Source organism: Alteromonas gracilis, from assembly GCF_043642145.1.
Taxonomy (GTDB): Bacteria; Pseudomonadota; Gammaproteobacteria; order Enterobacterales; family Alteromonadaceae; genus Alteromonas; species Alteromonas gracilis_B.
On sequence record NZ_JBHZRZ010000001.1, the window covers coordinates 1 to 56,553 of the forward strand.

General features: G+C 42.2%; 59 protein-coding genes (1 of these 59 only partly in view). 23 read left to right on the forward strand and 36 right to left on the reverse strand.

Translation table 11 applies throughout. The annotated features are described in order from the left end of the window. Positions 1-213: 213 nt before the first annotated feature. Both ACHUFN_RS00005 and ACHUFN_RS00010 read right to left on the reverse strand, forming a co-directional pair. Positions 214-828: a glutathione S-transferase family protein gene (locus ACHUFN_RS00005; protein ID WP_394220195.1), complete on the reverse strand. Its 615-nt coding sequence runs from the start codon at positions 826-828 to the stop codon at positions 214-216. Between the two features lie 28 nt (positions 829-856). Further along, entirely contained in the window at positions 857-1,918 is a 1,062-nt protein-coding gene (locus tag ACHUFN_RS00010) for an NAD(P)H-dependent flavin oxidoreductase (RefSeq protein WP_394220196.1), read from the reverse strand. Between the two features lie 144 nt (positions 1,919-2,062). Here ACHUFN_RS00010 and ACHUFN_RS00015 point away from each other — a divergent pair, with 144 nt between their 5' ends. Beyond that, positions 2,063-2,407, forward strand: coding sequence for a winged helix-turn-helix transcriptional regulator (locus ACHUFN_RS00015; protein WP_394220198.1), 345 nt, complete (start codon positions 2,063-2,065; stop codon positions 2,405-2,407). A 158-nt stretch (positions 2,408-2,565) separates the two neighbouring features. On the opposite strand, the gene hmpA is transcribed toward ACHUFN_RS00015, so the two are convergent. Beyond that, entirely contained in the window at positions 2,566-3,753 is a 1,188-nt protein-coding gene (hmpA, locus tag ACHUFN_RS00020) for an NO-inducible flavohemoprotein (protein WP_394220199.1), read from the reverse strand. Positions 3,754-4,296: 543 nt separating this feature from the next. Between hmpA and norR the strand changes: the two genes are divergently transcribed. Beyond that, positions 4,297-5,874, forward strand: coding sequence for a nitric oxide reductase transcriptional regulator NorR (gene norR, locus ACHUFN_RS00025; RefSeq protein WP_394220201.1), 1,578 nt, complete (start codon positions 4,297-4,299; stop codon positions 5,872-5,874). Between the two features lie 111 nt (positions 5,875-5,985). Here norR and ACHUFN_RS00030 read toward each other — a convergent pair whose 3' ends face one another. Then, positions 5,986-6,366 carry a response regulator gene (locus ACHUFN_RS00030; protein ID WP_394220202.1) on the reverse strand — a complete coding sequence of 127 codons (381 nt, stop codon included), beginning with the start codon at positions 6,364-6,366 and terminating at the stop codon, positions 5,986-5,988. A 159-nt stretch (positions 6,367-6,525) separates the two neighbouring features. Here ACHUFN_RS00030 and ACHUFN_RS00035 point away from each other — a divergent pair, with 159 nt between their 5' ends. The 12 genes from ACHUFN_RS00035 (at position 6,526) to ACHUFN_RS00090 (ending at position 15,669) form a co-directional block, all read left to right on the forward strand. Next, positions 6,526-7,041, forward strand: coding sequence for an STAS domain-containing protein (locus ACHUFN_RS00035; protein WP_394220203.1), 516 nt, complete (start codon positions 6,526-6,528; stop codon positions 7,039-7,041). Positions 7,042-7,043: 2 nt separating this feature from the next. Continuing rightward, positions 7,044-7,388, forward strand: coding sequence for a hypothetical protein (locus ACHUFN_RS00040; RefSeq protein ID WP_394220204.1), 345 nt, complete (start codon positions 7,044-7,046; stop codon positions 7,386-7,388). Then, positions 7,357-7,740 (forward strand): ATP-binding protein, encoded by a 384-nt coding sequence (locus tag ACHUFN_RS00045; protein ID WP_394220206.1) that lies wholly within the window; start codon positions 7,357-7,359, stop codon positions 7,738-7,740. The genes ACHUFN_RS00040 and ACHUFN_RS00045 overlap by 32 nt, the downstream gene beginning before the upstream one ends. 1 nt (position 7,741) lies before the next feature. Next, positions 7,742-9,661, forward strand: coding sequence for an ATP-binding protein (locus ACHUFN_RS00050; protein WP_394220207.1), 1,920 nt, complete (start codon positions 7,742-7,744; stop codon positions 9,659-9,661). Positions 9,662-9,867: 206 nt separating this feature from the next. Beyond that, complete coding sequence (locus ACHUFN_RS00055) at positions 9,868-10,560, forward strand: tRNA-uridine aminocarboxypropyltransferase (protein ID WP_394220209.1); 693 nt, start codon at positions 9,868-9,870, stop codon at positions 10,558-10,560. A gap of 74 nt (positions 10,561-10,634) precedes the next feature. Further along, on the forward strand, positions 10,635-11,132 hold the full coding sequence (gene tpx, locus ACHUFN_RS00060) for a thiol peroxidase (protein ID WP_394220211.1): 498 nt from the start codon (positions 10,635-10,637) through the stop codon (positions 11,130-11,132). An 89-nt stretch (positions 11,133-11,221) separates the two neighbouring features. After that, positions 11,222-12,052 (forward strand): sulfurtransferase, encoded by an 831-nt coding sequence (locus ACHUFN_RS00065; protein WP_394220212.1) that lies wholly within the window; start codon positions 11,222-11,224, stop codon positions 12,050-12,052. Between the two features lie 10 nt (positions 12,053-12,062). Then, positions 12,063-12,788, forward strand: a complete 726-nt coding sequence (gene cobB, locus ACHUFN_RS00070; protein WP_394220213.1) for a Sir2 family NAD+-dependent deacetylase — start codon at positions 12,063-12,065, stop codon at positions 12,786-12,788. Between the two features lie 12 nt (positions 12,789-12,800). Beyond that, positions 12,801-13,427, forward strand: a complete 627-nt coding sequence (locus ACHUFN_RS00075; protein ID WP_394220215.1) for a LysE family translocator — start codon at positions 12,801-12,803, stop codon at positions 13,425-13,427. 82 nt (positions 13,428-13,509) lie between these two features. Then, entirely contained in the window at positions 13,510-14,241 is a 732-nt protein-coding gene (locus ACHUFN_RS00080; RefSeq protein ID WP_394220216.1) for a YciC family protein, read from the forward strand. Continuing rightward, the gene (locus tag ACHUFN_RS00085; protein ID WP_394221018.1) at positions 14,234-15,025 is read left to right on the forward strand and encodes a glucosaminidase domain-containing protein; all 792 of its coding nucleotides are present in this window, start codon (positions 14,234-14,236) and stop codon (positions 15,023-15,025) included. Before ACHUFN_RS00080 ends, ACHUFN_RS00085 begins: the two co-directional genes overlap by 8 nt. Then, positions 15,022-15,669 carry a DUF2987 domain-containing protein gene (locus ACHUFN_RS00090; protein ID WP_394220217.1) on the forward strand — a complete coding sequence of 216 codons (648 nt, stop codon included), beginning with the start codon at positions 15,022-15,024 and terminating at the stop codon, positions 15,667-15,669. Before ACHUFN_RS00085 ends, ACHUFN_RS00090 begins: the two co-directional genes overlap by 4 nt. Positions 15,670-15,694: 25 nt before the next feature. Here ACHUFN_RS00090 and ACHUFN_RS00095 read toward each other — a convergent pair whose 3' ends face one another. From ACHUFN_RS00095 to ccoN, 12 genes are all read right to left on the reverse strand, one after another. Continuing rightward, on the reverse strand, positions 15,695-16,720 hold the full coding sequence (locus ACHUFN_RS00095) for a patatin-like phospholipase family protein (protein ID WP_394220218.1): 1,026 nt from the start codon (positions 16,718-16,720) through the stop codon (positions 15,695-15,697). Continuing rightward, positions 16,721-17,674, reverse strand: a complete 954-nt coding sequence (ttcA, locus tag ACHUFN_RS00100; RefSeq protein WP_394220219.1) for a tRNA 2-thiocytidine(32) synthetase TtcA — start codon at positions 17,672-17,674, stop codon at positions 16,721-16,723. A 144-nt stretch (positions 17,675-17,818) separates the two neighbouring features. Further along, entirely contained in the window at positions 17,819-18,742 is a 924-nt protein-coding gene (gene uspE, locus ACHUFN_RS00105; protein ID WP_394220220.1) for a universal stress protein UspE, read from the reverse strand. A 256-nt stretch (positions 18,743-18,998) separates the two neighbouring features. Next, positions 18,999-19,739 (reverse strand): fumarate/nitrate reduction transcriptional regulator Fnr, encoded by a 741-nt coding sequence (gene fnr / locus ACHUFN_RS00110; protein ID WP_394220221.1) that lies wholly within the window; start codon positions 19,737-19,739, stop codon positions 18,999-19,001. Positions 19,740-19,784: 45 nt separating this feature from the next. Next, positions 19,785-20,444, reverse strand: coding sequence for a sulfite exporter TauE/SafE family protein (locus ACHUFN_RS00115; RefSeq protein ID WP_394220222.1), 660 nt, complete (start codon positions 20,442-20,444; stop codon positions 19,785-19,787). Further along, a complete protein-coding gene (gene ccoS / locus ACHUFN_RS00120) occupies positions 20,431-20,691 on the reverse strand; it encodes a cbb3-type cytochrome oxidase assembly protein CcoS (protein ID WP_394220224.1) in 261 nt (86 codons plus the stop codon). Before ccoS ends, ACHUFN_RS00115 begins: the two co-directional genes overlap by 14 nt. A gap of 1 nt (position 20,692) precedes the next feature. Next, entirely contained in the window at positions 20,693-23,089 is a 2,397-nt protein-coding gene (locus ACHUFN_RS00125; RefSeq protein ID WP_394220225.1) for a heavy metal translocating P-type ATPase, read from the reverse strand. Further along, a complete protein-coding gene (locus ACHUFN_RS00130; RefSeq protein ID WP_394220227.1) occupies positions 23,089-23,568 on the reverse strand; it encodes a FixH family protein in 480 nt (159 codons plus the stop codon). The genes ACHUFN_RS00125 and ACHUFN_RS00130 overlap by 1 nt, the downstream gene beginning before the upstream one ends. 215 nt (positions 23,569-23,783) lie before the next feature. Beyond that, complete coding sequence (gene ccoP, locus ACHUFN_RS00135; RefSeq protein ID WP_394220228.1) at positions 23,784-24,737, reverse strand: cytochrome-c oxidase, cbb3-type subunit III; 954 nt, start codon at positions 24,735-24,737, stop codon at positions 23,784-23,786. A gap of 16 nt (positions 24,738-24,753) precedes the next feature. Beyond that, a complete protein-coding gene (locus ACHUFN_RS00140; RefSeq protein WP_334037264.1) occupies positions 24,754-24,915 on the reverse strand; it encodes a cbb3-type cytochrome oxidase subunit 3 in 162 nt (53 codons plus the stop codon). 1 nt (position 24,916) lies between these two features. Next, positions 24,917-25,522 (reverse strand): cytochrome-c oxidase, cbb3-type subunit II, encoded by a 606-nt coding sequence (ccoO, locus tag ACHUFN_RS00145; RefSeq protein WP_394220229.1) that lies wholly within the window; start codon positions 25,520-25,522, stop codon positions 24,917-24,919. Between the two features lie 15 nt (positions 25,523-25,537). Next, a complete protein-coding gene (gene ccoN / locus ACHUFN_RS00150; protein ID WP_394220230.1) occupies positions 25,538-26,971 on the reverse strand; it encodes a cytochrome-c oxidase, cbb3-type subunit I in 1,434 nt (477 codons plus the stop codon). 229 nt (positions 26,972-27,200) lie between these two features. Here ccoN and ACHUFN_RS00155 point away from each other — a divergent pair, with 229 nt between their 5' ends. Next, on the forward strand, positions 27,201-27,677 hold the full coding sequence (locus tag ACHUFN_RS00155) for a hypothetical protein (RefSeq protein ID WP_394220231.1): 477 nt from the start codon (positions 27,201-27,203) through the stop codon (positions 27,675-27,677). Positions 27,678-27,866: 189 nt separating this feature from the next. Here the strand turns inward: ACHUFN_RS00155 and bfr (ACHUFN_RS00160) are convergent, their stop codons facing one another. From bfr (ACHUFN_RS00160) to ACHUFN_RS00170, 3 genes are all read right to left on the reverse strand, one after another. Next, a complete protein-coding gene (gene bfr, locus ACHUFN_RS00160) occupies positions 27,867-28,334 on the reverse strand; it encodes a bacterioferritin (protein ID WP_394220232.1) in 468 nt (155 codons plus the stop codon). Continuing rightward, positions 28,334-28,810, reverse strand: coding sequence for a bacterioferritin (bfr, locus tag ACHUFN_RS00165; RefSeq protein ID WP_394220233.1), 477 nt, complete (start codon positions 28,808-28,810; stop codon positions 28,334-28,336). Before bfr (ACHUFN_RS00165) ends, bfr (ACHUFN_RS00160) begins: the two co-directional genes overlap by 1 nt. 134 nt (positions 28,811-28,944) lie before the next feature. Then, positions 28,945-30,516: a cation:proton antiporter domain-containing protein gene (locus ACHUFN_RS00170; RefSeq protein ID WP_394220234.1), complete on the reverse strand. Its 1,572-nt coding sequence runs from the start codon at positions 30,514-30,516 to the stop codon at positions 28,945-28,947. Positions 30,517-30,870: 354 nt separating this feature from the next. Between ACHUFN_RS00170 and ACHUFN_RS00175 the strand changes: the two genes are divergently transcribed. Further along, on the forward strand, positions 30,871-32,502 hold the full coding sequence (locus tag ACHUFN_RS00175) for an FMN-binding glutamate synthase family protein (protein ID WP_394220235.1): 1,632 nt from the start codon (positions 30,871-30,873) through the stop codon (positions 32,500-32,502). Positions 32,503-32,607: 105 nt separating this feature from the next. On the opposite strand, the gene ACHUFN_RS00180 is transcribed toward ACHUFN_RS00175, so the two are convergent. Further along, entirely contained in the window at positions 32,608-33,081 is a 474-nt protein-coding gene (locus tag ACHUFN_RS00180) for a c-type cytochrome (RefSeq protein ID WP_394220236.1), read from the reverse strand. A 200-nt stretch (positions 33,082-33,281) separates the two neighbouring features. On the opposite strand from ACHUFN_RS00180, the gene ACHUFN_RS00185 reads away from it, so the two are divergent. Then, positions 33,282-33,704 carry a universal stress protein gene (locus ACHUFN_RS00185; RefSeq protein WP_394220237.1) on the forward strand — a complete coding sequence of 141 codons (423 nt, stop codon included), beginning with the start codon at positions 33,282-33,284 and terminating at the stop codon, positions 33,702-33,704. Positions 33,705-33,818: 114 nt separating this feature from the next. Then, a complete protein-coding gene (locus tag ACHUFN_RS00190) occupies positions 33,819-34,175 on the forward strand; it encodes a diacylglycerol kinase (RefSeq protein WP_394220239.1) in 357 nt (118 codons plus the stop codon). A 30-nt stretch (positions 34,176-34,205) separates the two neighbouring features. Here the strand turns inward: ACHUFN_RS00190 and ACHUFN_RS00195 are convergent, their stop codons facing one another. From ACHUFN_RS00195 to ACHUFN_RS00215, 5 genes are all read right to left on the reverse strand, one after another. After that, positions 34,206-34,556, reverse strand: coding sequence for a hypothetical protein (locus ACHUFN_RS00195; RefSeq protein WP_394220240.1), 351 nt, complete (start codon positions 34,554-34,556; stop codon positions 34,206-34,208). 215 nt (positions 34,557-34,771) lie between these two features. Beyond that, positions 34,772-35,935: a tyrosine-type recombinase/integrase gene (locus ACHUFN_RS00200; protein ID WP_394220241.1), complete on the reverse strand. Its 1,164-nt coding sequence runs from the start codon at positions 35,933-35,935 to the stop codon at positions 34,772-34,774. Positions 35,936-37,321: 1,386 nt separating this feature from the next. Further along, positions 37,322-37,477, reverse strand: a complete 156-nt coding sequence (locus ACHUFN_RS00205; RefSeq protein ID WP_394220242.1) for a hypothetical protein — start codon at positions 37,475-37,477, stop codon at positions 37,322-37,324. Further along, positions 37,477-38,166 carry a rolling circle replication-associated protein gene (locus ACHUFN_RS00210; protein ID WP_394220244.1) on the reverse strand — a complete coding sequence of 230 codons (690 nt, stop codon included), beginning with the start codon at positions 38,164-38,166 and terminating at the stop codon, positions 37,477-37,479. Before ACHUFN_RS00210 ends, ACHUFN_RS00205 begins: the two co-directional genes overlap by 1 nt. A gap of 283 nt (positions 38,167-38,449) precedes the next feature. Further along, positions 38,450-38,698, reverse strand: a complete 249-nt coding sequence (locus ACHUFN_RS00215) for a type II toxin-antitoxin system RelB/DinJ family antitoxin (protein ID WP_394220245.1) — start codon at positions 38,696-38,698, stop codon at positions 38,450-38,452. Between the two features lie 395 nt (positions 38,699-39,093). Here ACHUFN_RS00215 and ACHUFN_RS00220 point away from each other — a divergent pair, with 395 nt between their 5' ends. Together ACHUFN_RS00220 and ACHUFN_RS00225 are read left to right on the forward strand one after the other, a co-directional pair. Continuing rightward, on the forward strand, positions 39,094-39,951 hold the full coding sequence (locus ACHUFN_RS00220) for a hypothetical protein (protein WP_394220246.1): 858 nt from the start codon (positions 39,094-39,096) through the stop codon (positions 39,949-39,951). Between the two features lie 20 nt (positions 39,952-39,971). Then, complete coding sequence (locus ACHUFN_RS00225) at positions 39,972-40,175, forward strand: hypothetical protein (protein ID WP_287149413.1); 204 nt, start codon at positions 39,972-39,974, stop codon at positions 40,173-40,175. 610 nt (positions 40,176-40,785) lie between these two features. Here ACHUFN_RS00225 and ACHUFN_RS00230 read toward each other — a convergent pair. The 4 genes from ACHUFN_RS00230 to ACHUFN_RS00245 form a co-directional block, all read right to left on the reverse strand. Next, positions 40,786-42,081 carry a DUF2254 domain-containing protein gene (locus ACHUFN_RS00230; protein WP_394220248.1) on the reverse strand — a complete coding sequence of 432 codons (1,296 nt, stop codon included), beginning with the start codon at positions 42,079-42,081 and terminating at the stop codon, positions 40,786-40,788. 131 nt (positions 42,082-42,212) lie between these two features. Next, positions 42,213-42,359: a DUF2256 domain-containing protein gene (locus tag ACHUFN_RS00235; protein WP_394220250.1), complete on the reverse strand. Its 147-nt coding sequence runs from the start codon at positions 42,357-42,359 to the stop codon at positions 42,213-42,215. After that, positions 42,346-43,884, reverse strand: coding sequence for a cryptochrome/photolyase family protein (locus tag ACHUFN_RS00240; protein WP_394220251.1), 1,539 nt, complete (start codon positions 43,882-43,884; stop codon positions 42,346-42,348). The genes ACHUFN_RS00235 and ACHUFN_RS00240 overlap by 14 nt, the downstream gene beginning before the upstream one ends. A gap of 3 nt (positions 43,885-43,887) precedes the next feature. Next, positions 43,888-45,312 (reverse strand): cryptochrome/photolyase family protein, encoded by a 1,425-nt coding sequence (locus ACHUFN_RS00245; RefSeq protein WP_394220252.1) that lies wholly within the window; start codon positions 45,310-45,312, stop codon positions 43,888-43,890. A gap of 109 nt (positions 45,313-45,421) precedes the next feature. Here ACHUFN_RS00245 and ACHUFN_RS00250 point away from each other — a divergent pair, with 109 nt between their 5' ends. Then, complete coding sequence (locus ACHUFN_RS00250) at positions 45,422-46,729, forward strand: DASH family cryptochrome (RefSeq protein ID WP_394220253.1); 1,308 nt, start codon at positions 45,422-45,424, stop codon at positions 46,727-46,729. A gap of 12 nt (positions 46,730-46,741) precedes the next feature. Next, on the forward strand, positions 46,742-48,367 hold the full coding sequence (locus tag ACHUFN_RS00255) for a cryptochrome/deoxyribodipyrimidine photo-lyase family protein (RefSeq protein ID WP_394220254.1): 1,626 nt from the start codon (positions 46,742-46,744) through the stop codon (positions 48,365-48,367). Positions 48,368-48,370: 3 nt separating this feature from the next. Here the strand turns inward: ACHUFN_RS00255 and ACHUFN_RS00260 are convergent, their stop codons facing one another. After that, positions 48,371-48,658, reverse strand: coding sequence for a hypothetical protein (locus ACHUFN_RS00260; RefSeq protein WP_394221019.1), 288 nt, complete (start codon positions 48,656-48,658; stop codon positions 48,371-48,373). A gap of 206 nt (positions 48,659-48,864) precedes the next feature. On the opposite strand from ACHUFN_RS00260, the gene fabA reads away from it, so the two are divergent. Then, positions 48,865-49,383, forward strand: coding sequence for a bifunctional 3-hydroxydecanoyl-ACP dehydratase/trans-2-decenoyl-ACP isomerase (fabA, locus tag ACHUFN_RS00265; protein ID WP_394220255.1), 519 nt, complete (start codon positions 48,865-48,867; stop codon positions 49,381-49,383). A 100-nt stretch (positions 49,384-49,483) separates the two neighbouring features. Here fabA and rmf read toward each other — a convergent pair whose 3' ends face one another. From rmf to pyrD, 6 genes are all read right to left on the reverse strand, one after another. Continuing rightward, a complete protein-coding gene (rmf, locus tag ACHUFN_RS00270) occupies positions 49,484-49,660 on the reverse strand; it encodes a ribosome modulation factor (RefSeq protein WP_014949558.1) in 177 nt (58 codons plus the stop codon). A 302-nt stretch (positions 49,661-49,962) separates the two neighbouring features. Continuing rightward, a complete protein-coding gene (locus ACHUFN_RS00275) occupies positions 49,963-51,720 on the reverse strand; it encodes a DUF3466 family protein (protein WP_394220256.1) in 1,758 nt (585 codons plus the stop codon). A 12-nt stretch (positions 51,721-51,732) separates the two neighbouring features. Next, positions 51,733-53,673, reverse strand: a complete 1,941-nt coding sequence (gene uup, locus ACHUFN_RS00280; protein WP_394220257.1) for an ATP-binding cassette ATPase Uup — start codon at positions 53,671-53,673, stop codon at positions 51,733-51,735. After that, entirely contained in the window at positions 53,670-53,903 is a 234-nt protein-coding gene (locus ACHUFN_RS00285; RefSeq protein WP_394220258.1) for a glutaredoxin family protein, read from the reverse strand. Before ACHUFN_RS00285 ends, uup begins: the two co-directional genes overlap by 4 nt. Next, positions 53,900-55,996 (reverse strand): bifunctional 23S rRNA (guanine(2069)-N(7))-methyltransferase RlmK/23S rRNA (guanine(2445)-N(2))-methyltransferase RlmL, encoded by a 2,097-nt coding sequence (gene rlmKL / locus ACHUFN_RS00290; protein ID WP_394220259.1) that lies wholly within the window; start codon positions 55,994-55,996, stop codon positions 53,900-53,902. The genes ACHUFN_RS00285 and rlmKL overlap by 4 nt, the downstream gene beginning before the upstream one ends. Before the next feature lie 72 nt (positions 55,997-56,068). After that, a protein-coding gene (pyrD, locus tag ACHUFN_RS00295) for a quinone-dependent dihydroorotate dehydrogenase (protein ID WP_394220260.1) crosses the window boundary here: on the reverse strand, positions 56,069-56,553 show its 3' portion. The gene runs 523 nt beyond the window's last position; the window shows 485 of its 1,008 coding nt (coding positions 524-1,008); the start codon falls outside the window, past its right edge; its stop codon occupies positions 56,069-56,071.

A 56,553-nucleotide genomic window follows, 5' to 3' on the forward strand; every position in this document is an offset into this window, starting at 1 on the left:
TCTGTACTCTCCATTAAATGATTCTTCGCAAAATCAGTTTAATGAATGCGGATGTCCCCCGTTAATGATGAAGAGCCCGATAACACCTTCCCTAATCCTTTGCCAATTGCCCTTTTTAAGGTTAAGTTGATTTTCAAATGTTTGGCATAAAGCTAATACAAAAAAGGCGCTATCTTTATGTAGCGCCTAAATATTATTACCAATTAATTTCAGTTATGACTTAAACAACGCAAACTCAACGCCTTCTTCCTCAAATGCACTTGAGAAATAGGGGGCTTGAATGACTTGTTTAATCATCCTATCCACGTTCGGGCCACGCTTTATGTCAACGTTAAAGAATGTACCCCAATTGGCATAGATGCACAGCAGGTAATCGATAATTGTCACTTTCTCACCGCTCACAAAAGGGCGTGACTTAAGTTGATCATCAACATTTTTCCACAGGGAATTAATGGGTTGCGCTGCTGCCTCATAAGCCTCTTGTTGTGTCTTACCCTTTAAATTATTCATAGCAAAAAATAATCGGTTATATGCAGGGTGCATCGTCGCGTAATTGAACATTAGCTTTTGTATAAACGAACTCTTTTCTACAACGTCAGTAGGCATCATTTCGCTCTTGTGTTTTTCTAGCAGATAAAGAACAATTGCAGCCCCTTCGCAAATGATCATTCCGCCGTCATCAAGCGCTGGAACGGCGCCTACTGGGTTTATTGTGTTGTAATTATCGACAGTGTTTTTGGGTATCACTTCAAAGTCTTGTTCAAGAGCTTTTAGTAATATATGAATACCTGTAGAACAGGAACCTGGCAAACCGTATAGCTTGTACATCTAGATCTCTCCAATATTGAGTTGCGTGTTAATCCATGTCAGCCACAATGGCTTCTATCAGTGCTCTTGCCTTTTTATGCTTCAAAAGTGGCGCACCCTGACCAGCATAAAAAGAAGCGAAATTTCGATTTCCTTGTTCATGTGCAGATTTTTTAATAGTGGAAGTATAAAAGCTTTGAATAGGAAACGGCAGTGGCAGCTCCTTTGATTGCTCAATAGCGTCAATGAATTCATTGGGTATAAATCGTGCCAACCGTCCCGTAAAAGCTCGGCTTAAGACAGTTTTGTAAGAGGCGTCGCTAAAGAGAACATCACGATGCATTGTGCTCGTGCCAGATTCTTCACAGGCCAAGAACGCCGTGCCTATTTGAACACCTTGTGCACCTAATGCTAACGCAGCCTTAACGCCTCTAGAATCAACAATACCTCCGGCGCAAATGACAGGAATTTTTACGCGGTCAACGATTTGTGGAACTAACGCTAAACCGCCGTACAGTGAGTTTTCGGGTTTATCCATAAATGACACGCGGTGTCCACCTGCTTCAAGACCTGTTGCTAAAATGATGTCCACTCCGGCTTCTCCCATAGCTAGCGCTTCTTCTAATGTCGTTACAGCACCAATTGTGGTTATTTTCTTTCTGCGACATCGTTCCAAAACGTCATGGCTAGGAATACCATAAACAAAGCTAAATACTGGTGGTGCTGCTTCAATAACAGCCTCGACTTGTTCTTCATAGTTTTCAGTGTACTTATCGGGAAACTCGGGGAGTTTTATATTCAGGGCATCGTAATAGGGTTTGAAATACCCGACGTAATCGTTAAATGCTTCTCGTTGCATATTTAAACCACCTTCATCGTGATCAGATATCCAAAGATTGATAGCGTAAGGTCTGTCAGTTTCTTTGCGAATGTCGTTTATTAATTCGCTAATTCCTGACGGAGAAAGGATGTGAGCACCAAACGATCCCATTCCTCCAGCATTTGAAACAGCAGCGAGAAGTTTTACAGTGGATAACCCTCCGCCAAATGGACCTTGAATAACGGGGTACTCAATACCAAGCTTTTTGGTTAGCTCATTTTGGTTCCACATACGTCTTTCCTTTTAATAATATGGCTTAATTTTTAATTTAGTTTTTAATAGTTACCAATGTATATCAAGTAATATCTTGATACTTGCTCAATTTTTGAGTTACCGTATGGTAAGCTCATAACCAAATAGTAAGTTGAATAATCAGTGCTTAAACAACGAAAAAACAACGTGGAACCGCCACCTGAAGAATGTCCAATCAATGAGTGTCTAAGTGTTATTGGCGGTGCATGGACGCCCAATATCATCTGGTATTTAAGTGCCCAGCCAAGAAGGTTTAGCGAACTCAGAAATGATATTCATGGCATCTCACCAAAAGTTTTAACTGACAGATTAAAGAAGCTTGAGTCTGACGGAGTAGTTCATAGGGAAGTTATGTCTACATCCCCCCCGTCCGTGGAATATTCGCTGACTGAACTCGGCAAGGAACTAAAACCCGCAATTGATGCTATTGTCGATGTGGGAAAAAGGTTGAAGGATATTAAAGAGTAGTGTTTGCTGCGCTTTTTCTATTAAGTTGTCCGCTTACTGTTTTTAATTTGGCTTAATCAGCGGCAAAGTTGTCAGTGATAACTTTGCCGCCACAGTTAACAGAAATCGCTTTGGACCTTTGGATTTACATCAACGGTTTATCTTAACGTGACGAAAAGTTATAAATCGTTATGAGGGCCGAACATTTCATAGTAGATTTGCTCGCTTTTTACGCCAAGGTCCATCAAAGCGTGCTTGCAAAAACGCATAAATGGAACTGGACCGCATAGATAAAAATCACCGTCTTCTATCGGCAACTTTATTTCAGGATGAGACAAATCTATAAAACCAGATTTTGCTTTTGCATCATCAGCATTGGTTTCATACCAGTAATGGTAGTGCAATTGACTATATACCGTTTCTAATTCGCGGAGGTGTTGATGAAAAGCATGTTGCCCCGCGTTTTTACATGCATGAATAAAGGTTACCTCTGCACTGTTGGCTTTGTTTTCTAAAATCGCCTGGAGCATAGTAAACATGGGGGTAATGCCTACGCCCGCCGAAATCAAAACGTTGTGCTTCGCAGCGTCTCTTAGTACAAAATCACCTGCAGGAGCGATGAGCTCGATTTGGCTTCCAATTTTAACTTCATCATGTAAGTAATTAGAAATAAGGCCGTGGTACTCTCCCGTTTCGCGCTTTACTGAAATACGGTAAAAATTTTTATATTCGAACTGTGACAATGAATACTGGCGCTTTTGTTGATAATCAGAAGCGCCATTAATATTCACTGTAATGTATTGGCCTGGCTTAAACTGTCTAATAGGCTGTTGATCTACGGGGCTGAAATAAAAGCTCGTGATTTGCTCTGACTCCTGAACTTTGTCGATAACCTTAAACAACCGCTTGCCATTCCAGCCACCGTTAGTAACCCGTTGAGATGCATACATCGTCGATTCTACATCGATAAAGGCGTTGGCCAAATAAGCATAAGCTTCCTCCCATGCCTTTAAAGTGGGTTCATTGAATGTTTCAGGAGCTAGCTCTGCTAATGTCGCTAACAAGTGTTTGCCAACAATGGGGTAGTGTTCTGCTTGAATGTCTAGGCTTACATGTTTATTTGCAATTCGCGACACCATTGTATTTAGCTGATCTAAGTCATCGATGTAAGTTGCATAAGCCGCAAGTGCGTTAAACAACGCAAAAGGTTGAGCACCACCTGCTTGATTTGACATATTGAATATGTGTTTTAACTCGGGGTTTAGGGAAAACATTCTTTGATAAAAATGCTCAGTAATGGCTACACCAGCATTGGCAAGAACAGGTATTGTTGACTTAACAGCTGTAATCGTTTGTTTTGACAGCATATAGAACCTCTAAGTAAAGTTAGTCGCGCGCTTTAGCGCAGGGTGATAAATATTGGTGGGTTAATTAGCGATGGAACAACATCAATAAAATTTGTGAGAAAGCACGGCGTATCACTAGTCGATTGAACAGTTTTAATGCAACGCATCGAGCGTCAAAAGGTGACTTAATAAACGCAGAAGTTACACCCATTGTCATATGGCCTGCTTCAAGCCGTGGTATAAAGAGATAAGACTCAAACCGATAGAGCACCAATTCAGATGTACATAAAGTTACTGAGAGTCCAGTTAAACCTACGTTTGCTTTTTTTAATTGCGTCAAAGCCACATCGAACGCATAGGAAGTGGCGTTGGTTTTTACATTCATACCCTATCTCTCGTAAATTATGGACGTTGTGATCAAATCTTGTTCTTTGCGTTTCCTTTTACAGATTACATGCCAATTAGTATGTTGTTGATAGTATTGCGTATTTTGTGGGGTTGGTTGATTGATGTGTCATTTTGACTTCTTTATAATGGTGTCATATTGACACGATGGAGTGGGGTATGACCTCAGAGAATTTCGCGCTCGAAATCGAAATGGCAATGGATTTTTCAAAAAGCACACAGGCTTCAGATGTAGAAGTGCAATTGATTAGTGCTATTCGAAAGCTGATTCCATGTGATGCGATAGCCCTTTTAAGAGAGAATTCGGGCTGGCTGACACCCATAGCAACTCAAGGGTTGTCATTTGACACTTTGGGTCGTCGCTTTAAAGTTAAAGATCACCCAAGATTTAGCACGCTATGTAGCATGCGCAGCCCGTATGTATTCCCTTCTAATTGTAATTTACCCGATCCATATGATGGACTGTTGCTGACAAAAAGTGGCGATTTACCGGTACATTCCTGTTTAGGCATTCCATTAGTTGAAGAGAACAATCTGCTGGGTTTAATAACTATTGATAGTTTGAACGTTGGTGCGTTTGAAAAAATATCATCCAAAACGTTAGAGGTTGTTGCTTGCTTAGGTGCACAAACCCTCAGTAACGCCAACGCGATCAAGCGTTTAAAAAATGAGGCAAAGCAGGCTCGAACTTTAGTACAGGAACTAAATGATGAAGCGTTAATGAGTGGTGGCGGCGAAATTATTGGCAGAAGCCAGGTTATTGAAAAGCTCCGTAAAGATATTTCTTTAGTCGCCACCTCAGACTTCAATGTTCTTATCACGGGAGAGACTGGTGTAGGTAAAGAGCTTGTTGCAAGAACCTTGCATCATGAGTCGGCAAGAAAACACATGCCTCTTGTTCATGTTAATTGTGCTGCACTGACCGAAACGCTAGCGGAGGCGGAATTATTTGGTCACATTAAAGGCGCGTTTACGGGGGCCGATAAGAATCGGGAAGGAAAATTCAAACTCGCTAATAAAGGTACACTATTCTTAGACGAGGTTGGAGAGTTGCCCTTTAGTGTTCAAAGTAAATTGCTACGCGCTATACAAAGTGGAGAGATCCAGCGAGTAGGTGAAGACAAGGTAACTTACGTGAACGTTAGAGTGATAGCTGCGACTAATCGCGATTTAGAGAACGAAGTTAACAATGGTTACTTTAGAGCAGATTTGTTTCACCGCCTTTCTGTATACCCAATACGCGTTCCTGCGCTTAAAGAGCGAGACAAAGACGTTTTACTCATAGCAGGCTTTTTTATTGAGCGGACGCGCAGAAAGTTGGGGCTACGCCAGCTCAAATTGTCTTCTGAGGCGGCATCTAGCCTTATGTCATATCATTGGCCCGGAAATGTTAGAGAGTTAGAGCATTTAATAAGTAGGGCATCGTTATACGCCAAAGCCAACTCAGCAAACCACGATATGGTGGTGATCGATGCGAATTGTTTAGATATACACCATCAAATAGAAGGTACAACTAAAGAAGCGTTGGTTTCTCGTGACGAAGCACCACTTTGGGGAGACAGTCTTAAAGAAATGACAGAGTCTTTTCAGCGCCAAAAAATTGTTCAGGCGCTTTTTGAAACGGATGGCAACTGGGCTAAGGCTTCGGCGTTACTTCGTCACGACCGAGCCAATTTCATGCGATTGGCTAAGAGACTGGGTGTATCCATTGACAAAAATGTTTCGGTCAAACCTTAAACCGCTAAAGAATACTGAGGTTTAAACAGTTCATGAAAAGGGCGCATAAAAACTTAACAATTTATTGTGAGCATTTTCAAATAGTTAGTTGTAAAATTACTTTAACTACCTTTAACCACAAAGTTGCGCAGAACCCACACACATAGAAACTTTTTGATTGAGTAGCTCAAAGTCAACGGGTTTAAGGAAAAAGTCGGAGAATCCTTTGCTCAAGAGCTCTTGAGCTTCCAGCTCGGTTGCTGCAGTAACAGCAATAATGGGAGTTGAAATGCCTGACTGACGGATCCGCCGCGTAGCCTCTATGCCATCGCAAATGGGCATTTGTATATCCATCAAAATGACATCGTAGGTAATCTCTTTCGTTTTTTCGAAAGCCTCAAGGCCATTATTTGCCTTGCTCACATTCGCTCCTTCACTTTCAAAAATGAAAGACAACATTTCCAATGTTTGCATTGAATCGTCGGCAATTAGAATACTGAGACCATCAAACATACAATCAATCCATTAACGTTTTGTTGTAACAAATCGTAGTTGCTGCTCGCTTTATGTCCAATAATGGCCGCTATTTATATACTAAAGTATATGTTTTTAAAGTTTCGGAAAACAAAGTATTAACCTATTTTGAAATGTAAACATCGCTAGGAGAAAGCAATGACAACACAAAAAAATGGGATTTCAGATAGCCAAAAAATACAGCATCAAGGCGCTACGATTGCAAGCCAAAACAGCAAAATAGACGCACAACGGGTCGAGATTGATGACCTTCAGGAGCAAATTGTTGCTAGTCGGTTCGACTTACCACTTTTAAAAATAGCAGAAAACGTATTGATGGTGCCGCTAGTAGGTTCAATGGATTCGGTTAAATCACAAAAAGTGATGGAAGACATACTGCTTAACATTAAAGAACAAGCAACACGCGTTGCCGTTATTGATATTGCTGGTATTAATATTGTAGACAGTTCTGTTGCGGCTCATCTTATTAAGATTGCAAAAGCTACTCGTTTAATGGGCTGTCGTGCCATTATCTCTGGCATCTCTCCTCTTATTGCGCAAAATATTGTTAATTTGGGTATGGACGTGTCAGAACTTATCACAACAAATACTCTGAAAGATGCTATGGCAGAGGCTTATAAACTAATCGGTTTTGAACTGGTAAAACGAACATGATAATGCTGCAAAGTAAATTGTCTCAAATGCAAGGCGTAACTGTGGTTGACCTTAACTCCGAAGACCTAAATATAGACAAGCTGTGCTATGTATTTTGTAAAGAGTTAGATGTAATTGGAAGTCAGAAAATCGTTATCGATCTTAGCTTGGTAGATGTGATTATAAGAGCCGAATTACACAAGCTGGCGGCATTAAATGTCGGTTTGAAGATGATGGGGAGGAAGGTGATTTTTTGTGGACTTAATCCTTTCACCGCGTCCGTATTGCTTACCTTTGACGCAGACATTCCATTTGATACTGAACTGGACGTAAACCATGCAATCAAAACGATATCACATTCAAGTTAACACAGATGTTCACGCATTACTCAATAGTGTGGCTTATTTTGCACGGCATTTTGTTCCTGACGATATCACGTTAACCGAAATTTCTACGGTTACATCAGAATTAGCTTACAACATCATTAAATATGCAGGAAACGGTACAATCACTTTATCTTGTTCAGACAGTAAATGTGTAATAGAGGCGATAGACAGTGGCACTGGCATGCAAATGGGTATCGAACACGCATTTGTAGAAGGGAGAAGCTCATCTGGGAGTTTGGGGTTAGGTATGTCATCGATTGTCAGGATGTCAGACGAATTCAATTTATCTACCTCTGACAGTGGCACCTGTATAACATGCGTAAAAGGATACTAGCATGGTGTCGCATGTATTTCAGATAAAACCTTTTACAACATCAAACGGATGTGGTGATTTTGTTTATACAATTGAACGCGAAAACGATTTTTTGTTTGTGTTAGGCGATGTTGGGGGGCATGGAAATTTAGAGGTGGGAACACTAGCGAAGAGGATGAGAGAATGGATAAACGATAATCACCTCTTGTCGATTAAAGCGTTGTTCGAAGGTTTGAATAAAATCGAGGGTGTAGAAACATTTGGTGCATCTATATTTTTAGGGCGAGTAGACACTTCTCACCCTGGACAACCGCTTTTACACTATATTTGTATTGGCGATATAAGAGCGATGAAATTAGGCCAGTCGTCAGTTAAATCGCTCCCCTCGCAGCAAGGAATAATGGGCGTTGCCTTTTCCAGCTCCGTGAAAGAATTTGTTACTAACCTGAATGCTGGAGAGGGAGTGATAGTGGCGTCGGACGGCGTAAGCCTAAGTGAAAAAGCGTTTTCTGGTTTTCCAAAAGAGCCTATCGACAAAGCTTGTGAACGTATCATGTCACAGTCTGCTAAAAAAGATGATGACGCCAGCTGCATTCTGCTAAAGATGGAAGGAGGAAGACAGTTAGGCGAAAAGAAAGCGCACTTTCAAACACAGATTTTAAGTAAGCCAAATATCGACCTCGAGTCAGCCTCCAATCATGTTTTAAATCGCAGTGTAGAAAAAGAAAAACTAACACAGCATAGCTCTACATCGCTTATGTCTGAAACTTATGAGCCGGTTGTAGTACCCCTGCCAGCAGAAGATAGCTTTTTTTGCGTTTTTGATGCACTCACTACCGCACGACAAAAAATAGACGAGCTGAATAATTACTTTTTGTTGAACAATAAACAGGGTATAGCTTTAAAGAGCCTCGCATTAGAAGCTATCTCTGAACTCGGTGCGGACATTCATGTGAATGTTAGCAAGGAAAAACTATTTTTCTCATTTCCCTACCAAAAAGTGTTCGAGAAGCGTGCGTATCTGTTGATGAGCAAAGCGCAAGTTGGAATTTCCCCTTGCGGTGAATGGCTTATCATTTGTATGGGGTTACCAAGCTCTGTCGACATAACTTCTATCGCTTTTGCTGAATTCAGAGAACGAGTGCAATTGGGAATTAGTCAAGAAAATTACGAGCAATATCAGCAAGACCAAAAACGAGATGTGGTACTTACGCAACAAGCAAAATTGGCATCTATGGGCGAAATGATAGGCGCGATTGCACATCAATGGAGACAGCCCTTAAACGAACTCGCCTTGCGTATTCAAACGTTGAGATATAGAGCTAAACAGGGCTTAACCGATGAAGATATTAGTACTTTTATAAAGGAGAATTTGGTAACGATCGACTTTATGAGTAAAACGGTAGATGATTTTAGAAATTTCTTTCGCATTGATAAGAGCAAAGAAATCTTTGATGTTTCAGAAACAATAGAGTCGGTTGTTGAGCTGCAAAAAGCGCAGTTATTAAATAATGGCATTAAGGTACTGATTTCTGGCGAAACGTGTGACGTGGAAGGGTTTAAATCTGAGTTTCAACAGGTCATTTTGAATGTAATTGGTAACGCGAGAGATGCGTTAAACACAATAACAATGCAGGAAAAAGTTATTGATATCGTTTTTGAATTGAACAAGATAAGCATTACAGACAACGCAGGAGGCGTACCTATTGATGTGATGCAACGAATATTTGAGCCCTATTTTACAACCAAGGCGCATGGAGAAGGCACTGGAATGGGTTTGTATATGTCGAAAATGATTATAGAAGACCACATGCAAGGTACTATTGATGTTAAAAATGTGACTACGCACAACGGCAAAGGGGCTGAATTTACGATAACCCTACCTTTAATTGATACGCCGAGAAACACGATGTCGACTGTCGCCTACGAAATGCAATCCTAAAAAGTGAGTCCGAAACGTAATTTATAGCTTATTCTTTTCAACCAAATACGTTTAAATAGCTAGTAATGTGCTGCCCCACGTATTGATAACGCACGTTGTAGGGTTTAGGTAAAGCGGTGTCGAGTGGTTTTTAAACTACTTTGGTGTGTTACCATTGTGACCTTTTCGACAATCTAGATATACCATTGATAAAAAGTAACGCAATTATGCGCTTAAGGGCTGAAGAACTCACAAAAGCTGAACGCCCATTTCACGCCCGTGGAAGCAAGGTTACACGCTGTGACGCTTGTTTACTTCCAATTCAAAATTGTATTTGTGAATTTAAGCCTGAAGCTGGCACAGATGTGGCGGTTTTATTTTTGATGTACAAAGGCGAATATTACAAGCCAACAAATACAGGCCGATTGATTGCTGATGTGGTTAAAGACAATCATGCTTTTCTATGGAAACGAACCGAGCCAGACGAAGCATTGCTGTCGTTGCTACGCGACGAAAAGTACTATCCAATTGTGGTCTTTCCGCATGAATATGCTGCCCAAGAGCGTTGTATTGATACTCCACCATTGAATACAGGCAAAACGTTACTATTTATTTTTTTGGATGGCACGTGGCGGGAAGCAAAGAAAATGTTTGCTAAAAGCCCTTACTTACATAATTTGCCAGTTTTAGGTGTAAACATGAGCATGGCTTCAGACTATTTACTCAGGGAGTCTTGCCATGATTTTCAGCATTGTACCGCTGAGGTTGGCGTTAGCGTTCTGGCGCTCGCTGGTCAGAATCAAAGCGCACACACGTTGGCTCATTATTTTAGCGTGTTTAGACGTGAATATTTAAAAGGTAAACCGCATTTACAACACAAACTTGCATTTGCCGAATCACAGGTTAAAGAAGACGTTTAGAAAACATCATTTTTATTTGCGAACACGTTGTTTTACATCCATTATTTTACATTAACAATACACGGAGAAAGCGAATGGCATCAGTTACTTTTCAAGGCAACACGGTTACAACAAAAGGTCAGCTACCAGAAGTGGGTGCAAAAGCGCCTGGCTTCACCCTTGTGAAAGCAGATTTGGGTGAGGTAACGCTGTCTGAGCTTGCAGGGAAAAACGTCGTATTAAATATATTTCCTTCAATTGATACTGGCACTTGTGCAACCTCGGTACGTAAATTTAATGAAAAAGCTGCGAAGCTTGATAACACAACGGTAATCTGCGTGTCAGCCGATCTTCCGTTTGCTGCGGGTCGTTTTTGTGGTGCTGAAGGTATTGAAAACGTGCTGACTGGCTCAACGTTCCGCTCAAGCTTTGGCGATGACTACGGCGTTACCTTTGAGTCTGCACCGCTAACAGGTTTGATGTCGCGCTCGGTAGTGGTGATTGATACTGAAGGTAAAGTGGTTTACACCGAGCAAGTTGCTGAAACAACAGAAGAGCCAAATTATGACGCCGCAATTGCTGCACTAAGCTAAACGTAAAGTGCTGATAGAGTTAATGCAATTGATTATGGCGTGATATAACTAAGGCATTCACGTCAGTGAATGCCTTGTAGGAGAATGTAATGGCACCAGTGTTGCTTTCAGTTGGTGAATTAGCTAATGCAATGCAACAAAAGCCGATAACGCTGATAAGAGCGTTAATGGATGATCCGATTTCTAAAACACCAGATGCGCGAACGACAATGGTTTTGCCTGCATCTGTCGATTTCGACTTAGATACTGACGGAAGTGATCACACCACAAGCCTTCCTCATAGCATGCCCAGTGCAGAAAACCTCGCTATTTATCTTGGCAACCTAGGCATTACAGCTAATACGCCGATTGCAGTGTATGACACCCGCGGCATTTATTCTGCACCAAGAGTGTGGTGGATGTTAAAATCATTAGGTCATCAAGATGTTGGTATTTTAAATGGCGGGCAACCAGCATGGGAAAAAGCAGGCTTACCAGTGTCTGAACAACAGCAATACGGTAAATTAACTTATCAAACTACGCCTAGGTCAGGCTGGTTTGTAAATTCACGTGCTGTACTTCAAGCCATTAATACAGATACGCAACTTGTTGATGCGCGAAGTGCGCCGCGTTTTAAAGGAGAGGTGTCTGAACCACGCAAGGGTGTTAGGTCCGGGCACATGCCAGGTGCATTTAATATTCCTTTTGATGCACTATTAAAAGACAGACACTTCTTAAGTGTCGAGAAGCTGTATGCAGTATTTGACCGCGCCAATGTTGATTTACAAAAACCTATTATTTGCACCTGTGGCTCGGGTGTAACCGCTTGTATCGTTGGCATTGCTGCTCTGATGTGCGGCGCTACTCAGGTTTCAGTCTATGATGGCTCGTGGTCAGAGTGGGGCGCAGATACCCAATACCCAGTAGTTAAAGGTAATTAAAGTCAATTTAATGAATGGAAATAAAACAAAACCCAAAATTGTTGTCCTTACCGGGGCAGGAATTTCTGCCGAGTCTGGTTTAAAAACATTTCGCGACAATGACGGCTTATGGGAAAATCACCGTGTAGAGGATGTTGCTACACCAGAAGCCTTTGAACAAAACCCTAGTTTGGTTTACCGCTTCTATAACGCTCGACGTGCACAGCTTCAAGAAGATGTGGTTAAGCCAAATGCGGCGCACATAGCACTGGCTAAGCTTGAAAAGGCGCTAGGCGAGCGCTTAATGCTAGTGACACAGAATGTGGATGATTTGCATGAGCGCGGCGGCAGCAGCTCGGTTTATCATATGCATGGTGAACTCTTATCAGCACGCTGTGCTATTTCACAGCAGTCATTTCATTGGCGTGATAGCTTTGATCACACTACCAAATGTCCGTGCTGCAGCAGAGTCACATTACGGCCTGATATTGTTTGGTTTGGTGAAATGCCTATGTACATGGATGAAATATACAATGCGCTTTCCCAATCCGATGTGTTTATCGCTATTGGCACGTCGGGCAATGTTTACCCCGCCGCTGGCTTTGTTCAAATTGCTAAAGAGTGTGGTGCGCACACCATTGAGGCAAATTTGGCCCCTGGCGCTACCAATGCCTTATTTGATGAGTCGTTAACTGGTCCCGCGTCACACATTGTTCCCCAGTGGGTTGATGAGATTATTTCAAAATATGCGCTGTAGGAGGCGCAAAACATGCAGTATATGAATGAATTCCTAACCATCGCACTAATACATCTTGTTGCAGTGGCAAGCCCAGGGCCTGATTTTGCTGTGGTTGTACGCAACAGCATAGCCTATGGAAGACGCATAGCTATGTTTACAAGTGTTGGCATAGGGCTGGCTATACTGTTGCATGTTGCCTATTCGCTAGTGGGCCTGAGTGTGGTTATTGCCACTACACCTTGGCTGTTTACCACTTTTAGTTATGTTGCAGCGGCATATTTACTTTATCTCGCATTTGGCGCGTTAAGAAGTGGCCCGGTAAAGCAAGATGAGAAGGTTAACGCAGAACCTAAAGCGGCTCAAATTTCAGCGAAAAAAGCCTTATGGATGGGATTTCTTACGAATGGCCTAAACCCCAAAGCAACACTTTTCTTTCTTTCACTTTTTACTGCCATAATCAGTATTGATACTCCGTTTACAGTAAGACTTGGCTACGGCATTTACTTGGCGATCGCAACAGGTGTATGGTTTTGTTTTCTCTCTTACTTGCTAAGCACTAGTAAAGTAGCTGAACTTATTGGCAAAAAAGGCTATTGGTTAGACCGCGCTATGGGCGTGATGCTGGTGGGTTTAGCCGCGAAACTGGTACTGGGTTAATATTTGTTTAGCATACAAACAGGCATTTGTTTTTGTGAATTGGTATAATCGCGTCGATTTTATAAAACTATAAGAGAGTTGTGTGAAAGACGTAAATCCAGATCGCCTGAACAATACGCTATCTAAACAGTACCAATTTGATATTAAAGGTCTATTACGCCGCGCCGCAGGCTTGACTAAAGCTAACTTTTCTTCCTTGTTGCAAGGTAGCGTAGTACTGTTTTTAACGTTTGTTGTTTTAGGTGTGGTTGCACAGCAATACATCACGGTTAACAACGATGGCACCTATGTATTCGAGCATCAGTCCATTATTGAAATTGTGGCAATTTGTATTGTCGCACCTTTAATAACAGGTTTGTATATGATGGGGGTTTTTGTAGCGCGTGGAGTTAAAACCTCAGTATTTACAGTGTTTCAGTTTTTTCCTGTTATATTTCTTCTTGCATTAACCCAATTAGTTAACAGCATATTAGTTCAGTTAGGCCTTATGCTATTGGTTGTTCCCGGCATCTATTTTTACTTAGCATCGTCTTTTTCTCTCATGTTAGTGGCTGACAGAAAGCTAACGCCTATTAGCGCAATTATTCTATCTTGCCGTGTATTCAATGCATACTGGGCACAAATCGCCAGTGTTTTTGGTGTGTTCTTTTTGTTATTCGCAACGGTACCACTTACATTGGGCTTTTCTCTTATTTGGGTCTTACCTTTTTATTTTAGTATGATGGGCTTGCTCTATCAGGAACTCATTGGCGAGCAAGGCGGTAGCACGGAAGCATCGGAAACCGGTGTGAATGAGTCTAGCTTCGATGCATAAACGCGAAACCTTTAAAATTGTTCTTATAACGCTAGGTGTGTTGGCAGTCATTGTCATTAACGCTGTAATCTTTACTGAGGACGAACCCGATATATTAGAGATCCCTCAAACGGTAGAGGCTACAAAACCTGTGCCCAATTTCGCAGCGTACACGAATGTAAAAGAGAAAAAAGAAGCGTTTTTTAACTACTTACGCCCCGAGGTTGAGAAGCAAAATGCCTATTTACTAACACTTAGGCATTATATTCAAACACTTTATAGAAAAGCGCTCGCTGATAGCTCACTCTCTGATGAAGACATGGCAAGGTTGGAATGGCTTGAAGAAGAATACCGCGTTAAGCCTACGCAGCCTCTGAAAACTAAGCTATTAGCGCTGCTTCAAAAGATTGATGTGTTACCCTCAGAACTTGTATTGGTGCAAGCTGCTAACGAGTCAGCTTGGGGGACCAGCCGTTTCGCTAGAAAAGGCTACAACTTTTTTGGCTTGTGGTGCTTTTCTAAAGGCTGTGGTTTTGTTCCAAGTCGTCGAAATGATGGGGCTTCGCATGAGGTTGCTAAGTTCGACAGCTTGTCTAGCGCCACCTATACCTACATGCGAAACTTAAACCGTCACGATGCTTATGCCGACTTAAGAGAGATACGCAGCCGTTTGCGTGCTAATCAAATTCCTATTACTGGTGTAGCATTAGCAGAAGGGCTAATGAACTATTCTGAGCGTGGAGCCGCTTATGTAGAAGAGCTTCAAACAATGATCCTATTTAACGAGGAGTTTTTATCCGAATGATACGCGCGGCCTTATTTTTTGCTTCATCTCTATTTATGGGAGCAAACAGTGCTTTGGTAGTAGCAGAAACGATAGATGTTGAGTACAGCCGTTTTTACAGCCATGTTAAGAAACTAGATAACGAAGACACTCAAGCGCTTCAATTTGCTTTTGGTTTTGTTCGAGTAGGAGAGGGGCGTTTATGCGAAGTGAATAACGCAACTATCGTAACCGATAAGAAAACCATGGCGCTTGAAGTGAGCGATGAAGGGCGCTTCACTGTGCCGACAGAAAAAGCACTAAAACTGGCGAATGCGCTTGTTAGCATTGACTTAAATGAGCGAGCCAACGTGTGCGATATGTCGGTGCAACTTGAAACAAAACCCGAATACCTAAAGCAGCATTACACGAAAGAAGACCTGACTTTTTTGTATGGTCAATATGAAGCCTTCTTCAATGAGATGGGCAGCTTTTTGTCTTTCATGATGCCTTCGGTAAAAGGGCTAATGATTCAATTTGATGACAAGAATTTAGACTTTGTTACGCCGCAAGGTGTGCATATAAATAACGGCGTACTGCATCTTGAACAAGAGTGGATTGACAACGCTAAAGGCTTAACGCTGCCTCATGCGCCATTGCGTGTTACCGCAATGGCGTCAAGCTAAAGCTAGCCGCTTATTGTGGAATCAGTTAAGTTAGTAACTGATATCTAATTTGTTCAGCTAAACGCGCGATAGTTTCTTCACCTTTCGCGCATAGCTCTTCCGCTCTGTGAAATTCCATAATCCCGACATCTGTTAGCTGTGGTTCAATTAAGATGTCTGGCGGATCGCCTGCTAAACGTGAACGCGTTACGCGGGCTTGAAGTATTTCTAGTGAACTGCTCATTACGCTCATAATGCCAGGCGGATTGCGTTTGTTCACTTTCGCAGGCACTTCAGTAAGCTTTTCTTCAACTTTCTCAATAACTTCAGCAGCAACGCCTTCTTCAGTTTCTACCGCATTAGATGCATCGCTATTAACTGTTTCGTCTTTTTTCTCGATTGCCTTGTCTTCTTTACTGTCAGGCGAGAACCATTGACGTAAAACGTTTTGGCTTTTTGTGAAGAAGTCTTCGGTTTTACGTTGGTTCTCTTCGTGATCTTGACGTAGTTTTTCAAGGCGAAGCGGGCGGAAATCGGCGTTAAGGTTTACCGCAATAACAAAGTCTGCGCCTAATTGACGACAAAGGTTGACGGGAACCGGATTTACAACCGCACCGTCGACCAGCCAGCGGTCGCCATGTGCTACGGGCGCGAACAGCGCAGGAATTGCACAAGATGCTTGAATAGTACTACCGATAGGACCAGAGCTAAATACGACTTCTCGCCCTGTGTAAAGATCGGTTGCTACTGAAGCGAAAGGCTTTTGCATGGATTCGTAAGACGTTTCACAAAACTCACTTGCTAGCTTATCAAAGACTTTCTGACCACTGGCGATACCGCCGCGCCTAAGGCCAACACCCATCAGCGCTAGTACTTGCCAGTCGCTTAGCGAGCACGCCCATTCTTTCAAACCGTCTAACTTTCCACTTGCGTAGGCGGCGCCAACGTAAGCACCTATTGAGCAGCCTGCAACTACATCAATTTTAACGCCTAGCTTTTCTAACGCCTGGATTATTCCTATGTGAGTCCAGCCGCGCGCTGCACCTGCACCTAACGCAAGTCCTATTTTCATTTACTTCGGTTCCATTATATTTACTACTTCAATTGCGTTGTCTTCATCGCTAAAACTTACGCTAGTGTCTGCAGTAAAAGAAGGTTGATCAAATCCGATATCCCCATCTTCTACAGGGCCGTCTTGAGTCGTTATGGCTTTGAAGTCGTATAAATTGCTGTCGACTAAATGCGACGGCGCTACATTTTGAAGCGCTCTGAACATCGACTCAATACGACCTGGGAATCGGCGGTTCCAGTCTTGAAGCATCGCTTTTATATTTTGACGTTGCAAGTTTTCTTGAGAGCCACAAAGGTTACATGGAATGATAGGAAACTCAGCGGCTTGCGAATATTTTTCTATGTCCTTTTCGGTACAGTAGGCCAACGGACGAATAACAATATGCTCGCCGTTATCGCTCACCAACTTGGGTGGCATAGATTTGAGCTTGCCTCCATGGAACATATTTAAGAAAAACGTTTCAAGCATGTCGTCGCGATGGTGGCCTAACGCAATTTTAGTTGCCCCGAGTTCTTTCGCTGTTCGGTACAAAATACCTCGGCGTAGACGAGAGCACAACGAGCAAGTTGTTTTGCCTTCGGGAATTTTGTCTTTAACAATAGAGTACGTGTCTTCCTCTACAATTTTGTAATCAACGCCGATGCTGTCTAAATACTCTGGTAAAATATGTTCAGGAAAGCCAGGCTGCTTTTGATCAAGGTTTACGGCAACAATGTCGAAGTGAATAGGCGCAATCTTCTTTAAAAACAAAAGTATATCTAACATAGTGTAGCTATCTTTACCGCCCGATAGACACACCATTACTTTGTCGTTGTTTTCAATCATACCGAAATCGCCTATGGCTTTACCCACATTGCGACGAAGACGTTTCTGAAGTTTGTTGAAGTTGTATTTCTGCTTACTTTGCGCTGCATTCAAAGGCGACGCATCAGCACTGCTTGTGCCTAAACTCATAATTAACTAGCTTGGTTCGTGATAAAGCGTGCATTATACAATAAACCGCCTTTTCTAGACCATGCTTGTCTTGTTAAATTTATGGTCACACAGCCGTTGCTTTCCCGTCAGCCAATCGTTTTGTCTCATTTTTTCACAGTACAGTTAATTAGATAACGGCGATACGAATCCATCTGGCTTAATAGCCAACACATCACAGTTGAGTTCGTCGATCACGTGCTCAGCGGTGTTGCCAATGAGGGCTGCAGATAACCCCACACGTCCAACTGTGCCAATGATCACAAGCTCAGCATCTATATTCTTTGCGACCTGAGGAATAACTTTTTCGGGTAGCCCTTCTTTAACAACACATTTTTCATCAGGAATGCCGTACTTCAAAGCGTGACTTTTCATTTCTTTTTTATGGTGGTTTTTAACAGCATCGTGGTAAGTATCAGGATCAAACTCTGGTACTTCTATCGCAATATTCAATGGTGTAGATGGAAAACTATTAACCAAGTTAACGCTGCCATGTAATAAGGCAGCGTAATCATTGGCAATAATAGTGAGTTTATCGTTAAGAGCAGAGTGTTCATCATCTTCGCTGCCCACGTTTACTGCCGCAATAATTTCACCACCCTCTGGCCAACCGTGTTCTTTCACTAAAAGTACCGGGCGAGGGCACTTACGCATCAAATGCCAGTCTGTTGGGGTGAAAATAACCGACGCAAGGTCATCGTGCTTCTTCGTTGCTTTTACTACCAGGTCTATTTGGTTGTTAAGCGTGTAATAGATGATTGACTCGTAAGCCCGGTTATTCCACTCAACGACAATGTCGGTTTCACCAAAACCTTGTTCTTTCAAATGAGTTGCAAGCCATTTTGCGTACTCTTTCGTTACCGCATCGCGCATGGCTTCTCGTTCATCGGGGCTTAACATGGTTGTCATATCATAGGATAAGTCGTATACCACCATGATGGCGGTCACTGTCGCCCCCGTTTTTGAAGCGAGTTCATAGGCACGACTCAGTGCGGGTTGGTTATCACGCTCGGCATCGACCACAGCGAGAATTCGTTTACATTCAATCATAACTTCCCCTTAAGCTTTACGCTTGTTAGTGGCAGTCAAAAATTCTGAATTTCAATGATGTCTTATAATAACTATAAACGACAAAAGTAAAAACGTAAGTTGTTTTAGATCATGTTTTTTACAAACGTTTATTTGTTTATAAGAATTTACGAGAGAATTTGGTCTGAGAGTGTTTGAAAATAGATGATCACCCTTCTAAACCAAAAAGCGCGCATGGAGCGCGCTTATTTCATTTTAAATGTGAAATAGACCAGGGTTAGCCGTTGCAGACTACGCTTGGACCATTCATCGCCGATAATTTAGAGTTTAAGCGTTCAAAGTCTAAGATTGTAATCAGCTTTCCATCTACTTTAAGAATATTGTCTTTTTGAAAGCGGCTTAAAAGACGGCTTATGGTCTCAATAGTTAAGCCTAAGTAGTTGCCAATTTCGTTTCGCGTCATAGTGAGGTGAAATTCTCGGTGAGAAAAACCTCGCTCTTCAAAACGCTGAGATAAGTGAGAAATAAAATACAGCAAACGCTCTTCTGCAGTGCGTTTATTTAACAGCATAATCATATCGTGATCTTGTTTTATTTCTGCACTCATAAAGCTCATGATTTGATGGCGTAATTTTGGAAACTGCACCGACATTTCATCAAGTGTTTCGTAGGGAAGTTCGCAAACCATGGCAGTTTCTAGGGCAGAAGTATAACTTTGATGCTTGTTTTCACGTAGGGCATCGAAGCCAATGATGTCACCAGGGAAATGAAAGCCTGTGATTTGCTCTTCACCTTCGGTGTTAGTTACAAAAGACTTAAACGAACCCGTTCTTACAGCGAAAAGTGAACGGAATTGATCGCCCGTTTGAATAAGCGTGTCGCCTTTGTGTAGGGGCTTTTTACGTTCGATTATATCGTCAAGTGATTCTATTTCAGTTTTATTCAGTGCAACTGGTAAGCACAGATGGCTGAAACTGCAGTTTTGACAATGAATTGAAAATTGGCTTCCTTTGCTCATAATGCACGCTCGCTTGATGAATTCCCGACAATAATACACATATTTCTAAACGATTGCGCTATGAATGAGATAAGTCGCGTATATGGCCATTATAGCCGCAATTACTTGTCTAAAATAGGTATGTTGAAAGCTTCGAATTAAGTATTGGCTACCGGCGCTTGCTGCAAGTAGTGTGGGTAGTGTTCCTAGGCCGAAGAAAAACATAACAGCAGCACCTTGAGTGGCGTTACCCGCTGCCAATGACCACGTAAGCGTTGAGTAAACTAAGCCGCAAGGCAACCAACCCCAGATGAAGCCATAGGGAATAGCGCTTAATGGTGTTTTAAACGGAAGAAATCTTTTCGACAGAGGCTGTAGCTTCGAAAATAAGCCTTTTCCTGCATTTTCAAGCAGAGCTAAACCTGTCCACCACTTACCTAAATAACACGCTAACAAAAGCAGCATGATGCCGCTAAGTAAGGACAGTGCATAGTTGGCTAAAGGCACATAGTTGGCCGCTATTTTCCCCAACGCACCAGTAATAGCGCCAGCTAGGGTATAACTTGCTATTCGCCCCATGTTGTACGCAAGAGTATAGGGCACAGCAGAAGCACCTTTTGGTGACACCATTCTTAATGCGGCAACAATTCCGCCACACATGCCTACGCAGTGTACTCCGCCAGCTAGGCCAATTAAGAACGCAGAGAAGTAATTAATTCCTTCCATGCTTAGCTTGGCTACTCTTTTGGTTGTTTTTAGTTAAATCGGGAGCTTCTTCGTTGCTTTCCTGAAACTGCTTGCGCTGCTCTGCCAACTTTTTCTCTTCTGGCGGTAGGTCATCGTCAAAAAGGATACTGTAGCCTTGTCTGTCCAAGTCTTCGAATTGGTTGGTTTTGACTGCCCAAAAGAAAATCACAATAGCGACAGCAACGATGATAACGGCGATAGGGATTAATACGTAAATAATACTCATGCTATTTGCTCAGTAGTCGCGTTGAGTTTGTGACAACGATGATACTGCTTAATGACATACCTACAACAGCCATCCACGGTGAAAGTAGCCCAGACACAGCGAAAGGCAGTATCAATAAATTGTAGCCGACAGACCAGCTGATATTCTGTCTTATTTTTTGCTTCACTTGATGCGCTGTTTCAATAAGTGAAGGAACCGATAGCAGCTGATCGCCCAGCAAAATAACGTCAGCGGCGGTCTTGGCAACATCGGTGGCATTTCCAACCGCAATGGCCACATCGGCGCTAGCAAGAACCGGCGCGTCATTGATACCGTCTCCCATCATCATTACTTTTGCGCCAGATTGCTGCATGGTCTGCACCAACTCGTACTTTTGTTCAGGTGTCAGACCGCCTTTAGTTGTGGTAATGGGTAAAGGTGCAGTCAACGAATCTACGTTTTGCTGAGTGTCGCCACTTAATACCGCGAGCGTGTGGTTTTTCGCCAAAATATTAAGGGTTTCTTTGGTGTCGGTACGTAGCGTATCGCGCACTTCAAACGCAGCCATTATGCGCCCTTTTACAGTAAGGAATATGTTCGCATTAGGGAAATTTTCAATTGATTTCAGGTGAGATTCGTTAACGCAATAAGCGGCTGAACCCATTGAAAACAGCGTATCGTTGATTTCACCGCTTATTCCACCTCCCGGTGTGACGGTAAAATTAGCCACGTTGTGTATAATCTCTGTGCTGAATGCCTTGGCGATAGGATGTTCTGAGCGAGACTCTAGCGCGCGGGCTATGGCCATGGCACTTTCATTATCAACACCATCGGCATACCAGGCATTTGAAATGGTAAACTTACCTTGGGTAAGCGTGCCTGTTTTATCAAGCGCTATAGTGTCGATATCAGTAATTTGTTCAAGCGCATCGGCGCGTTTTAATAAAATGCCTTGTCGATTTAGCTTTGCCATCGCGCAGGTTAGTGCCGAAGGCGTGGCCAAACCCAATGCGCAAGGGCAGGTTGCTACAAGGACTGAAATGGTTATCCAAAAAGCGTCTTCACTGCCATTGTAATACCAAAAGCTATAAGTAAGCGCGGAAATAAGCAACACCGCGCTTACAAAGTAACGTGAGAAATTATCCGCCAATTGCGCCGCTTTTGGCTTGTTTGCCATTGCGCTAGCTTGCAACCTTACAATTTGATTCACCAGGGCATTTTTTAGCGTTTGCGTAACGGTTACTGTAAGCGTACCGTCTTGGCACACTGTGCCGCCATAAACTGCACTGTTTTTCGCTTTAGCAACAGGATTAAATTCGCCGGTCAGCATAGACTCATCAACAGCGGCTTCGCCATCAGAAACGGTACCATCAATAGGAATGGTTTCACCCGGCTTGACAAGCACTACGTCGTCTATTTTTAATTGTTTTGCTAAGCACTCTGTTACGCTGCCATCTGGCATCAGTTTCGTGGCTGAAACGGGCACGTACTGCATCATGTTAGCTGAAATCTGTGCTGCGCGATGGCGGCTTCGGTGTTCAAGGAATCGACTTAGCAATAGCAGAAAAATGAACATACAAATCGATTCGAAATACACTTCGCCTTGCTCTAATACTGTAGAGCGAATACCTGCAATGTAAGTACCGAATATGGCAAGTGTAACGGGTACATCCATATTAACTGTGCGTGCACTTAACGCTTTGGCCGCGCCTACATAAAACGTGCTACCTGAGTAAAGCACTACTGGTGTAGTTAGAGTAAGGGCAACCCAATAAAAGTACTGGCGGGTTTCTAGCTCTATAGCACCAAACCAGTCAAAATAAAGGCCTGTCATTAGCATCATGACTTGCATGGTCATAATGCCGGCCAGCCCTAACTTTTTCAGAAAGGTCTTTTGTTCGCGTTTGTAGCTGGCTTCATGTTCGTCTGGGTGAAAAGGCGAGCCCACATACCCAATGCGCTTAAGCGTTGAGAGGATTTGACTAAGCTTTATTTGAAAAGGCGACCAAGTAACCAGTGCGCGGCGTTCTTGAACATTTACTGCAACCTGCTTAATACCTTCTACCTTAGACAGCTGCTTTTCAATAAGCCAACCACACGCTGCACAGGTAATACCCTCAAGGGTAAGCTGAATTTGCTTGTCTTGGCCTTCATCAAATACGAACTCTTCTTGAAGGGATGGGTCGTCATAAACTTTAAGCTTATCGAGTGTCTCAAGAATGCCATCGTCAGACTTTTGAGCTGGCTCTGTTCTAAACTGATAATAGTCTTCAAGCCCGTTGCCCACGATCGCTTCCGCAACCGCCAAACAACCAGGGCAACACATTTCGCGCTGCTGTCCTAAAATTACTGTGTTGAATTTTCCATGGTCGTGGCTCGCAACGGGCAAACCACAGTGATAACAGTCGTACTTAGCCATTATGGATTGAATTTCATTTTACCAGAGTGGGGCAGATAGACCGTATTTTGAATTTTCCAGCTATCGTCAATAGGTGTTAGCGAAATGCGCCATTTTCCATCTAGGTTCTCTTCTACGAAGCCACGGTAAATACCATTGGCATCGCGGCTTAATAAAATGCTTACATCTCGCTCTTCAAGAGTTACATGGTAAAAACTCAGTTTTACCGCGTTACCTTCTTGTGGAATGCCCGAATGAAACTGCAATGCAATACTGCCGTCCTTGATAGTTAAATCGGTAGTGATGTTCATTCGCCGTGCCACCGCTTCTTTATCTAAACGGGCGTTAATGGCTTTACCTTCTTTGTAATAATCGTCAACCACTAAGCTATCTTCGGTTGAAATAGCAAGGTTCAACAACACGCCGCCCATAATAAGGGTGACAATGGGAACGGCAATCAAAAACCAGGGCCAGAACTCTTTATACCAGGGTCTATTCATCGAAATTTTTACTCGTGGTTACTACACAACAACATATTTATTTTTACTGCGTTCAAAGTGACGTATAAGGCAATAACCATAAATATGGCGTTGATGAGTTGGCAATTTTTACGCGGCTTTTAATGCCCGCAACTGACTACTTAGATGGCTGTATTTTCTCATAAAAAAAGCCCCGTGATAACGAGGCTTTTTAAGATATTTAATGATTTACATCATTAATCATTTGAAAGGCTGTAAACATACGCAGCAACAACGTGAATTTTGTCATCACCCAAGGTATTCTTGAATGAAGGCATTACACCGTTACGACCATAAGTCAGCGTTTCTGTTACCGCTCTGTGGCTGCCGCCATAAAGCCAGATGTTGTCAGTTAGGTTTGGAGCACCTAGTGCTTGGTTACCTTTACCGTCCATACCGTGACACGCCGCACACGCTGCGAAACGCGCTTTACCCGCTTCAGCAAGTTGTGGGTCTACATCGCGACCGCTAAGACTTAGTACATAGTTAACCACTTCCTCGATACCGTCTTCACCCATTGCATCTAGCCAAGCAGGCATTGCCGCTCTTCTACCAAGTTGAAGGGTTTCAACAATTTTCGCACCTGAACCACCGTACAACCAATCGTCGTCAGTTAGGTTAGGGAAGCCACCATTTTGACCTCGAGCATCAGAACCGTGACACTGAGAGCAATTTTGTAGGAACAAACGCTGTCCTACTTTATTTGCTTCAGGGTCTTTAGCCAGTTCTTCTACTGGAACTTTGGCATACGCTTCGAAGATCGGATCGAACTTCTCAGCGGCAAAATCCAATTCACGGTCATACTCAACTAAATAGCCTTGCTCTTTCGCGTCAATTCGCGCTTGCATAGACTCTTCCAGCGATTGAATATTTTGGTTAGAGCTTCTCCAGCCCAAAATACCTTCATATGCACCTAGGCCTGGATAAAGCGCCAGATATAAAAAGCCCCAAACGATGGTCATGTAGAACATAATTGTCCACCAACGAGGAAGCTGGTTGTTCAGTTCCTCGATACCATCGAATTTGTGACCCATAGACTCACCTTCAGCTACGCCGGTCTTATTAGAAAGGCACCAGCGAAGAAGGAAGTAGCAACCAATGATCAACCCTAGGGTTATCACTGAAATCCAAATTGTCCAAAACATACTCATGAGTTCAAGACTCCTGCTAATCTTCTTTTGATTTTTCTTTTTCTTCGTCTGCAAACGGCAAGTTTGCGGCTTCATCGAACTTTTTCTTGTTGCGGCTGCTAAATGCCCACCAAACAACGCCGATGAAGCTTACAAAGACGATGACAGTAAAAATGCTGCCTACAATACCTTGGTCCATATTATTTCAAATGTGTGCCAAGAGACTGTAGGTAAGCAATAAGGGCTTGCATTTCCGTTTTACCCTGTACTGCCGCTTTCGCACCCGCGATATCTTCGTCGGTATACGGAACGCCGAAGCCACGGAACACTTCCATTTTTTCAGCTGTTAACTCGCCGTCAAGCGTGTTTTCCGCAAGCCAAGGGAACCCTGGCATGTTCGACTCTGGAACCACGTTACGAGGATTAATCAGGTGAACTCGGTGCCATTCGTCACTGTAGCGACCACCAACACGCGCCAAGTCTGGGCCAGTACGTTTAGAACCCCAAAGGAAAGGGTGCTCCCATACTGACTCACCAGCAACGCTGTAGTGACCATAACGCTCTGTTTCTGCACGGAATGGACGGATCATCTGGCTGTGACAGCCTACGCAACCTTCACGAATGTAAATGTCACGGCCTTCTAGCTCAAGCGCGGTATATGGACGTAAGCCTGTTACCGGTTCCATGGTTTGCTGTTGAAACATCAACGGCGTAATTTGAACCATGGCACCGAAGCTGATAGCGATAAGGATTAATACCGTTAACAGACCGACGTTCTTTTCAATTAACTCATGTGCGTTTTTCATTATTCGTCTCCTTTACTACGCTGGCTGAGTCGCTGGGTCTGCAGCGATACTGCCTTTAGGTGCACGAACGGTTTTCCATGTGTTGTATGCCATAACCAGCATACCAGCAACAACGAAAACACCACCAATGAAACGAACTACATAGAAAGGCTTAGACGCTTCTAATGACTCAACAAAACTGTAGGTCAAGGTACCGTCAGCATTAACTGCGCGCCACATTAGACCTTGAAGTACACCAGACATCCACATTGCAACTATGTATAGAACAACACCAATTGTTGCGAACCAGAAGTGCACATTAACCAGTTTAGTGCTGTACATTGCGCGTTGGCCAAATAGCACTGGAATTAAGTGGTAAATTGAACCAATTGAAACCATTGCAACCCAACCTAGTGCACCAGAGTGTACGTGACCAATTGTCCAGTCAGTATAGTGAGATAGTGCATTAACGGTCTTAATTGCCATCATTGGGCCTTCGAAGGTAGACATACCGTAGAAAGACAATGAAACAATAAGGAAACGCAATACAGGGTCGGTACGTAGTTTATGCCACGCGCCTGAAAGCGTCATAATACCGTTTATCATACCACCCCAAGATGGAACGAACAGGATAACAGACATTACCATACCCAATGACTGCGTCCAGTCTGGTAGGGCAGTGTAGTGTAGGTGGTGAGGACCCGCCCAGATATACAGAGAGATAAGTGCCCAGAAGTGAACAATTGACAGTCTGTATGAATAAACCGGGCGACCAGCTTGCTTAGGTACGAAGTAGTACATCATACCAAGGAAGCCCGCAGTTAGGAAAAAGCCTACCGCGTTGTGGCCGTACCACCACTGCATCATAGCGTCTACAGCGCCTGCATACAGTGAATACGATTTAGTGAAAGATACCGGAATAGCCATGCTGTTACCAATATGAAGAATTGCAACAGTTAGCATGAACGCGCCCAAGAACCAGTTCGCAACATATATGTGCGATACTTTACGGATAACTAAGGTTCCGAAGAAGTTAATGATATAAGCGACCCACACCAGTGCCAAAAGAATATCAATTGGCCATTCCAGTTCAGCGTATTCCTTCGAGCTAGTTAAACCCAAAGGAAGGGTGATAACAGCTAAAACGATAACGGCTTGCCAACCCCAAAAGGTAAATGCGGCAAGTTTGTCACTGAACAGTCTTACCTGGCAGGTACGCTGAACGATGTAGTACGACGTTGCAAAAAGCGCACAGCCGCCGAAGGCAAAAATAACGGCGTTAGTGTGCAACGGACGCAAACGTGAGAATGTTAGCCATGGTGTGTCAAAGTTAAGCATAGGTGCAAACAATTGCGCAGCAATGAATACCCCCAGGCCCATACCAATGATACCCCAGACTATGGTCATGATGGTAAATTGCCTAACTACTTTATAATTGTAATTAGGTTGTGCTTGGCTTATTTCACTCATTTTAATGAATCTTCCACTTCAAATGAACTATGGTCTCCAACTGCCAAAATAGTGCGGCCGAGACGTGTACCGAAAAAGGAATAACGCTTCACACCGAGCTCGGAAAGAGTAATAATTATTGTCTCCAAGCCAGTTGGTACGCGGATGATAAGGTTTTTAATTACAAAAAGATACCATAAACTACCTTAGCTTGATCTCCGTCAATGAAGAAATACATAAAATTTAAGATATGCTAAATAGCGATAACAATAAACGATCAAAAATTTTACATTCCCAGCTGCCATTGGTCGCTATTATTGTGGTAGCAGTGTGTGTTTATTTAGCGCATAAATTCCAATCAACGGCGTTTAAAGAAACAAGCGTAGTTAATGGAATAGGAAACAGCTGCAATTTTGTCAATGAAACTTGCGAATTCTTAATTGATGGCAAGATAGCCATTGCTACATTTTCAACCGCCCCAATACCTGAAGAGTCAGTGACTCTTAAGCTTTTTATTCCGCAAAATCAAAGTATTGAAAGTGCCTGGATAGAGGGCGTTAATATGTATATGGGTAAAATTCCTGTTTTGTTGAATGATAACGGAGAAGGGAAGTGGTCGGGATGGTTTATGCTTGGCAGTTGTAGTGAGCCAGTTATGAAATGGCAGCTGCGTTTAAATATAGAAGGGAAGGAAAGCCCAAGCTATTTGTATTTTGTGACGCAGTAATATAGCACCACTTTACTGTGGTAAATAAGCTTCAATTTGCTAGCAGTAAATGTTAACAATACGCGTATTTAACTAAAACTATCGCGTAAACACGGTAAATCTTAAAGAGATAGCGAAATTGTTTTCAAAAAGAAACACATAATAAATAGCCGCCTAAGAAGGCGGCTATTTTCGTTTTATATGATTCAGCTACATTTGAGATTGTAAGTAATTTTGCAGACCAATGCGCTTTATAAGCCCAAGCTGTTGCTCAAGCCAATGTGCATGATCCATTTCTGTGTCATCAAGCAGGACAATAAGCATGTCGCGCGTCACATAATCATTTTCTTTTTCGCACAATGCAATGACTTCGCGCAACTTTGCGTCTACTTCATACTCAACGCGTAAGTCACTCTCTAGCATTTCTGGCACATCCTTACCTACCTTGAAGCCAGTGCGCTTCGTCATGTCCGGTGTGCCTTCTAAAAACAGCATTCTCTCAATCAGTTTAGTTGCGTGACCACGTTCGTCGTCGAACTCGTGATCGATTCGCTCGTAAAGTTTATTCAAGCCCCAATCAAGATACATTTGAGAGTGAATAAAATATTGGTCCATGGCCGCTAACTCATAAGAGAGCAGCTCATTCAAACCGTTGTTAATTGACTTATTACCTTTCATTAGTCATCTCCCATTACTTGTGCCTGCAGGTAGTTCTCTATACCCATAGCGTCAATCTGATATTCTTGCGTTTCAATCCAGTCTAAATGCTCTTCTTCGTATTCAAGAAGTTCTTCTAACAGGTCACGAGAAACGTAATCCTGCTTTTCTTCGCACAATGCAATGGCTTCACGTAATAGAGGAAGCTGTTCTTTCTGGAATCGTGCATCGCATGACAGCATTTCAACCGTATCCTCGCCAATGTAAAGCTTACCTAGCGCCTGAAGATTCGGAAGCCCTTCAAGAAAAAGAATGCGTTCGATGAGATCATCGGCTTGCTTCATATCCTTAATGGATTTTTTATAATTCTTTTCGTTAAGTTCAGAAAAACCCCAGTTCTTGAACATACGAGCGTGCAGAAAGTATTGATTTATAGAAGTAAGTTCGCAAGTAAGTACTTCGTTCAACTTGGCAACAACTTGTCTATCACCTTGCATTGTGAAAACCCTATTAACGTATTTTCAGAAAGTATAGTAGATCTTTGTGCAAATGTCAAAAAAGTCTTTGTAAAACAGTTGTTTACAAACGATAACGTTTCTCAATTTATCCATTGTTCGTATTTAGAACAGCGTTACTGTTGCTCTTGAGCGTACGCAAGGCTTTCTTCAGCAAAACCAAGCCCGGCCTCAGTAAAGAAGTTGAACACCTTGTCGACACCATTCTCTAGCAGATAAGGCACTTCATCTTCATAACGTGCAATTGCTGCCACCTTCCCAGCATACCCGGCGTTTTTGAGCTGACGTGTAATGTTTATTGAATCTTGTATCGACGGTAGCGCAAGCAATACCAACTCTACTTGCTTTATATCAAGGTTATCCCATAAATCGACATCTTCGCCGTCACCACATATTACATTTAAACCTTCTTCGGCTAATTCCTTAACTTTGACCCTATCGGCGTCCATTCCCCAAACATTTACATCGGTTAGTTTTGAAAGCGCATTGAATGCACCTCGACCAACTCGACCCATCCCTAATACCAAGAACTCTGCTTTATAGAGTGTTGGGTAAATATCTTCTTTAAGGCGCCTTTCTTTTTCAAAACGCTTAATAGTGTGTTTGTACTGGTGATACTGAGAATGAGAGTTGCGGTACAGCACACTGGTAAAAACAAACGAGATAGAGACTGCAAGTGCGATTACTACAAGCCAAGTGTCTGCTATTAATCCAAGAGAAACCGCGAGCGCGCCAACAATTAGTCCAAATTCGCTGTAGTTAGAAAGCACCAAACTACTTAAGTAAGCGGTGCGCCCACGTAGCCTAAGAGAAGTGAATAACCCAAAGAACAATGCGGCTTTTAGTGGAATGAATAAGCAAAACACAAGTGCGAGTAGGAACATACTGAGACTTGGAAGTGCAGTAAGACCAATAGTTAAGAAAAAACCGATTAAGAATAAGTCTTTAAAACTGAGTAGCGACTTTGCAAGCTCTGAAGCTTTCTCATGTTGAGCAATCATAATACCGAATATGAGTGCGCCTAGATCGCCCTTAATATTAACTAACTCAAAAACGTGATAACCCCCAAGCGCCAAAATGAACCCCGTAAGCGGTAGGAGTTCGCCGTGCCCTGATTTGTTTATCATTTTGTTAATAATGGGCATTGCTGGGAAAAGAGCAAATAGCGCAAGTGCCCATACGGAAGGCAATTTTCCAGTGGCGGCTACCAAAAAAATTACCGCGAAAACATCCTGCATTACTAAAATGCCGATAGCCAGTCGGCCGTGACGTGTTTTGCTTTCTCCGCTTTCTTCTAATACTTTAACCACGCATACTGTGCTGCTAAAGCTAAGCGCGAAAGCGATTAATGCGGCACTTTTCCAAGTCAGTTCATCAACATAACTAGCGGCTATTGCGCCCAACAAAAAAACACAACAAGTAATTAGACCGACCCATATCAACGTGTGAGAAATGCTTCCCGCCCACACTTCTCGACGACTTAAATCTCTAATATTTAGCTTTAAACCTATGGTAAAAAGCATAATAGTGATACCCAAGTTGGCAATTTGCGTTAAATCTTCAGTAAGCGTATAGCCTACGAAATTTAATAAAAAGCCAGCCACAAGATAGCCAACTAATGGAGGGATGCCGATAAGTTTTACCGTTAAACCGCAGACAAATGCGAAGAGAAGAAATGCATACTCCATGAATTACCTTTCATTAATTGTTGAACGTAAATTCCGTTACCTAAAAAGGTCAAACTACCTTTATACACCAAAATAGTTGGCCCCCATTAAATAAAAAAGAGTAAATTGCACTGACTATTTTGGAAAAAACGAAGCAATAAGACTAGCATGTAATGAGTTGTTTTCGCAGTATAAAAAGACAATTTTGAAGTGAAAATGGTAACGCGTAACCAATAATTTGGTTGTTATCTGTTTTCTCATTCATTTATAAATCAGCAGATTACTTGGGATATGAATCTAGTTGATGTATTTGAGTGTATTGAAATGAGTGTGGCTTCATTCTTTAAGCAAAGCCGCCAGTAATAAGGAATTTAAATGCGTTTAACACTCCTCACTATATTATGCCTATTGGTGGCCATAAACGTGGTAATTGGTTTTGTGTGGTCTCCGATGTGGTGGTTTCTTTTGCTTTCAGCTCTTCTGTTAGCGCTTGGTCTTTATGATGCCGTTCAAACCAAGCACGCCATATTAAGAAACTTTCCCCTTGTTGGCCGAGCCCGCTGGATCATAGAAAGCTTAAGACCTTATATTCAACAATACATCATTGAAACTGATACCGGGGGCACGCCAATCTCTCGTATGTTTCGTTCAATCGTTTATCAACGGGCGAAAAACAGTAGAGAAACGGTTCCTTTCGGTACACAACTTGATACGTATAAAGATGGTTACGAGTGGATTGGTCATTCTTTATCTGCGCGTGAGGTTGAAGATATGGATGAAGATCCGCGAGTGCAAATAGGCGGCCCGCACTGCAAAAAGCCTTATCATGCCAGCGTGTTAAATATCAGTGCAATGAGCTTTGGTAGCTTATCTAAAAATGCCATTCTTGCTTTGAATAAAGGCGCAGCCAAAGGTGGCTTTTATCACAACACGGGTGAGGGCGGGTTGACACCTTACCACCTTGAGAATGGTGGCGATGTGGTGTGGCAGATAGGAACGGGATATTTTGGATGCCGTAACAAAGACGGTGGCTTTGACGCTGAACAGTTCAAAGAAAAAGCGCGTTTAGAAAACGTTAAAATGATTGAAATCAAGCTTAGCCAGGGTGCAAAACCGGGCCATGGGGGCATACTGCCAGCTTATAAAAATACACCGGAAATTGCTAAAATCAGAGGTGTAGAGCCTGGTGTACAAGTTGATTCACCGCCAAGGCATAAAGCATTTTCAACACCTTTAGAAATGATCGATTTCATATCTGAATTGCGTAGCTTAAGCGGATTTAAGCCAGTCGGTATTAAGCTTGCGCTAGGGCGAAAAAGTGAGTTTATAGCCATGTGTAAAGCCATGGTAGAAAAGGGGGTGACACCCGATTTCATTACAGTTGATGGCGGAGAGGGCGGCACGGGTGCGGCGCCGTTGGAATATACTAACTCTATCGGTTTTCCGCTACGCGAGGCATTAGCATTTGTTGATGACTGCTTAACTGGTTTTGCACTTCGCGACAAAATTAAAATCATTGCTTCTGGTAAGATTATCACAGCATTTCAAATCGCTAAAAACCTAAGCTTAGGCGCAGATGTTTGCAACAGTGCTAGAGGTATGATGTTGGCATTGGGCTGTGTTCAATCACTTTCATGTAATACAAATAAATGTCCCACTGGCGTTGCAACTCAAGATCCGAAACTTGCTAGGGGTTTAAATGTAGAAGATAAATATGAACGTGTTTTTCGTTTTCACAAGAAGACAGTACATGCATTGATGGATATCTTGTCTTCAACCGGGCATGTAAAAACGAGCGAGTTAAACCGAACGCACATTTTTAGACGAGTAGACCAGTGTCACGTTGCGCGCTACGATGAAATATTTCCACTAGTGAAGACGGGCAGTTTCTTGGTCGACGAGGCACCAGAAAGATATAAGCTACACTTGAAAGAAGGTAACGCAGATAGTTTTATGCCGTGCAGTTTACTAGCGGAAATTGAGAAGGAAACAAAAGCAGTATCGTAAGTGATGCTCGCGATACTGCGATTAGTCTTGTTTATGTTCTATAACCATTTTCTATGCGCATTTCAAAATAGAACGCGCATGTAAAGTTTAAGAGCCCCTATATTGCTAACCTTCATTTTTGTCAGGAATACGCAATTGATAAAGGCGATAATCGCTTGTTCTATATGGCGTGACTTTATATTTAGGCTGTAGATAAGCAACCAAATCAATCAACTCCGATACGGTAAGTTCGTCATTTACAATGCGCATAAATGACACGCCGTCTTCGCTTGTAAAACTTGCTGGTTGACGAGGCGTAAGTTTATGAGAAGGGTTAATGATACTCGTCACTAATTCAGCGTAAGTTTTAATTCTTCCGCTACTTCCACCCAATGGAATAGGTTTAGCCACCAAATATTGCGCATCCTCCGGTGCTTTCTCGCCAGCTATTCTGTGGCAGTCTTGGCACTGGTACTTTTTAAATACCTTAAGCCCTTTTTCCATGTCACCTTCAGGTAAGCTGAAACCTCTAGGGGAGTCTGCACCTTGATCACATGCAAAGAGCAACAGCGATATTAGTACTATTAACGTCGATCTCATAATTTGTTCCTTATTAAAGGTTACCTGACAATTTTGTTAGTTGCTTGGTATAAAGTAAGTATGAATTACTTGTCGAATCAAATATTGACCTAGCGCAAGGTATAAGCACTTGGACCGTACTATTATTTTGTAAGCATAAATAGCGGTACGCCTAAACGCAATGAATGTTCTTCTACCGCCCTTGATTTTGGAGAAAAACGATGCAAAGTTACGACACTATTTTAGTTCCAATTGATGTGTATTCAGACTATGAGTTAGTTGTGGAAAAAGCGTTGGCTATTGCAGGTGACAGCCATAAAATTCATTTACTTTATGTAGCGTATCCGCAAGCTAACATGGAACCATACGGCTTATTTTTAGATAGAGACTTTTCTGAAGAAGTAAGAGAGCAGGCGCTTAAACAACTAAAAGATGTAGCATCGAAGCATGATATACCTTATAGCCACGTAAATGTAGAAATAGGTTCACCTGCTGATGAAATTCATCATATGGCCGAAAAAATCAACGCTGATCTTATTGTTGTTGGTACACATGGACAAAGTGGTTTGCGTTTACTGCTAGGCTCTACTGCCAATGCGGTGCTACATGGTGTGAAAACTGACGTGCTAGCGGTAAAAGTCTGATCTTATTGAATATAAGATATATTTGGCATGTTTAAAACGCGTGAAAAAACTAACGTAGCGTCATTTAGGTGTAATGAATATTAGATAGCGTAGTGGTTTTTGCGAGTTTGAATCATGATGACCAAACGAACGGGCCTAAGTAGGCTTTTTTACGCTACCTACTATTCGATGAAAGGATTAAAAGCTGCGTTTTTAAGTGAGGCCGCAATAAGACAGGAACTAATCGCAATGATTATCTTAATTCCTGTGGCATTCTACGTTGAAGTCTCGCAGATAGAGCGGCTTTTTCTAATTACATCACTATTCATAGTTTTAGTTACAGAGCTTCTCAATACTGCAGTTGAAAAGCTCTGCGACCACGTTAGTACAGATATTCACCTATTAATTGGGCGAGCGAAAGACATCGGCTCAGCGGCCGTATTTGTTAGTTTAGTGCTTGCATGCTTAATCTGGATAACCGTTTTATGGTAACTACAAGAGCATGCTTCAAAACATTGGCTGCTATAGTGGCCTAATCTTTTCTTGGCAACTCTCGTCTACCAATGTTCTTATGGTACTGTCTAAGTTTTTTAGGTGAGAGTAGTGCAGCGAGGTCTCACCGCCCTTGTTTAAATCTTTAATTGTGAACACTACGTCGTCAGCTCTTGAGGTAACGCAAATTCGAACTTGCTTGTCAGATTGAGCAAACGGCACATGTAAATACAAGGGTTCATTGTGTTCATTTAAGTACTCGACGGCCGACTCCTGAGACTTAAACGGGTCTTGTTTTTCGGGCTGAAGGCGCCAAGACGAAGATGGAACAACCATTTCCGCTAACAATTTTCCATGCTTTGTGTCGATTCCACTGCTCATATAAAGCTCCTTTATTTTACGCTTTGGTCGTATCTAATGAATAACAATGCGCATTCAAGTTTTGATCGTGCCATATGAATACAACCACTTAATACGCACACTTAGCGTTTTAAGATTGATAGCAGATTTAGGTAAAGTAAAGGGAGAGAAGGGGAAATAACCCGCATTTGGTTAGGCGTAACCTATGGCTCGGTGCATGACCGATATATTCTGTCTTATCTATTTCGTTTTGCCGAAAGTTTTGCCATACCTCCGCGTTTTACATTGGCTTGCTTGGTATAATGACCTGGCATCTCTGGAGATTGCCATCCTCCGGCAAGTTGCAACTCTGGTAACGACGCACCATCTTCGGCTAGTGAAACAGCGCCGCCAACTCTTCCACTATGTGGCGTAATATTTTCTCTAATTCCTGCTCTTTTGGCGATGCGCTGCCAAATTCTATAAATGCTTGAGTAATTCAGAACATTAGCCTTATAACTTGGAACATGCTCATTGAATGGAAGCAGAGCAGTTTTATGATTTGTAAGGCGCCTGAACAAAATGCCGCTGTGTAATCCACGTAAATCAGAAGTATGCCTTGGAAGTTTCGTCTTTGGATCTAAATTTGCCTCATTGATATATTCTTGCACCATGGAAATAGTACTTGAAGAAACAAACCTGTATTGGCCTTGGCCCGACTGGTCGTTTTTTGATGAAACAACAAGCAAAGAATTATTTCTTGCAGAGATATCTTCTACGCATACTCGCACAAGTTCATCTGCACGAAGTAAAGCATCAAACATTAAGTTAATTATTGCCACGTCTCTTAACTCTAATAGAGAATCGGGAATGATGGCGTTATTTATTTGCTCTAACATTTCGATGGTCAAAGGCACGGCTTGTTTTTGTGAGAAGCGAAACTTTCTATTTTCTATAAGAGACAAACGAATAAAGTCACGTAGGTAAGCTGATTGAATAATTGGATTGGGTAATTTAGCCACACCTAAGAACTTGCTCAGCGCAGATAATCTTCGTTTAATTGTTCTATAGGCGAGGGGAGAACGACACAACACTTCTACATATTTCTTAACACAGTATTCGTTGTGTTCAAATGTAGCGGAAAAACCACCCAGGCCATTTTGCCTACAAAACAGTGCGAATTCGTTGTAGTCACTAATGTAAGCACGTTGCGTGTTGTAAGGTAATTTAGTAAAAATGTCACGAAAATAATGCTCAACTCTATGAGCAGACGTGCTATCTGCTATGGGCGTAAAACTTCCTTGGAATTCGTCATTCGACTTTATGTTGTCACTCTCCGTTTGAAATAAACTACGATTATTCGTTGGTTTCGTATTATCCTTATACGATGGCAACGTCGTAGATTTGAAATTTGAAGACATAGGAAGACCTAATTTTGAAGCGCTTTTAAACGGTTGTAAAAGGATTATGTAGACTTAACAGTGTTTTGTATGTCATTGATATTTATAGATATTCACGCATGATAACTGTAATTATCATGCGTGAAGTTGTGTGAAAACACGATAAATAACCCTTTTAAGCATTTACTAAAACCAACTACTTGTGCAAGTGACACTAGCTAAAGTTCTTTAAGATGTAACTCTATCACAATACTGTTTTTATATACAGCTTAGTGCCGCTTGCCATCACATTATGTGGTTGCTCTTAAACTTTCTCGCCATATTAACAGGCAAATTCGGCATTAGCTGCTTAAATTTAAGGCTGCTTTGGCCGTGCGCTACGTGAAATCTATAAGGTAATACCCCTAAAATCTTCTCAGATTTTACGTAGCGACGCCTGAAAAATAGGCTATAAATGTCGAGCTAACATCCCAGAAAAGATAAAAAGTTTTTTATGTGTAGTGTGGAATTAATGCTTTCTTCTTTCACTTAACGTGCAGTCAGCTTTACGAACTTTTACAGCGGCGGAAATAGGTAACACTAAATGTTAGTAGTCCCGAAGTTAAAACGTGCGCATGTAATTTCAAAGCTATTTTAAATAGGCTCTTTTATCCATAAATAATTAATTCAACTGCCGTGTGCCTTGTAATTACATTTATTGTTAATCAACCAAAAGCAGCCATATTTTTCTTTTTTGTCGCTAACGTATTTTATGGTTACCCATACTAAGTCAGTCCGCAGAATTAAGGCCTGAGCTTCTACTGTAGATGCCAATTAACTTTGTATAACCTCAAATAATTGTATTAAACACAGATATATCAAACATAGATTAAAAGTAAAAAAGACAAACACATTGTCTTTAAAAACTAGCAACTATTAGAAATATAAAACCAAAGCCGCTAAAAAAATATAGGCTTTTATACTGAAAATATTTTTATATTTAATAAAGTTCATGTGATGTAAAAACAATATTTATCAGTTCGCAAATTATCGATTTCTTTTAACTTAAAGAAAGGAAGGTATAGGTTTGAGCATTCCTTTGATCTACAGCTATGCATTAGAAACATTTACGATACTCTATTTAACATAATATACATTATGCGTAATTATATATATGGACGATTAGGGCGTTGATGCCGCTCTATTCGGATGCTTTGTTGGCTGTGATTACTTACGAACTTTTATGCGTGGCTGCTGTGTTGGTGTTTACGCTTGTGCGTGAACATCGCACTTGCGTTGGTGTTTTTAATTTAAAAGCGCTCAGATGATTTGATTTAGACGTAATAAATTGAATCGTGCGCTACGTAAAATGTGCAGCATGATTACCCTGATTATTTAATTTCATTCACGTAGAACGCGGCTAATTATTTAGGCTATTTTAACGACGAAGATCCCCATGCCAGTCATGATGACTTTCCACGGGGATTTAACTATTTCGCCTGTGCTTTTCAGCACGATTCCTCCACCTTTAGCGCGACGTGGTTTATCGTCGATGTCGGCAATTTCTTTTACCCACGTTGGCATTAACCACCAACAACGTTCATTTCTACCTGATTCAGATAATCCACCGAACGCATGAATTCGACAGCCTTTAGGAATTTTTTATCTTCACCTTTAGACACATATTTTGCTAAATAAGCCACGGGTCTTTTTACCCATTCAATACGTGTCATTCCATGCGGCCACCAACCTTGTTTATCAGGTTTTGGCAACGTCACTCCGATCGGCAACCAGAATATTATGTGGTAATGAACGGCACCGCGTTTTTGTAATTCAGCCACCCATACATAACGCACATCGATGCGCCTACGTTTGCACCACTGACGAACCAAGCGCATGAAGTAACTCACATCATCGGCTCTCCAGTCATCGGTGTTTCGATATGTCAGCGTAACCATAGCACGTCGATAACGCGCTTTACGTTGCTGTAAATCTTCCTCATGGAGTCTGGCTGAAGTTAATACACCGTGTTTCATTCTGCGTAATCTGGATTGGTCACGGTCTATTTTGTGTATTTCAGTGGGCGTTCCAGTTGTTGATAAAGAGATAAACCCAGGCGCAGTCCGCTTGGTAATTTGCGTTTCGAGGTCGTTTTGGGGTGTTTTTTCGTCAGCTTTTCGGTTCGTGCTAAACTTTTCACATGAAATATTTTCATGCGAACTGTATGCTAGACGAACTGATTCACTGACAGAATCAGTTTGAGTTAGTAACATTGCCGTGTTACTCCATTTCTGTGGGTATGTAACAACGCGCAAGAGAGTTGCCGCTCTCGAACGCATCCTAGAAGCCTGACTTTGCCGAGTCGGGCTTCTTACTTTCTGCTTATTAATATCAGAATCCAGAACACCATAAGCGATAGTTCTTCACATTGGAAGTACCTAGCTGCGCCCTGCAAATAGCTGAATTAGCTGGAATAATGTATACCTGCTGCACACACCATGTATGCACCGTGTATATGTAAAATCAAACTTTGAGCCTTAATTTATAACCGTAGAATCAATCCAGCTTTTGGCTTCTGATTACTTCGTTCATAAACAATTTAATTTCACGACTTGGTGTACTGTGGTTCTTTTTGCAGACTCTGGTGAATTCGTCTTTGAGTGCTTTGTTTACTCTAAACGTAATTGTTGCGTCGGCTTGAGTACCTACGGCATCAAATTTCTCTTCACCATCGAGCGCTCTTTTACGTTCAACAGACTGTTTAGCTAAACTCTCTAAATTACTTATAAAATCATTCTCACTCATAACTAATCACACCATTTTGTAATGCATTTGTACTAACAATAGCATTGTTTAAAGTAAATGTACTAACAAAAGTAATACAATGGTAGTACAAATGTGCAATTCGCAGATAAATTTAAGTTGCTGATATATATGATAATATTGGAAGTTAATACGAATATCGGACAAGGGTAGACTGTTATAGTATGTCTACCCTACTCTGTTGGGAACCCTTCCCCGCAAGCGGGGCCCCTTCCCAACATCGTAGAGAGGTTTAGCAGGGTGGCAATTAGCTAATCTGCTCATGCTAACTTCTGCTGGCCGTTGGGGTGAAGAGGATTTGGCGTTTATACCAAGGAATACCCGTTCACTTCGTTCACTGCATGCCCTTCGGGCATTTTGTTTATAAGGAAATTGTTATGACAACTAAAAAGAAAGAACAACCTCTAGAAAATGACAAGAAAAAGTCTTGTTTCGTGATGATGCCGATTTCAGATATGGAAGGCTATGATAAAGGACATTTTAAGCGTGTATATGAATACCTAATAAAGCCGGCATGTTTAGATAGTGGTTATGAACCAATTAGAGCTGATGACGTGAGCTCTAGTAATTTTATTGTAATTGATATTCTAAAAAGGATAGTTGAAAGCGAGCTTGTTATTTGTGATATGAGTGGTAGAAACCCAAACGTGCTCTATGAGTTAGGAGTGAGACAAGCCTTTAACTTACCTACCGTATTATTGAAAGATAATACTACAGATGCAATTTTTGATATTAGCGGACTAAGACATGTTGAATATGATTTTTCTCTAAGAGTGGATGTAGCAAAAGATAGCATTGCTAAGATTAGATCGATGATTATGGAAACAGTTAATGGTCAAGGCGATGAGATAAATTCTCTCATACAACTTTTAGGTATCAAGGCTGCATCCTTACCGACTGGTAAAGAGCTATCGGCTGAAACAGGTATGATTTTGTCTGCAATAGACGGACTAGCTTCGAGGGTAAGAAGGATTGAAGGGCAAAATGCTCCCTTAAATTCAACAGAGAAGCTCATACAATTGAGAAGAGCACTCAAAAACAAAGCTGATGGAAAAGAGATAATAGTAAACGGTATTAAAACTAAAATAGGTGAAGAAATGTATTTAGCCGGTGAATGCATTGGTCAATTGGTAAGTATTGAAGATGGCGTAATCACTATCGAAAATAGCGGGGAAAAAAGAAATTTTTATCCATTTGATAAAGAATTTTCTAATATATCTCCGATACCTTTTTGATGAACAATAAGCCAGTCACTTTGACGACAGAACAACAGCTACTTTTGGTACGCATGCCGTGCAGGCTTCGTGGTACGTACATTACATGGTTACTAGGGTTCGATCCATATTTCCTCATGAGCCGCGAAACTTACTACCGCCATGCCGAAGAACTGGCAACAAAATACGGTATTGAGATACGCAAAAAAAGTCCGTATTATCAGTCAGATAGCCAGACTATTTAATATACATTATGCGTAATTATATATATGGAAGATTAGGGCGTTGATGTCTCTCTATTTGGTTGGTTTGTTGGCTGTGATTACTTACAGACTTTTATGCGTGGCTGCTGTGTTGGATTGTTTTAGAGATTGGCGCTTGTGCGTGAACATCTCACTTACGCCAGTACTTTTAATTTAAAACCGCTCAGATGATTTGTTTTAGGCGTAATAAATTGAATCGTGCGCTACGTGAAATGTGCAACATGATTGCCCTAGTTTTTTAATTTCATTCACGTAGCGTCACGTAAAATAGGATGTGAAATGTACAGGCTATTTTGAGTATTGTTGGTTAGTGTTTTAGATTTACAGGCTGATATAACTTTGCGTAATTAGCTTGGTAGTTTCTCTGAAACAGATTCAGTGAGACCTATTATGAAAAGATTGGTTAAAACCGTATGTATCGATTTTTTTGTGGAAGAAGTTTAGCGCATTTGAATTATAGCTTTAGTTTAACGTCTAAAAACTGTCTTAATTAATAATGTCTTGTAGCTTCTATTCAAATACACACAGCGCAATTAGTTTGAGAAAAATTCTTAATGACTTTCTAGTCAGGCTGATAAATAAAAAACATAATCTAACTACTATAAATATTCTCAACTCGCTCTTTATCAACGTCATAAGTTAACGCTAGTTTGCTTCTTTCGTAGCTTTGTTCTGCCAATTCAGTAGCAGCATCAACAAAGTTTTTATCTATATCTTTGAAACAGGCTTTTAATGTTTTAAGCGACTTCTGAATGCTTATGGCAACTTCAACGTTAGCTGCACCGTCACGGGCAATGCTTGTATACGCATCATCAAACATGTCGCTTACTGTAAGCGCTGGAACTGATACGCGGTCGTAAGCAACATCGTCATTTGGCTGGCAATCTTCCTTGCAGCTGCTTTTTTGCTCGCTTTTATTTAGGTGCGGTTTTCGCCATAACAACATTAATCGTGTAATACTGCTAATTGCATTTATGGCTGTACCGTGGTCATTTACCGATGGGGACAATGCTCGAGAGGCAATTTCCGCCATAACGATAAAACCAAATCGTGGGTCTGCTTCAAATGAGCGCGCTTCATCAATGGAAAATGCGCTTGTAATTTCACCATGGTCAACATCGATGTTGGTATACGCTAACGGCTGTTCGGGGGTAACGAAGTCGCCAGGTAACATGGCTACATTAATGAAGCAATCTTCTTTGTCGGCCCAGCGTTGTAGTCTCGCTATATCTATCAACTGAATGTAACCGACTTGCTCACTAAATATGGCACAAGTCCCCTGCTCTTTTATTTTTTCTTGTGAGATAGCGCCTAAGAACGGCTTGTCAATTCGATGTTTAATGGCACGCTCAGTAGCACGTTCAACTTTCAACAATGTAGAGCCCACGCGTCCAAGCCGTGCCACGCTGTCTACCCAGTGAATAAACGTAATAATTACTATGGCGAAGGCCAAGCACGTTAAACAAAACAGTATGAATACTCCTGCTTTGTTAAAAAAAGCATTAGACATTGTAGTCAGCGCAACAGCGCTATAAATAAATGCCCCAATGAATGCAGAAAGAGCGTTTTGTGAGACATCATCGGAGATAATCAGACTTAATGAACGAGGTGTCGATGATTGGCCTGCTGAAGCATAAGCGCTTACCATAGTTCCAGCGGAAAACGTGGCTATAACCATCATGCTAGAAGCCATGATAGACAGTAGGGTCTTTACTGAGTCTGCTTTTATTTCCGGAAGATGTTCGGCAATAGATGTGCCGTCAGCTACTTTCGCGGTGAAGACTACGAAAATAGATAGCAGGCAAAACCCTAAGGGTTTTACCCACAACTTTTCTTTAAAGCTGTAGAGAAGAAAACGCAGTCTATCAACAGTAATAGGTGCTTGCACAACACGCTCCTTGTATTTCCTGTAGTATTTTTACGGTCTACCTTCGATAAATGATTAATAGGGCTTTAGTTATGTGGGGCTGCCCTGTAGGAAAAGCATTTGTAAAGGCTTGTAAGTATCATATTTCGCTGTCAACTGCCCGCGGCGCTGCGTTTGTTACCTGCGCAACGCTTCGAGCAGTAGCGAACGTGTTCCCAGTTTTTTTCCCATTTTTTACGCCATGTAAATGGCCTTTGGCAGACGGGACACATTTTAGTGGGTAAATCAGACTTCTTCATTTTTTGTCAGTTTAGTTAAAAATGTTGCTGCATCTTGCTTCATTGCTTCAATATTTTCTTCTTTCATTCGTCCGTAAGTTTTGTAGATCATAGCCATACGATGATTATTGCTCAGTTTTTCTCTATTTTTGTCAATAAAGTGCCAGTACAAATAATTGAAAGGACACGCCTTCGGGCCTGTCTTTTTAGATACTTGATACCCACAGTTTTTGCAGTAATTCGACATCTTATTTATATAACTGCCGCTAGCCACATAAGGCTTGCTGGCCAAATTTCCACCATCACTGTACAAAATCATGCCCGCGACGTTGGGAAGCTCTACCCACTCATAGGCATCGGCATAGACGAGTAGATACCATGCTTGTACTTCTTCAGGGCTTAGTTCTGTCAAAAGGCTAAAGTTGCCAATGACCATAAGTCGCTGGATATGATGCGCATAGGCGTTTTGTTGTGTTTCTTTAATGCACTGGCGCATACAATTCATATTTGTTTGTGCATCCCAGAAAAACGAAGGGAGGGCTCGGCTGTTGTTAAAGTAATTGTCGGTTTTTAAATTAGGCATAAAATGCCAGTAAAACCCCCTAACGTATTCACGCCAACCTAAAATTTGTCTGATAAATCCTTCGGCTGAATTTAGAGGAACTTGCCCTGCATGGTAAGCTTGCTCAGCTGCTTGAATCGCTTCTTTAGGTGTTAAAAGGCCACAATTTAAATAGAACGCGATGTGCGAGTGATATAGCCAAGGTTTTCCTTGTACCATAGCGTCTTGGTACTGCCCAAAATTTGGCAAGCGCTCTTCAATAAAGGTGTTGAGTACCTTAAGTGCATCTTCACGAGTAACCGCAAAATGAAACTCATCGACCGAGCCAAAGTGACCTTCGAACTCTGATTTTACCAGTTCAATAACATCATTCGTTACATCGTCAGTTTCAAACGTGGTGTGTTTCGGCACTTTGTGTGTTTCTGGCATGGGTTCGCGGTTTTGCGCATCGTAATTCCATTTACCGCCTATGGGATTTTTACCGTCCATCAGTACATTGTGTTTACGACGCATTTCTCGGTAAAAAAACTCCATCCGCAACTGCTTTTTACCCTCTGCCCATTGGCTAAATTCTTCTGGCGTTGATAAAAAGCGATTGTCTTCGCAAATAGTAACCGGCAGGCCAATTACATTTTCCCATTGTTGCATACTTTTCCAAAGACGATACTCTCCGGGCATGGTCACCTTAACTTCGTCAAAGTTACCGTCGCTTACCGCGTTTTTCACCTGAGCAAGTAAGTCACCTTTATTATTGCTGTCGTTATAATGCACGTAGTCAACATGAAAGTTTTCGTTGCGCAAGTACTCCGCAAAATGGCGCATGGCACTGAACAAAAAAGCAATTTTCTTTTTATGATGCTTAACATACGTGGCTTCTTCTTTAACCTCAGCCATTAACACCGTATCTTTGCTTTTTACTGCATTTGTTATTGCAGGTAAGGTGTCGGTTAGTTGGTCACCCAGAACTAAAATAAGTGCAGCCATACCCTACTCTTTAATCTCTTGAAATGCGTCTAGTGCGCGTTGTCTAGATGCTTTTAAGTCAACAATGGGTTTTGGGTAGTTTTTACCTAAGTCGATGCCCGCATCTTTTAATATAGCGTTAGGCGCCTCCCATGGCTTGTGAATGTACTTGTCAGATAAATCTTTTAGTTCAGGGCAAAACCTGCGTACATAGCTTCCTTTTTTATCAAACTTTTCACCTTGTAAGATGGGATTGAAAATCCTGAAATATGGGGCTGCATCAGCGCCAGAGCCTGCAACCCATTGCCAACTGGCACTATTGCTTGCTAAATCGGCATCTAACAGGGTATCCCAAAACCAGCGTTCACCCTCGTGCCAGCTAAGCAATAAATTTTTTACTAAAAACGAACCAACAATCATGCGAACGCGGTTGTGCATGTAACCCGTTTGCCATAGCTCTCTCATTCCAGCATCTACAATGGGAATACCCGTATCGCCGGTTTGCCATGCTTTAAGGGCCTTGCCGTCAGTGCGCCAGGGGAACTTGTCAAATTTATCATTAAAGTTCTTGTTTGGTAGTGTTGGAAAGTGAAACAGCAAATAATAACTAAACTCGCGCCAACCTAATTCACTTAAGTAGGTATCAATGCTTTTGTCTTCAGTATTTCCGAATTTATCTTTGATGGCATACCAAACTTGATTGGGCGAAACTTCACCAAAATGCAAGTGCGGCGATAAGCGAGATGTGCCTCTTGCCGATGGAATGTCTCTGCCGTCTTTGTATTTTCTTGCTGAGTTTTCAATAAAATCTGAAAGGTTATCAGCGGCGCCATCCTCACCGGGTGCCCACTCTTTGGCAATGGTGCTATCCCAGCTAATCGTTGGAAGCAATTCAAGAGATGCTAGACCATCACTTTTGTCCGCTACATCGGCGTAAGTTATGCGTGCTGGCGGTGCTTTTGGATAGCGTGGCTCTTCAACTTGCAAACAACCTTTTCTGTAATAAGGCGTAAATACTCGGTAAGGTGTGCCGTCTTTTTTGAGCACTTTCATTGGCTCCCAGAGCAAGCTACCGTTACAGCTGTGGGCATCAAAGCCGTCTTCTGTCAGAGACTTTTTGAGTGCCTTATCACGGTTGATCTGCCACGGCTCGTAGCAGCGATTCCAGAAAATTGCTTCAGCGCCGAACGATGACATTAACTTTGGAATTAGTGACTGAGGGTCGCCTTTAAATACTTGCAAGTGACCATTCAGCCTTTTGTTTAGAGATTCCAATGAGTGATGCAGCCACCATTTACTGGCCCCTCCAGGTTCTCTGCCATTTGGCGCTGAATTATCGTAAATGTAAATGGGCACAATCTTGCCCATGTCGCAGGCAGCGTTTAATGCCGGGTTATCTTTTACTCGAAGGTCCTGCCTGAACCACATGATACTAACGGGAACGGTCACTTTATTTCCTTTGGCATTGCACTAAATTTCAATATCGATCGTATTGCACATATTACGGTAGTAAACGGGTTCAGGATCCGTTAAGAGTTGGAAAGTTCTAAAAATAAGTATGATAAATCAACACATTGATGTTGGGCGTTCAAATAACACCCAAAGAGGTTTGTTTTGGTTTCGCCATGACCTTCGCCTCCATGACCAGCCGGCCATTTCTGCGCTATGCGAAAAAGTCAGTGAAGTAACGTTCGTTTTTATTTTAGACGATAAAAACTTTGAAACTACGTCACTTGGTTTGACGCCCATGGGCAAACACCGCCGTACCTTCTTGCTTCAAACTCTTGAAGACTTAAAGCGACAGTTGAAAGCGCAAGGGCACGAATTGCTCGCTTTACAAGGCAACACTGCTGAATGCTTAGTTGAATTACTTAGCGTAGGAAAATACTCTCATTTGGGGGTTAGTGCCCATTGTGGTTATGATGAGTCTGCGCAAGTTAATGTTGTAAGACGTTTCTTCCCTTCACTTCATGTCGTTGAGACTCCTTCATTTGGCTTATTCGATGAAAATACGCTCCCGTTTGATATTCAAGATATGCCTGATGTATTTAGTCCGTTTCGCAGAAAGGTTGAAAAGCACTGCTCTGCGCTACCTGTTCATGTACGAAACGAGAACTTACCGAAACCTTACCAGCCTAAAATAGATGCCGCGCATATATTAGGTTTTGATATAACGCTTCCTGAGCCATCTTTATCCACTTTTGTGGGGGGAGAAACCGCTGGATTGTCTCATTTAAATACTTATCTTTTTACATGGCAAGCTGCAGCAACGTACAAAGAAACACGCAACGCGTTAAACACATGGAAGGATAGTACGAAGTTGTCGGCATGGCTTGCAAATGGCTCATTGTCCGCACGCGAAGTTATGCGGCAAGTTCAGCGGTTTGAAAAAGATGTTGAGAAAAATGATTCTACTTATTGGATATACTTTGAACTGTTGTGGAGAGAGTTTTTTCATTGGCTACAGCTAAAATACGGCACAAAATGGTTTCGCTTTAGCGGGATTCAGGGTAAATCCCCTTCAACACAGCACGACCCAGAAACCTTTGAGCAGTGGTGCGCAGGTAAAACCGGCTATCCCATCGTAGATGCCTGTATGAGGCAACTTGCCCAAACAGGTTATATGTCTAACAGAGGACGACAATTAGTAGCCAGTTGCTTTGTACATGAACTACGTCAAGACTGGCGTTATGGGGCTGCATGGTTTGAGCATCAACTTATTGATTACGATGTGGGGAGTAACTGGGGAAATTGGCTTTATCTTGCGGGAGTGGGCAATGATCCTCGAGGCCACCGTCAGTTTAATTTACATAAACAAACGGAAACATACGACCCCAAGGGAAGTTTTCGCAACAAGTGGCTATAGTTTTAAACCCATATGCCTCAAGAAAAATCAAAAATACCGATTACAATAATATGGCTCAAACGCGACTTTCGCTTGCGTGATCATGAGCCACTTTATCGAGCAGCGGTCTCTCATGAAAACATTCTGCTTTTGTACTGCTGGGAACCCTCATTGATAAAAGACCCGCATATGGATAAAAGACATTGGCGGTTTGTCCAGCAAAGTATTGATGATCTAAATGACCAACTTCCCAAATCTATTCAGGTGCTTGCGCTACACTCAGAAGTCACTGACGCAATAGACCAAATAGCACGATTTTACACCATCTCTGTGGTTAGGAGTTACCAGGAAGTTGGCTTAAAGGTTACGCATAACCGCGATCTAGCTTTATCTAAGCATCTGAAAATAAAAGGCATCCCCTTTATTGAGGCAGCTAATGGTGCTGTAATCCGAGGGTTACCCCATCGCGCCCATTGGCAAGCCAATTGGGAAAGCCATTTTACGACTCATACGTTTGATTTTGACATAAAAAACGTAAATTGGGCAGATTGGCACAATTACAAAGCGCTTAACACCGCACTTGTAAGTCTAGAAGAAATTGAACTTGAGTATGCCTCACTGTGGGAACAAAATCACACGTCGAGCTGCAATCTAAACCGCCGTTTGCTGGCCCAAAATCAACATGAAAAAAGTGAGATGCAACCAGGTGGAGAAAGGCGTGCTTGGCAAGTACTAAAAGACTTCTTCAATTCAAGAGGAAAGTTCTACCATCAACATATTTCTAAACCAGAATGTGCACGCCGTGCCTGTTCTCGTTTAAGCCCCTATCTTGCTTGGGGTAATATCTCAATTAAGCAAGTTTATCAAACCGTGCAGCTTGAAAAGCAAAAGAAGAAGGCGTTACCTTTAGGCGAAAGAAAACAGTGGAGCCGTGCGCTAAACGCTTTGACATCAAGGCTACATTGGCACTGTCACTTCATACAAAAATTCGAAAGTGAGCACAGTATAGAATGGAAACCAGTGAACAGTGCTTATGAGAGCTTTCCGTATATAGACGGCCCTGAAGCTGAGCGGCGCTTCTATTTCTGGAGTATTGGGCGAACAGGATACCCACTCGTGGACGCTTGCATGCGAGCGCTTAAGGCAACGGGGTACATAAATTTTCGAATGCGCGCCATGGTTACCAGTTTTCTTTGCCATCATTTAAACGCTCACTGGCTTAAAGCGGCTCATTATTTGGCAACCCAGTTTTTAGATTTTGAGCCGGGCATTCACTACCCACAAATTCAAATGCAGGCTAGCGTCACTGGTATTCATACAGTACGCCTATACAACCCGGCTACTCAGTCGAAGAAATTAGACCCCGACGGCATATTTATAAAAAAATGGGTGCCTGAACTTTCTGGTTTACCATGCGACGCGGTTCACACACCCTACTCACTTCCTCCGCTAGAAGCGCAAATGCTTGGCTTTGATCTTGAGCGAGACTACGTTGCTCCCATTATTGATATTGACCAATACAATCGTTCAACAGCCAAACGGCTATGGGATTATCGAGAACGTGACGATGTAATTAAAGAAGCGAAACGTATTGTTCACCGCCATACAATGCAAAATAGCCCTAGCCGCTCATGGTTAAAAGCTAAGACTAAAACGTGATACTTAACGGTTATTTTTTCTAAGCCACTCGTTAAGCAATTTAATTTGTCCGCATTTATACGCCGCATACATTAATCTCATGGCGTTGGACATAGCTTCACTGTCAGTCCAACCCGTTTTGTCACGAATTTCGTCGTAGCAGGCTTTGGCTTCAGGACTCACGTATCCCCTGACCAGCTTTTTTCCAGCATCTTTTTGCCGCTCTCTGAAACGGCGCTGCTTGTCAGCATTCGCTTTAGCTCTTTCTTCAGGACTTTTCTTGATTGTTTTTTTTGTTGTTTGTTCTGTCATAGTTTTCACACAAAGTTACTTTATTGTAGAGCTTAGGGTAAAGGCTGTTTAAATATCGTTCCTGCGAATAATATTTAGACGAATAGAAGTAAGAGAAGCTATAGTAGCACGCGTTTTTCTTCAGAAAAATGACTGTTCAGAGTTGTTTGGCGTACAAGTGTTCGCTAAATTAGTTATGTCACTTTAACAACAACAATGAGTTGGGAATGTCAGAGAAGAAAAATAGTTTTACCAAAGAAGATTTATTGGCGTGTAGCCGCGGTGAAATGTTTGGTCCAGGTAACAGCCAGTTGCCCGCGCCGAACATGCTAATGATGGATAGGGTCGTCTCAATTACCGAAGATGGTGGCGAACACGGTAAAGGTGAGATAATTGCCGAATTGGATATAACGCCTGATTTATGGTTCTTTGATTGCCATTTCCCTGGTGATCCAGTTATGCCCGGTTGCCTTGGGTTAGACGCAATGTGGCAGCTGGTCGGCTTCTTCTTAGGTTGGAGCGGTGGCCCGGGTAAAGGCCGAGCATTAGGCGTAGGCGAAGTTAAGTTTACGGGTCAAATTCTGCCGACAGCGAAAAAAGTTACCTATAAAATTACGATGAAACGCGTAATAAAACGTAAACTTTTCATGGGCATGGCTGATGGTTCAGTTGAAGTTGATGGTCGTGAGATCTACGTTGCGAAAGATCTTAAGGTTGGCTTATTTCAAGACACATCAAACTTCTAACATTCAGTTGCATCGTGTACTAGCAGCTTGAATTCAAGCCACGAAAAAGCCCCTTTTCAGGGGCTTTCCTTTTGCTTAATCAGTTCATAAAAGAGAAGTGTTATTTAACACTTAAACCTAAGTGTCTATCTTCTACCGCTTCACGCCATCCACCTAACCACTGTGAACGTGCATCGTTTTGCTGAAATGGACAATTTTCCTTTGAACGACCGCTAATACCAGCTTGATAGCCTTTCGAATGTGCGCGAGTCAGTTTATCTCTTTTTTGTCTTTTCATTGATTAGCCTCTTTTGTTTGTTGAAAGTACAACAAATCATTTTCTCGAGCGCTCTACATCATTTCGGTTGATAGTGCCGGAAAAGTGATTGCGTACATTACTTTGATAGTGCATTTAACTAAATGGTTCAAGAAAAATATAAAGCAAAAGGGGTTGACAATGTTTAAATAAATGAAGTTTATATGAAATTTATGTTACATTTTTTATGCATAAAGAATGTGATTTTTACATTATTTGGGCATAAAAAAAGCCACATGATCGTGGCTTCTTTTTCTTTGCTTAAGTATTGACCAGCTAGTCAGTTATTTCTTAATCTTTCTGCGAATAAATGCTGCAGAAAAAAGGCTTAGCAAAGCTAGCCATCCTGTTGAAGCGCCCTCACGCTCGTACGGACGTTCATCTTCTGGTATTTCACATTCATCAACAGCGCCGTTTGCTAAAGGTGAAAGCTTAACGGCAATGATAGAGTCGATTTCTTCGGTTTCGCCATTATCGTCGATAATTTCATTGCCCGTTATGTACTTATTGGTTGTCTTAACCCTTGCGTTCGCAATAATTTCATTGTCGTCGTTTATATCAACGGCTTCAATCAATTCGTAGGGGCTATCACACGCAACTAAATCATTTAAGTCAGTAAATTCTTCAGTATTAATGTTGTACATGAAAGCTGCTGTTTCACGCAATGCATCGCTTGTAGCAGTCACATCGCCCTTTCCAACAACGATATTATTGTTGTTAATCGCATTAGCCGTTACGCCAGCGCTGACAAAGAAGCCATCAGGGTATTGCGCTTCTTGTGTGTCTAGGTTGTAAACAAACATTCTAGAGCGAGCGATATCACTCTGCGAGCGTAGAATCGCACCAGTTACCCAATTCTCATCATTTATTGCGATGGCTTGACTAAGAATATTTTCGTCTCTAGGAAGAAGCTCAATTGTCTCACCGTCTCTAAACACGGTTGCAACGCGCTCACTTTCCGTTCGGCCAGATGTACCTGGGCGAGTGATTACAACGCGCTCACCCGTTAACCCTTCACCTACTGCCATACCTTGTGAGTTAATATCGTAAGCGTATGTATAATAATGCTGCACATCATCTTCAGCAGGCTCAAACAATAATGGATAGGTGTCAGTGCTTATCACATCGCCATTCACGTCAAGTTGCCATACTGTTGCATTCACTTCAGAGAAAAGCACGAATCGAGGCAAGAAGTCTGTTGATGAGTTAATAAACGCCCTAGATATACGCGGAACATTGAAAGCGCCATTATAAATAGCGAATAAACAACGGCCTTCTGGAATATCAGCGCGTTCTTCATCATCTGCACAAGCTTCTACAGAATCAGTTATGTCGCTTTGAAAGCTGACGGTACTGAACCCTGCAACTTGCAGATTTGCGTTTATTGCTCGAGCAGAGGAAAAACCTCCCGCTGTTGTATCAATTGCAGGTAGAACTTTTGTTTCGCTTGAAACTTGAACAAAACCCTGTTCAGCCGATTCTGGGTATGTGTAGTTTAACGTGTCACCGTTTTGATTTTCATAAGAATCGAGAACGACAAAAGCGGTAGAGTCACCCACAATATAATCACCATTTAGGCTGTCACGGCCTATCGTCTCAACTGATTGAGTGTAATCGTTAAACTTGTCGGTAACTCTGTCTAAACCTGGCACTAAGGAAAAGTCTTGTGTATCAGTTTCATACGTTCTAAATGTCGCCAGTCTCTGCCCAGCAAAACGAGCTGGGGTAGTAACAAGATAATTGACGATGGCGTTGTAATCTCTGTCGGTAAAAACCCCTTGGCGAACGTCATCTTCGCTGTCCAAATTTTCACCAAATTGTTCAAAGAAGCTTGTGTCATCCTCAAGTTGCTGTATATCAACAGGTGGATTAAATTCAAGTTGAGCGACAGACAACATTTTGCCTGCGTTATCAATAGAACGACCGAAATTGTTTCTTGCGGTATCCTGTAAAGGAAGAGGCGTCACTGAATAGGTCGCGGCAAATGCCGAAACACTTCCTGTTGCCAACAGAACGGCGGCGGCAAGCTGAGTTCGTTTCATTTAAAATCCTATTTACTGCTGATTATCTTCCAGCATACTTTCTAGTTCATCCCAGCGCGCATATTTCTGGGAAAGTAATTCTTCTTTTTCTGCCAGTTCGGCTAAAGCCTTGGCAGTCACGTCGCTGTCTTGTTTGAAAAAGTCTGGGTTGTTGACCTTCTCTTGCATAGCTTCAAGTTCTTCCTCAAGCGCTTCAAGCTCTTTCGGTAAGGACTCAAGTTCACGCTGATCTTTGTATGATAGCTTTTTCGTCTTACGGGGAGAAGACTTAGCACTAGGACTGTCTGAAGTTAGATTAGTTTCATTCTTTACCTTGGCTTTTTCTTCTTTTTCAATTTGCTGACGTTTTTCTTGTTGCTCTTTATACCAGTTTTCTACGTCAGTGAAACCCCCAATGAATTCTCTCAGTAACCCATTACCTTCGAATACCACGCTGCTATTTGCTACGTTATCAACAAATTCCCTGTCATGGCTCACTAGAAGCACAGTGCCCGTGTACTCATTAAGCAAGGTTTCAAGCATTTCTAGGGTTTCAACATCAAGGTCGTTGGTGGGCTCATCCAGTACCAAAACATTGCTTGGCTTAAGCATGAGTTTGGCCAACATTAGACGGTTCTTTTCGCCACCTGATAACGACTTAACCGGTGCGTTCACGCGTTCTGGGGTAAACAAATAATCTTGCAAGTAACTAATGACATGGCGCGGGTGGCCATTAACCATAAGGTCGCGTTTACCATCACCAACGGCATCAATGACTGTTTTTTCTAAATCTAAGCCGTGACGGTGTTGATCAAAGTAGGCAACTTCTAAATTAGTCCCTTGTTTACAATTGCCATTATCAGGCTGAAGTTCGCCTAGCAATAGCTTTATAAGGGTACTCTTACCGCTTCCGTTAGGGCCAATTAACGCAAGTTTGTCGCCGCGTAAAACATTTAGGTTCAAACCTTTCACAATTGGTTTGCCTTCAATGCTGTAGCTTAAATCTTTAACTTCAAATACCATCTTCCCAGAGCGCGCGCCCTGATGCTGGCTTACCACTGCATTACCTTGAACCGCTCGACGGGCTTTACGCTCTTCGCGTAATTTCTTAAGTGCTCGCACACGGCCTTCATTACGAGTACGACGTGCCTTAATTCCTTGTCGAATCCACACTTCTTCTTGTGCGAGCTTTTTATCGAACTCAGCGTTTTGTGACGCTTCAACTTCTAGGTCGTGTTGCTTCTTCTCAAGGTAGGTTTCGTAGTTCCCTGGGTAGCTTGTAACTGTGCCTCTATCAAGATCAACAATACGCGTAGCCATTTCACGTATAAACGCACGGTCGTGGCTCACAAACACTATGGCGCCTTGATAATTGCTTAAACTTGATTCAAGCCAACGGATCATTTCGATATCAAGGTGGTTTGTCGGTTCGTCTAACAATAGCAAATCAGGCTGGCGTACGAGCGCACGTGCCAAGGCTGCTTTTCTCCGCCAGCCCCCAGATAAAGTAGATAGCGATATCTCAGGGTCTAACTTCAGCATGGTAAGCGTTTGCTCAATTTGTTGCTCAAATTGCCACGCATCTCTGGCTTCTAATTGTTCTTGCAAGCGCTGGAGCTTATTGAGATTTGCCTCGCTTGGATCCTCTCCAACAATCCGGGTTTGATGAAAATAAGCTTTCAGTGTTTCACCAACATCGGATAACCCTTCTGCAACATAGTCGAAAAGCGTCACGTCGGTAGTTTGCGGAGGATCCTGCTCTAAGCGCGCGATTACGGTATTATTTTCGATAATTCGCTGACCGTCATCGGCAATAATATCGCCAGCAATGACTTTCATTAGCGTTGATTTACCGCTTCCGTTTCGCCCCACTAAACATACGCGTTCTTTAGGTTGAACAACCAATTCAACGCCGTCTAAAAGCGGCGGATTTCCGTAAATAACAGTGATGTTTTTTAACTGCAAAATGCTCACTGAAGAAACTCCTCTAAATCGGCAGTACTAAAAGGCCAACCAATTTCTTTATTATTGTCTGCGCGTTTAAGCACAGGTATTCGTGCGCCGTACAAATGGTAAAGCTCTGTACTTGTGCGAATGTTCACTTTTTCGATATCAAGTAACGAGAACATAGACGTTTGCTGAAGCTCGATATCAGCTAAATCACAAAGGCTACATTGGGGGCCGGTATAGAAGTAGATTTTCATGAACGCAGTATCCAGCATTGGTGAATGTTGCCTTTACGGGCAAAATCCTCTGGAATTGTGTCTTTAGTAATATTATCTACTGACAGTCCAAGCGCTGTTATGGCTGACTCGTCTAGTTTAAAGCCACGCTTGTTGTTTGAGAACACAATAATGCCCTGCTCTTTTAAACATGCTTTAGCGTCGGTGAGCATTTTTACGTGATCCCGTTGGACATCCCATGTATTTTGCATGCGCTTAGAGTTTGAAAACGACGGCGGGTCGATAAAAATTAAGTCATACTTACCTTTATGCGTACCTAACCATGTGGTGCAGTCGGCCTGAATAAATGCGTGAGGACCATTTAATTTATTTAGTGCGACATTTTTCTTTGCCCACTCAAGATAGGTGTTAGACATATCTACCGTGGTCACTGATTTAGCCCCACCTTTTGCTGCGAATACCGATACGCTTCCTGTGTAAGAAAACAAGTTCAGTACATCTTTGTCTTTCGATAACGCTTTAACCTTTTGGCGGGTATTACGATGGTCTAAGAACAGACCTGTATCTAAATAATCTGTTAGGTTAACAAGGAACCGTGCATCGTTTTCGAACACTTCCATCATGTCGCCAGATTGATTAATTTTCTCGTACTGCTTGGTGCCTTTTTGTTGGCTACGTACTTTTAGTGCAATGTGTTTGGGCGACACGCCAGTAACGGCAGGTAAGTGCAGCAGTACTTCTTGCAAGCGTTTACGCGCTTTATCTTCTGATACGGTTTTAGGTGGTGCGTACTCATGAACAACTAGCCAGTCACCGTATCTGTCTACTGCCACGTTATAATCTGGCAGGTCGGCGTCGTAAATACGGTAACAATTGGTGTTAGCGTTCTTTATCCAGCCTTTCATACGTTTGAGGTTTTTCTTCAAACGGTTTGCAAACTCATGATTACCAGCATCTTCGGTGAATTGTACTGTGTTTTGTTCATCTAACACGTAGTTGGCTAAACGACACTCTAACTTACCGTTATTCATCGCATAGTCTTTGGTAGCGCGAAGCTTTAACACGCGCAGCAAATCACGATTGCTGCTTAGCAGCGATACATGCCAGCCTTTCCACGCTTCTTTAAAGCGTTTACCCCAGTCGCTAAATAGCGGAATTAGCGACGTAAGTTCTCCTAGTCGTTCACCGTACGGAGGATTTGATACCACATACCCAGGTGTAGCTACAGGTGGAGAAGATTTAGTGGCGTCTTGCTGAGAAAAAGAAATATCGTTAAATACACCGGCAAAATCGGCGTTTGCTTTTGCAATGGCTACCATTTTGCGGCTAAAGTCACCGGCGTAAATACCGCCACAGCTTGGTTTTTGCACAGAAATAGCGTGTTCAACAAGACTGTCCCATACTGTCTCTTCATGGCCTAGCCATTTGCTAAAACCCCAGTATGAACGTTTGATCCCAGGGGCGATGTTTCGGGCGATGTATGCCGCTTCAATAGCGATAGTGCCTGAGCCACACATTAAATCAACCAACGGCGCATCGGTGTTTTCAGTCCAGCCGCTTCGCATTAACATGGCACTTGCAATATGCTCTTTAAGTGGTGCATCGCCAGTTTCTTGTCTGTAGGCACGCTGGTGCAAGCTCGCGCCGGCTAAATCGATACCTAAAATCACGTTGTCGCGATGCAACCTTGCGTACACCGAAACATCAGGGTTCTTACGTTCAACAGATGGACGCGCTAACCCTTGCTCAACGAAAGAATCGACAATAGCATCTTTAACGCGTACTGCGCCAAACTGGGTATTTTTAATAGCAAAGTTGGTTCCAATAAACTGTACAGATAACGTATGACGTGAATCCATCTGCATCTGCCAGTCAACGCCCATTGCGGTATTGTAAAGCGCGTCAGCATCACCTGCTTTGCCCGATGCTAGCACCCAAATAACGCGGTTTGCCAAGCGAGACCATAAACAAAGTTTATATGCGTCTTCCTTAGTGCCTTCAAACGTTATGGTACCGGGCCCTTGCTTAATCTGTGCATCAGGGCATAAGTCTAGCACTTCTTGCTTAAGTAGTTCGTCAAGACCGCGACTGGTCGTAACCAGAATAGTATTCATTCATTTACCTGTTTTTTATGTGCATGCTTTACGTTGATAAAACATGCACACGAGAGAATTCTTTGTGGAGTATTATAACGCGTTTACGATGCGTTTAACGAGCGATGGGCCTTGATATATAAACGCGGAATAAACCTGAACCAGCGATGCTCCCGCATCTAGTCGCGCTTGCGCCGCTTCTGGTGAATCAATGCCCCCTACGCCAATAATAGGAATAGCGCGATCGAGCGCTTTGTTGAGCTTACGCGTTACCTCTAAGCTCATGTCAGTCATTACAGAACCGCTCAAGCCCCCCATTTCATCGGCATGCTTTAATCCTTCTACGGCATCACGAGAGAGCGTGGTGTTTGTGGCGATAACACCGTCCATTTTGCTTGTAATAAGTGAGGCAGCAATACTTTCAATTTCAACATCACCCAAGTCAGGCGCTATTTTAATAAATAGTGGTACATATTTACCGTGGGTTTGCGTTAAGGTTTCCTGAGCTGCTTTTAAGCCCGCAAGTAATTTATCTAACGCTTCACCATACTGAAGGTTTCTTAGGCCTGGCGTATTGG

Excerpts from the sequence above, each read along its gene's own strand:
- ACHUFN_RS00005 (WP_394220195.1), bottom strand. The coding sequence starts at position 828 with ATGTACAAGCTATACGGTTTGCCAGGTTCCTGTTCTACAGGTATTCAT.
- ACHUFN_RS00010 (WP_394220196.1), bottom strand. The coding sequence starts at position 1,918 with ATGTGGAACCAAAATGAGCTAACCAAAAAGCTTGGTATTGAGTACCCC.
- hmpA (WP_394220199.1), bottom strand. The coding sequence starts at position 3,753 with ATGCTGTCAAAACAAACGATTACAGCTGTTAAGTCAACAATACCTGTT.
- norR (WP_394220201.1), top strand. The coding sequence starts at position 4,297 with ATGACCTCAGAGAATTTCGCGCTCGAAATCGAAATGGCAATGGATTTT.
- ACHUFN_RS00030 (WP_394220202.1), bottom strand. The coding sequence starts at position 6,366 with ATGTTTGATGGTCTCAGTATTCTAATTGCCGACGATTCAATGCAAACA.
- ACHUFN_RS00035 (WP_394220203.1), top strand. The coding sequence starts at position 6,526 with ATGACAACACAAAAAAATGGGATTTCAGATAGCCAAAAAATACAGCAT.
- ACHUFN_RS00040 (WP_394220204.1), top strand. The coding sequence starts at position 7,044 with ATGCTGCAAAGTAAATTGTCTCAAATGCAAGGCGTAACTGTGGTTGAC.
- ACHUFN_RS00045 (WP_394220206.1), top strand. The coding sequence starts at position 7,357 with ATGCAATCAAAACGATATCACATTCAAGTTAACACAGATGTTCACGCA.
- ACHUFN_RS00050 (WP_394220207.1), top strand. The coding sequence starts at position 7,742 with ATGGTGTCGCATGTATTTCAGATAAAACCTTTTACAACATCAAACGGA.
- ACHUFN_RS00055 (WP_394220209.1), top strand. The coding sequence starts at position 9,868 with ATGCGCTTAAGGGCTGAAGAACTCACAAAAGCTGAACGCCCATTTCAC.
- tpx (WP_394220211.1), top strand. The coding sequence starts at position 10,635 with ATGGCATCAGTTACTTTTCAAGGCAACACGGTTACAACAAAAGGTCAG.
- ACHUFN_RS00065 (WP_394220212.1), top strand. The coding sequence starts at position 11,222 with ATGGCACCAGTGTTGCTTTCAGTTGGTGAATTAGCTAATGCAATGCAA.
- cobB (WP_394220213.1), top strand. The coding sequence starts at position 12,063 with ATGAATGGAAATAAAACAAAACCCAAAATTGTTGTCCTTACCGGGGCA.
- ACHUFN_RS00075 (WP_394220215.1), top strand. The coding sequence starts at position 12,801 with ATGCAGTATATGAATGAATTCCTAACCATCGCACTAATACATCTTGTT.
- ACHUFN_RS00085 (WP_394221018.1), top strand. The coding sequence starts at position 14,234 with ATGCATAAACGCGAAACCTTTAAAATTGTTCTTATAACGCTAGGTGTG.
- ACHUFN_RS00090 (WP_394220217.1), top strand. The coding sequence starts at position 15,022 with ATGATACGCGCGGCCTTATTTTTTGCTTCATCTCTATTTATGGGAGCA.
- ACHUFN_RS00095 (WP_394220218.1), bottom strand. The coding sequence starts at position 16,720 with ATGAAAATAGGACTTGCGTTAGGTGCAGGTGCAGCGCGCGGCTGGACT.
- ttcA (WP_394220219.1), bottom strand. The coding sequence starts at position 17,674 with ATGAGTTTAGGCACAAGCAGTGCTGATGCGTCGCCTTTGAATGCAGCG.
- uspE (WP_394220220.1), bottom strand. The coding sequence starts at position 18,742 with ATGATTGAATGTAAACGAATTCTCGCTGTGGTCGATGCCGAGCGTGAT.
- fnr (WP_394220221.1), bottom strand. The coding sequence starts at position 19,739 with ATGAGCAAAGGAAGCCAATTTTCAATTCATTGTCAAAACTGCAGTTTC.
- ACHUFN_RS00115 (WP_394220222.1), bottom strand. The coding sequence starts at position 20,444 with ATGGAAGGAATTAATTACTTCTCTGCGTTCTTAATTGGCCTAGCTGGC.
- ccoS (WP_394220224.1), bottom strand. The coding sequence starts at position 20,691 with ATGAGTATTATTTACGTATTAATCCCTATCGCCGTTATCATCGTTGCT.
- ACHUFN_RS00125 (WP_394220225.1), bottom strand. The coding sequence starts at position 23,089 with ATGGCTAAGTACGACTGTTATCACTGTGGTTTGCCCGTTGCGAGCCAC.
- ACHUFN_RS00130 (WP_394220227.1), bottom strand. The coding sequence starts at position 23,568 with ATGAATAGACCCTGGTATAAAGAGTTCTGGCCCTGGTTTTTGATTGCC.
- ccoP (WP_394220228.1), bottom strand. The coding sequence starts at position 24,737 with ATGAGTATGTTTTGGACAATTTGGATTTCAGTGATAACCCTAGGGTTG.
- ACHUFN_RS00140 (WP_334037264.1), bottom strand. The coding sequence starts at position 24,915 with ATGGACCAAGGTATTGTAGGCAGCATTTTTACTGTCATCGTCTTTGTA.
- ccoO (WP_394220229.1), bottom strand. The coding sequence starts at position 25,522 with ATGAAAAACGCACATGAGTTAATTGAAAAGAACGTCGGTCTGTTAACG.
- ccoN (WP_394220230.1), bottom strand. The coding sequence starts at position 26,971 with ATGAGTGAAATAAGCCAAGCACAACCTAATTACAATTATAAAGTAGTT.
- ACHUFN_RS00155 (WP_394220231.1), top strand. The coding sequence starts at position 27,201 with ATGCTAAATAGCGATAACAATAAACGATCAAAAATTTTACATTCCCAG.
- bfr (WP_394220232.1), bottom strand. The coding sequence starts at position 28,334 with ATGAAAGGTAATAAGTCAATTAACAACGGTTTGAATGAGCTGCTCTCT.
- bfr (WP_394220233.1), bottom strand. The coding sequence starts at position 28,810 with ATGCAAGGTGATAGACAAGTTGTTGCCAAGTTGAACGAAGTACTTACT.
- ACHUFN_RS00170 (WP_394220234.1), bottom strand. The coding sequence starts at position 30,516 with ATGGAGTATGCATTTCTTCTCTTCGCATTTGTCTGCGGTTTAACGGTA.
- ACHUFN_RS00175 (WP_394220235.1), top strand. The coding sequence starts at position 30,871 with ATGCGTTTAACACTCCTCACTATATTATGCCTATTGGTGGCCATAAAC.
- ACHUFN_RS00180 (WP_394220236.1), bottom strand. The coding sequence starts at position 33,081 with ATGAGATCGACGTTAATAGTACTAATATCGCTGTTGCTCTTTGCATGT.
- ACHUFN_RS00185 (WP_394220237.1), top strand. The coding sequence starts at position 33,282 with ATGCAAAGTTACGACACTATTTTAGTTCCAATTGATGTGTATTCAGAC.
- ACHUFN_RS00190 (WP_394220239.1), top strand. The coding sequence starts at position 33,819 with ATGATGACCAAACGAACGGGCCTAAGTAGGCTTTTTTACGCTACCTAC.
- ACHUFN_RS00195 (WP_394220240.1), bottom strand. The coding sequence starts at position 34,556 with ATGAGCAGTGGAATCGACACAAAGCATGGAAAATTGTTAGCGGAAATG.
- ACHUFN_RS00200 (WP_394220241.1), bottom strand. The coding sequence starts at position 35,935 with ATGTCTTCAAATTTCAAATCTACGACGTTGCCATCGTATAAGGATAAT.
- ACHUFN_RS00205 (WP_394220242.1), bottom strand. The coding sequence starts at position 37,477 with ATGCCAACGTGGGTAAAAGAAATTGCCGACATCGACGATAAACCACGT.
- ACHUFN_RS00210 (WP_394220244.1), bottom strand. The coding sequence starts at position 38,166 with ATGTTACTAACTCAAACTGATTCTGTCAGTGAATCAGTTCGTCTAGCA.
- ACHUFN_RS00215 (WP_394220245.1), bottom strand. The coding sequence starts at position 38,698 with ATGAGTGAGAATGATTTTATAAGTAATTTAGAGAGTTTAGCTAAACAG.
- ACHUFN_RS00220 (WP_394220246.1), top strand. The coding sequence starts at position 39,094 with ATGACAACTAAAAAGAAAGAACAACCTCTAGAAAATGACAAGAAAAAG.
- ACHUFN_RS00235 (WP_394220250.1), bottom strand. The coding sequence starts at position 42,359 with ATGAAGAAGTCTGATTTACCCACTAAAATGTGTCCCGTCTGCCAAAGG.
- ACHUFN_RS00240 (WP_394220251.1), bottom strand. The coding sequence starts at position 43,884 with ATGGCTGCACTTATTTTAGTTCTGGGTGACCAACTAACCGACACCTTA.
- ACHUFN_RS00250 (WP_394220253.1), top strand. The coding sequence starts at position 45,422 with ATGATAAATCAACACATTGATGTTGGGCGTTCAAATAACACCCAAAGA.
- ACHUFN_RS00255 (WP_394220254.1), top strand. The coding sequence starts at position 46,742 with ATGCCTCAAGAAAAATCAAAAATACCGATTACAATAATATGGCTCAAA.
- ACHUFN_RS00260 (WP_394221019.1), bottom strand. The coding sequence starts at position 48,658 with ATGACAGAACAAACAACAAAAAAAACAATCAAGAAAAGTCCTGAAGAA.
- fabA (WP_394220255.1), top strand. The coding sequence starts at position 48,865 with ATGTCAGAGAAGAAAAATAGTTTTACCAAAGAAGATTTATTGGCGTGT.
- rmf (WP_014949558.1), bottom strand. The coding sequence starts at position 49,660 with ATGAAAAGACAAAAAAGAGATAAACTGACTCGCGCACATTCGAAAGGC.
- ACHUFN_RS00275 (WP_394220256.1), bottom strand. The coding sequence starts at position 51,720 with ATGAAACGAACTCAGCTTGCCGCCGCCGTTCTGTTGGCAACAGGAAGT.
- ACHUFN_RS00285 (WP_394220258.1), bottom strand. The coding sequence starts at position 53,903 with ATGAAAATCTACTTCTATACCGGCCCCCAATGTAGCCTTTGTGATTTA.
- rlmKL (WP_394220259.1), bottom strand. The coding sequence starts at position 55,996 with ATGAATACTATTCTGGTTACGACCAGTCGCGGTCTTGACGAACTACTT.